This is a genomic window from Amphritea sp., from assembly GCF_016744155.1.
Taxonomy (GTDB): Bacteria; Pseudomonadota; Gammaproteobacteria; order Pseudomonadales; family Balneatricaceae; genus Amphritea.
In genome coordinates this window covers 1-57,671 of sequence record NZ_JADGEW010000014.1, presented here as the reverse complement: position 1 = coordinate 57,671, position 57,671 = coordinate 1, and the positions used below count along the sequence as shown (strand labels likewise).

The following is a 57,671-nucleotide window of genomic DNA, read 5'->3' as shown; positions in this document are numbered from 1 at the left end:
TAACGCATTATTTAGCTCAAAAGAGGGGTTTTCAGTCGTCGCACCGACAAACAGGAATGTGCCATCTTCGATAAAAGGAAGAAACGCATCCTGTTGGGACTTATTAAATCTATGCACCTCATCAACAAAGAGGATGGTTTTACGTCCCGATTGAGCTTTAACCTGTAAGGCCTGATCCACTGCAGCACGAATATCCTTAACACCGGATAGGACCGCAGAGAGGCTAATAAAGTGTGCATCAACCTGATGAGCCAGTAAGCGGGCCAACGTGGTCTTTCCAACTCCAGGAGGCCCCCAGAGTATCATTGAGTGAATCGCACCCAGTTCCAACGCTTTACGCAGGGGTTTATCAGCACCGAGCAGGTGCTGCTGACCGCAATATTCTTCGAGACTCCGGGGTCGCATCCGGGCGGCCAGTGGTTCATAACTGGGCTGGAGATCATCAAATAGATCAGCCATTAACTGGCACTCTCCGCTTGATTCTCAACAATGACATCGGTCCCTTCTGGCGGATTAAAACGAAAGTCATCATCAGAATAGGATGGATTAAGCTCCTGATTTGTAAACAGTATCGATGTTCTTTGGCCCAGAGAATCTTCCAGTTGTAGTTCTTTGATAAGACCATCGGTAAAGAGTAAGCGAATTCGTGTAAAGACACTTGTTTCATCAAATGGCAGAAGCTCAAACAGCTGATTAATCCCCTTTTCCTGTATCAAGCGTATCTTATATTGAGCCTCAAGCTCATCAATTTGACCATTAAGAATCAAAGCCGGTACACCGGCATCATTTTCGGAAACTTGACGTCGAGTTGCTTGCTCAAGATCAGGATCGTAGATCCATAGGGTTTCACCATCACTGATGAGCGTCTGGGGAAACGGCTCTAACGCTATCCAGCTGAAACGATTAGGTTTAGCCAGCAGCAAAGTCCCTCGGGACTCTTCCATACGGCGAGAACCCTCACTACCAGAAACCTGATCAAAGTCGGCCTTGAAACTTTCAAAACCTGCTAACAGACTATTAAGCTGAGGGCCTGCGTTCTCCTGAATATCAGCCAGGACTGAAATACTCAGCGTACAACCCAACAGTGCGAGGGCTATTTTCTTTAACAACATCTCTAATCCTTTGGTGGCGGTGGTGCCAGAACTTCCCGGGCACCATTATGACCAGCCTGAGTAATGACTCCTGCCGCTTCCATTGTTTCAATCATCCGGGCAGCCCGGTTGTAGCCGATTTTAAGCTTGCGTTGTACTGATGAGATAGATGCTTTACGGGTTTGAGTGACAAAAGCTACCGCTTCATCGTACAAAACGTCCTGCTCATCATCCATATCTCCGCCAGCCATACCTCCACCCTCAACAACTTCAGACAGGTCGGTAATCAAGTAATCCGGCGCACCGATTTTCTTCCAAGCTTCAACGACCCGGTGAACTTCATCATCACTGACAAATGCACCATGCACTCGATTTGGCAGACTGCTACCTGCGGGCAGGTAAAGCATGTCACCATTACCCAGCAGATGCTCTGCGCCACTCTGATCAAGTACTGTACGAGAATCGATCTTAGAGGACACCTGGAAGCCGATACGTGTGGGTATGTTGGCCTTAATCAAGCCGGTGATGACGTCCACAGAGGGGCGCTGAGTCGCTAGAATGAGGTGAATACCCGCAGCACGTGCTTTCTGTGCAATACGGGCAATCAACTCTTCTACTTTTTTACCAACCACCATCATCATGTCGGCAAACTCATCGATACAAACGACGATATAAGGCAGCGTTTCCAAATAAGGAGCCGGCGCATCAGAGGGCAAGCCCTCCTCTTCTGGATTCCAAAGAGGATCTACCAATGGCGTCCCCCGATCACGGGCTTCAGTAACTTTATCGTTATAACCGGCGATATTCCGCACGCCCATTTTGGACATCAGTTTATAACGTCGCTCCATCTCTGCAACGCACCAGCGCAACCCACCGGCGGCCTCTTTCATATCAGTGATAACCGGCGCCAACAGATGTGGAATGCCCTCGTAGATAGAAAGTTCCAGCATTTTCGGGTCAACCAGCATCAAGCGGACTTCATCCGGGGTTGCCTTGAACAACAGGCTTAACAGCATGGCATTTACACCGACTGACTTACCAGAGCCGGTGGTGCCGGCGACCAACAAGTGCGGCATCTTAGCCAGGTTAGTAACAACCGGGTTACCCGCAATATCATTACCCAGTCCTAGCGTTAGCTTAGATGAGGCCTCTTTGTAGGGTTTAGAGTTGAGCACCTCACTAAGGCGAACCATCTGTCTCTCTTCATTTGGAATCTCAATACCAATGACAGATTTACCGGGAATAACCTCAACGACACGAACACTCATGACCGCCATAGAACGGGCCAGATCCCTTGATAGATTAGTAATTCGGCTGGCTTTGACACCCGGTGCAGGCTGCATTTCGAATCGAGTGATTACCGGCCCTGGGTTTACTTCAACAACTTCAGCAACGATGCCGAAATCCTTCAATTTACTTTCCAACAACCGTGACATCTGTTCTAGCTGTTCATCGGTGTAGCAATGCCCCTGCTTAAGCTCAGGAGCATCAAGAAGATCCATAGATGGAATTTTTCTGCGCGGCTGACGTTTTCGGGCAGCAGGCGAGATATGATCTAGCCCCAGTTCACTGTCTTTCATCGGGGTATGTGCCTCAGAGAGAGGGACTACCCTGAGACTTTTCCGATCAAGGGATTCAGAATCAATATCAGCAAGTGGATCAAACGCTTGGCCAGGACTCGGCTCTACAATATCCGAAACCAGTGGAATAGCCTGTACGTCTGATTCAAAAACATCTTCAGGAGCCATGTCCATCGAGGTAGATGTTATTGTCGAGGGTCGCGGCGATCTCGATTCTACCTTCTCGGAGTGAGCGACCATTGGAGCTGATTCTGGTTGGAAATCTGGCAACGGATCATTAAAGTCCTGATATTCGCTTTCCTGATCGGTAGGCGCGGAGAAAACAGGCTCTCTGCGTACCGGTCTTTTTGTCATTGCTGCAGGCTCTTCCTGGGTTAAACTGTCTGACGGGCCATGACGTGCGGCTGCTCTAAGCAGGTTACGTTTCTCTTCATCTTCAGCAGCATAAGGATTTATTGCTTCGGGTTGTGGTTTCTCACGCGGAGTAGGCTTCAACTTGGCCCCCAGACCAAATACAGCTTTACCAAGCTTCTCCAGTAGTTGAGACCAGGACAGCTCAAGCAGCAACGTAAAGCCAAATAACAGAGCTGTCCAAAGAACAACAGAGCTACCAATCAAACTAAATAGAGAAACCGCCAGATCCGACACCGCCTGGCCTACCAGCCCCCCCATGCTAAATGGCAGTTGACCGTCAGCATTCGATAGATGGGTAGCCGCCAGAGTTGCCAGGCTTAACAACACCAACAGAGCGCCGGTAATCCTCAGCATCATGAACGGTATGCCATCAAGCAAAGAGACTTGACTGCGCAGCATAAAACGCAGCGCCGGAAGAAACAGCATCAGAGGTATTAGCCAGGCCGCCAGACCAAAAACTGAGAAAGCCAGATCGGCCAGCCATGCACCAGCATAACCGGTAAAGTTGCGCGCTTCTGGTTGGTACCCTAGATGAGACCAACCCGGATCACGATTATCGTAACCTGCGAGTGCCAGTAACAGGAGCACCGCAAAGCCGATAATAACAATGAGGCCACCCTCTTTTGCTATCCGGCCGAGAAGATCAGAAAAAGAAGCATCTTTGATGTCTTTGGTGCCCGCTTCCGTATTGTTTGTATCGCTACTATGAGCCAAGAAAAATATCCTTACGCCTATCCATAAAAATTCCTTCAAAAATAACATATTTCAGCCCAGCTCCCCAGCCACAAAGCCGACTTTTACGCCCTTTATGCAGCATACCTGCAATGTCTGAGCAGAAACTGAACAATCGAGCATATTTACAACGCTAAACACGGGCTGACTGTGTGACCAGCGCAATAATAAAAAATTCAGAGTTAATCTCTATTTTGTCCTTTACAGGAAACGGGCATAATAGGCGCCAATAAACTCTGCGCCTTGATAACGGATCACCGATGAGCGAAATACAGCACCATAAATTGATTATTCTGGGTTCTGGCCCTGCCGGATACACCGCTGCTGTCTATGCAGCCCGTGCCAACCTTAACCCAATCGTCATTACCGGCATGCAAGCTGGCGGACAACTGACCACGACTACTGATGTAGATAACTGGCCCGGTGATGTCGAAGGGGTCCAGGGGCCAGAGCTGATGCAGCGCATGCAAGCCCATGCCGAGCGTTTTGATACTCAGGTTATTTTCGACCACATTAATGAAACTGATCTGCAGAACCGCCCTTTCCGTCTTAAAGGCGACATGGGCGAATATACCTGCGATGCATTGATCATCTGTACAGGCGCGTCAGCACAATATATTGGACTTCCTTCAGAGGAAGCCTTCATGGGTAAAGGCGTGAGCGCCTGCGCAACCTGCGATGGATTCTTCTATCGGGGACAGAAAGTAGCCGTCATTGGCGGCGGAAACACAGCCGTTGAAGAAGCCCTCTATCTGTCAAACATCGCCGCCGAGGTCACACTGATTCACCGCCGTGACAGCCTGCGTTCTGAAAAAATCCTGCAAGATAAGATTCTTGAACGTGCCGAGAACGGCAACATCAATATTCTTTGGAATCATCAGCTTGATGAGGTCCTTGGTGATGAAATGGGCGTCACAGGCATCCGTATTAAGAGCACTGAAGATGACTCGACAAAGGAACTTGAACTTCAAGGCGTCTTTGTTGCTATAGGTCACAAACCTAATACAGAGCTTTTTACCGACCAACTTGAAATGAAAGATGGTTATCTAAAAATTCACTCAGGCACCGAAGGTAACGCAACCCAAACCTCAATAGAGGGTGTTTTTGCTGCTGGAGATGTGGCTGACCATATCTATCGTCAGGCGATTACTTCTGCAGGCTTTGGTTGTATGGCCGCACTGGATGCTGAGCGTTATCTGGATGACCAGGATTAATACTGGCCTCCTATGATTCCCTGGCTTGATCCATACAGTACCGACTTCCCTCCTGTTGGCGATGCATTAGATGAACCTAATGGGTTACTCGCTGCCGGCGGTGATCTCAGCGCACAGCGTCTGATCGAGGCATATCGACGGGGAATTTTCCCCTGGTTTAATGCCGGCGAGCCTATTTTATGGTGGTCGCCAGATCCTCGCTGCACGCTGGTTCCAGCCGAGATTCATATCTCCCGCAGCCTTCGTAAGGCGATCCGTAAAGCTGAGTTTGAAATTACCTTTGATCAGGCCTTTACTGAGGTTGTCGAGGCCTGCGCAGCCCCCAGAAGCTATAGTGATGACACCTGGATTAGCGATCAAATGTTACAAGCCTATTCAGACCTGCATCGCCGGGGATACGCACACTCGGTAGAGTTTTGGCAAAATGGCGAGCTTGTCGGTGGATTATACGGGATAGCGATGGGGCAGCTTTTTTTTGGTGAATCTATGTTTAGCAGAGCAACTAATGCCTCTAAAATCGCATTTGTATTCTTTGCCAGACAATTAGAAAAATGGGGCTATGCTTTAATTGATTGCCAGATTGAAAATGATCATCTGAGCAGTCTGGGAGCAGGCGCTATTTCCAGAGCAGAGTTTCAGCACTACCTAAAGCAGAACTTAGCACCGGAAAGCAGCCATAGCTGGTGTTTTGATATAGATAAAGAAGATGTGGTGAGAACTGAGTGACCAACCTGAAAACCCTCCACTTTTACGCTACACCGGAACATGAGTGTAGCTACCTTGAAGGATTCGAAGCAAAGACGCTATTTGTTGATCCTCAGGAGATTATCTGTACCGACGCATACAGCCAGCTGTCCGATCTTGGCTTTCGTCGTAGTGGTAAGCATATCTACCGACCCTACTGCAGTAGTTGTCAGGCGTGCATTTCTGTTCGGGTTAACGGTCGTGAATTTGTGCCGAGCAAAAGCCAAAAGCGTGTAATCAGTAAAAACAAGGACCTGACAGCTATCGCTGTACCCCCTCAATTTACTGACGAGTACTATGAGCTTTATGCAAACTACATAAATACCCGCCATAGCGACGGAGATATGTACCCTCCTACCCCGGAACAATTTAGTGCATTTCTAATTGAAGGGGGTCAACAGGGCTGTTTCTACGAGTTCAGAGACTCACAGGGAAAGCTGGTAGCCTTGGCGGTAACCGACTATCTCACTCAGGGGCTTTCAGCAATCTATACTTTCTTTGACCCAACTGAGAGTCGCCGTAGTTTAGGTAGCTATGCTATTCTCTGGCAGCTTCAAGAGGTCAAACGCCTGGAACTTGAGTATCTATATCTGGGCTACTGGATCAGAGAATGCCAGAAGATGTCCTATAAAGTCGCCTACAACCCCCTCGAGATGCTACTTCATGGTCAGTGGATTGTTGTTGATTAGTAAAATCCGTCAAATCTCTTTGATAATTATAGAAAAGTAAGGCAAAATACTGCGCTGCAAAATGTAGAGTTTGCAATTAATTTAATTGGGTAGGTAGAATGGCTAAAGAAGACAGCTTTGAAATGGAAGGCGTTGTGACCGACACTCTGCCTAACACAATGTTTCGGGTAGAACTCGAGAATGGTCACGTTGTAACCGCGCACATCTCAGGTAAGATGCGCAAAAATTACATCCGCATCCTGACCGGCGACAAAGTAAAGGTTGAGTTGACGCCTTACGACCTTAGTAAAGGGCGCATCACCTACCGCGCACGCTAATAAAAAAACGGCCTACGGGCCGTTTTTTTATATCTAATTTTAAGAAATATTGAAAGCTCGGTGAATTAAGCAGCAACCACCGCATAAATCTCTATTTCATTATCAGCATTAACGGTGATATCCACTTCGCCTCCACCCTCAGACAGCTCGCCAAATAGAATCATCTCGGCTAACGGCTTCTTCAACTCCTCCTGAATCAAGCGCTTCATAGGTCGCGCCCCCATAGTGGCATCATAACCTTTTTCGGCAAACCACTGACGCACATCATCATCAATATTCAACACCACGCTTTTATCATCCAGCTGAGCCTGAAGCTCCGTCAGGAATTTATCTACAACACCGGTGATAACTTTAGGCGACAGCGCCTTGAACTGAATAATTCCATCCATGCGGTTACGGAACTCGGGAGTGAATAGCTTTTTAATCGCTTCCATACCATCCGTCGTATTATCTTGCTTACTAAAACCGATCGAGGTCCGGGCCATCTGCTCTGCACCCGCATTAGTTGTCATAACTAATATGACATTTCTAAAGTCAGCTTTACGCCCATTGTTATCAGTCAGAGTACCGTTATCCATCACCTGTAGCAGCAAATTGAATACTTCAGGGTGAGCCTTCTCTATCTCATCCAGCAGAAGAACCGCATGGGGAGACTTGGTAACCGCTTCAGTCAACAATCCACCCTGATCATAACCAACGTAACCAGGAGGCGCGCCGATAAGACGAGAGACAGTGTGACGTTCCATATATTCAGACATATCGAAGCGAATTAGCTCAATACCCATAATGCGTGCTAATTGAGTCGTTACCTCAGTCTTACCAACCCCTGTTGGGCCGGAAAACAGGAACGATCCTACAGGCTTGTTTGGCTCATTCAGGCCGGCGCGGGACAGCTTAATCGCTGCTGACAGCGTATTAATCGCCTCGTCCTGACCTAAAACAACCATTTTAAGATTGCTATCAAGCTTTTTAAGCTGTTCTTTATCCGAGGCCGTCACGCTTTTAGCTGGGATGCGCGCTATCTTAGCCACTACAATCTCAACATCACGGACATCAATAATAGTGCTGCGCTCACTCTCTTTCAGAAGCTGCTGATAAGCGCCTGCCTCATCAATCACATCGATTGCCTTATCGGGCATATGCTTATCATTAATGTAACGATCAGCCATCTCCGACGCGACACGCAAAGCTTCGTCTGTGTACTTAACGCCATGATGAGACTCAAATCGACTCTTAAGGCCCTGCAGGATTTTGTAAGTATCCTCAACCGAAGGCTCCAGAATATCCACCTTCTGGAAGCGTCGCGCTAACGCTCGATCTTTTTCAAAAATACCGCGAAATTCCTGGTAAGTCGTAGAGCCAATACAGCGTAACTGGCCAGAGCTTAGTAAGGGCTTCAGTAGATTCGAGGCATCCATTGAACCGCCAGAAGCCGCGCCAGCACCGATAATCGTATGAATCTCATCGATGAACAGGATTGCATGCTCCTGGTTTTTTATTTCATTCAGCAGGCCTTTGAGGCGTTTCTCAAAGTCACCGCGATACTTTGTGCCCGCCAACAATGCGCCTAGATCAAGGGAATACACAATACTGGAGGCGATTACATCGGGCACGAGCCCCTCAACAATATGCTTAGCCAAACCTTCCGCTATAGCTGTTTTACCCACGCCTGCCTCACCAACAAGCAATGGATTATTCTTGCGGCGTCGAGAGAGGATTTGAATAACGCGCTCAACCTCATCATCCCGACCCACTAAAGGATCGATGCGACCAGACATTGCCTGTTCATTTAGATTAACCGAGAAGTTAGCCAGTGGGCTTTTGTCTTTTTCGGTTGCAGTATCGCCTTCCAACAGCCCTTCTTCGCTGGTATGACCATCATTTTCTTCAATTTTCGAGATACCATGAGAGATGTAGTTGACGATATCAATCCTCTCAATACCCTGCTGGTTCAGCACATAGACAGCCTGACTCTCCTGCTCGCTAAAGATGGCAACCAGAACATTAGCACCGTTTACTTCGCCTCTACCGGATGATTGAACATGAAAGACAGCCCGTTGTAGAACCCGCTGGAAACCCAGAGTTGGCTGCGTTTCAACATCAGGAATATCTTCAGGCAACAAAGGTGTCGTATCTTCAATAAAGGTGCTGAGCAAGCTGCGCATTTTATTGAGATCAACACCGCAAGCATCGAGTACAGCTCGTGCTTCAGAGTTATCGAGCAGCGCCAGTAGCAGGTGCTCAACTGTCATAAATTCGTGGCGTCTAGCGCGCGCACTTTTAAAGGCGACGCTAAGCGTATCTTCAAGCTCTTTATTTAACATACCTAACGCTCCGCTACGCTTTTTCTACTTCACACAGGAGAGGATGATTACTCTCTCTGGCATATTGATTCACTTGTGTGGCCTTGGTTTCAGCGATGTCTCGGGTAAAGACTCCACATACACCCTTCCCTTTAGTATGGACCGCCAGCATCACTTGTGTAGCTTTTTCCTGATTCATTGCGAAAAAACCCATCAAAATCTGTATCACAAAGTCCATAGGGGTATAGTCATCATTCAATAAAACGACTCTATACATAGAGGGGCGTTTAAGCTCCGGTTTGGCTTCTTCCGTGACTAGTCCGGTATTATGATGGTCAGGAGACTCGTCTGAATCTCCTGACATATTTATTGCATAAAGCCCTGTTTGCATATCATATCTCAAAAAAATGTACAAAAATTTACAACCCATTTTGGGCACCCCTTATTGCATGGGGGTTACGGGCGAATGTTATACTCAATATTGCAGGAGTAAGAGTATAAGTAGTATCGGTTGTCCCTGCGTTTGACAAGGAACTTTCGCTCATGTTGCATCATTGTAGCAAGAGAGTTTGTTGCGGTAACAGGCCTAAAGGTAAATACAGGCCTTGGTAATTCGGATATTGGGGGACACCAATGCACACAGGGAAAGTCAAATGGTTTAACAACGCGAAAGGATTTGGTTTTATCGTTTCGCCGGATTTTGACGAAGATTTATTTGCTCATTTTTCTGTTATACAGACCGATGGCTACAAAAGTCTCAAAGCAGGTCAGGAAGTCGAGTTTGAAACAACACCAGGGCCTAAAGGAACGCATGCGGTAAACATTAAACCAATAATGCTAACCGAAACGGAGGAAGCTTAGCAGCCAGATAATATTGGCAATACAAACAAGACGTTATAATCGCAGTTCTATATCCCCTGGATAGTAAGAGAGGCAGAAATACTGCCTTTCTTATACATCTACCTTTAGATTTTCTCGTTTCAATCTGATTAATCTTGCAAGACCTCTATAGACACTGTTAATCTGCCCTGCTTATCAGCCAAGCCGGTTAAGTAGGCCAGAACAATGTCTGAAATAATTGTATTTAATAAGCCTTTTCAGGTACTTACGCAGTTCACTGACACTGAAGGCAGAAGCACTCTTAGCGACTTTATAAAGCGTAAGGGAGTCTATGCTGCTGGCAGATTAGATTATGATTCAGAAGGCCTCTTAATTCTCACCGACGACGGCAAGCTTCAGCATCAGCTTGCCGACCCCAAGTTTAAACTAGAAAAAACATACTGGGCCCAGGTTGAGGGCGAGATTAGCGATAGCGCGCTGGAACAGCTACGCAAGGGCGTTGAACTTAAAGACGGCATAACTCGCCCCGCGCGCACAAAAAAACTATCTTCACCATCAGTCTGGCCGCGTAACCCACCTATTCGTGAGCGTAAAAATCAGCCAACCAGCTGGATTGAACTAAAAATCAGTGAAGGGAAAAACCGCCAGGTCAGGCGGATGACGGCGGCAGTGGGCTTCCCTACTCTTCGATTGATACGAGTAGCGATCGGGAACTGGACAGTGGATGGATTAGCGCCTGGAGCGTTTCGAACAGAACAGGTCAATATTCCTGTATCCAAATCTAAACCAAGACCCAGGCCAGAAGCAGTCAAAAAAACCAGAAGAAAGCCTGAACGAAGAACCCGCTAAGATTACCAATTATCAGCAGCATCCAGATCCGTTTGCTTAGCTTCTACCCAGTGCTCGCCCTCAGTGGTAATCTCTTTTTTCCAGAATGGTGCGTCACGTTTAAGGAAGTCCATAATGAACTCTGCCGCTTCAAACCCCTCACCCCGGTGAGCACTACCTACGCCAACAAAAACAATATTTTCATTCAACGTCAGCCGACCAATACGATGAACAATAACTATATTACCCAAGGACCAGCGTGCACGAGCCTGCGATGCTATTTTGGCTAGAGCTTTTTCAGTCATCCCTGGGTAATGCTCCAAATACATAGCTTCAAGCGACACATCCCCTTCAAGCTCCCGCACAATGCCGGTAAAGGTGACTATCGCCCCATTACTTGCATCGTTTGCCCGTACCTGTTCAGACAATTCTGCAATCGAAAAGTCATCATTCTGAATCGAAATACTATCTTTAAACAAACTCACTCCAAACTACTCCTTAAACTACAGCCAAAAGCGGTCATAAATGATAAAGTTGCCAACCTGAGCAGTCTGCTAAACAGCCATAAAAGATGGCGCGGTTACAGAAATTCATGACTCTGTCATAGCAGACTTAGTCCCAAGCTTTTAATATACGGAATTGCGAATGCGTTGGACACCCCACGCCACTGTGGCAACGATAATTGAAAAGGATGAAAAGTTTCTTTGCGTAGAAGAACAATCAGTTTCACGCGGAGAGCTGGTTATTAATCAACCTGCAGGTCATTTAGAAGCAGGCGAAACTTTTATCCAGGCGGCCATTCGTGAAACCCTTGAAGAAACCGGCTGGACAGTAACGCCGACCGCACTGGTGGGCATCTATACCTATACAGCCCCGGCAAACGGCATCACCTATCATCGTTACTGTTTTGTTGCTCAGGCAGATAGCTATGATGCAGACAGCCCTCTGGATACAGGCATTGAGCGCGCATTATGGCTTAGCCGGGAAGAGCTGGAACAACGAGAAAAGCAGCTACGCAGCCCTATGGTGATCCGATGCATCGACGACTACCTTAGCGGCATACGATATCCGCTGGAGTTAATTGTAGAAGATGATACGGTTTAACCTAATTCTATCTACACAGCATTGAAATCGGCGACTCTGGTCGCATATTAATTAGAAGCACTTAACAGTTTTAAGGTCATTCAGACGCCCTATGTCAGATCCAGCAAATATTAAAGTTATCGTCGGCATGTCCGGCGGCGTTGATTCATCAGTCTCAGCTCTCCTGCTTCAACAGCAGGGATATCAGGTTGAAGGCCTGTTTATGAAAAACTGGGACGAAGATGATGGTACAGATTACTGTACCGCCATGGATGATCTGGCTGATGCCCAGGCCGTTAGCGATAAGTTGGGTATCAAGCTACATACAGCGAATTTCGCTTCAGAGTACTGGGATAATGTCTTTGAGCACTTTCTTGAAGAGTATAAAGCGGGACGCACCCCAAACCCGGACATTCTCTGTAACCGAGAGATTAAATTCAAAGCGTTTCTCGACTACGCCAAAGTACTTGGCGCCGATATGATCGCCACCGGGCATTATGTCCGCCGGGCAGAACTTAACGGCAAAACCGCCCTATTCAAAGGCCTGGATAACAATAAAGATCAAAGCTATTTCCTCCATCAGGTAGGCTGTAATGAGCTTGCCCTCACCCTGTTTCCCGTGGGTGAGCTGGAAAAACCTGAAGTACGTCGATTGGCTGAACAGTATGATTTGATAACCCATGACAAAAAAGACAGCACGGGTATCTGCTTTATTGGCGAACGCAGGTTTACCGATTTCCTTAAGCAATACCTGCCCGCTCAGCCAGGTAAAATTGAAACCCCTGGTGGCGACGCCATTGGTCAGCATCAGGGGCTGATGTACCACACCATCGGTCAGCGACAGGGCTTAGGCATCGGAGGTTTGAAAAACTACCCCGAAGAGCCCTGGTTTGTTGCAGAAAAGGACCTTGAGCGAAATGTATTAATCGCCGTACAGGGACAACAGCATGAGCTGCTGTTCAGTAACTGGCTGAACGCCAGTGACATCTTCTGGATCAATGGTGAAAAGCCGGCACTGCCGATGAGCTGCAGAGCAAAGGTACGTTACCGTCAGGCTGACCAGGCTTGTACGGTGATAGCTGATGGCGAGGGTTACAGAATTGAGTTTGAAGAACCACAGCGGGCCGTCACTCCAGGCCAGTCTGTTGTTATCTACAGTGACGAAATTTGCCTCGGCGGTGGTGTAATAGAAACCACTGGCAAAGCATAGGGATACAGGTAAACAGTATGTCCAGAATAGATGATCAACAGGCAATTGCACTAGCAGGACTATTTCAGGCAGCCAGCCTGGTTGAACAGATATCCACCCGTGGAATGGTGCCGCAGAACAGCTTTGAAACTTCTCTTGCAAGCATCTTTGTAACAAACCCTGAAATAACAGAAGAGATCTATGGCGGCGCAGAAAACCTGCCAATTAATCTTAGCCAAGGCTTTCGGGGGCTGCAGGAGCTGCTTGATAAAAGCAGAACAGAGCAGAACCCGGACACCATCCGCTATGGCTTAAGCCTGATGCATCTTGAGCGTAAGCTGAGTAAGCGGCCCGATCTGTTACAAAAAATTGGGGAGAAAATTGATAAAATTTCTCAACAGGCTAACTATTTTGCCGATCCGGACACTGAGTTAACCGATAATCCGGCAGCATTTACCCATCCTTCAGTTGTCGCTAACCTTGCCAGCCTCTATCAGGATACGCTAAGCACCTTCAATTTTAGAATTCAGGTTACCGGCGAACCACGTCACCTTCAAAACACTGAGAACGCTGCAAAAATCCGCGCTCTATTGTTGGCAGGCATTCGCGCAGCGATGCTTTGGCGTCAGGTTGGCGGGAAGCGTTGGCATCTACTGTTTTTTAAATCCAGACTGCGTCCAGCGGTTAAAAGAATCAGTCGCCGCGACTGATCATTCAGCTCATCTTGACCCGGATGAGCCAAACAGACAAAAAAACGCCCTGCACATTTTCCCTGCGCCCTGAATTTAGCTATAATTCGCGCTCAAAATTTAACCCAGTCAGGTATTTACTCGATATGGATCTTTCTTCTCTTTCTGCGATCTCTCCAATTGATGGTCGTTACGGCAGCAAAACAGCTGATCTGCGCCCTGTATTCAGTGAGTTCGGCCTGATTCGCGCACGCGTTACAGTTGAAGTTCGCTGGTTGCAGAAACTTGCCGCTCTCCCTCAAATTACAGAAGTTCCAGCATTAAGTGATACTGCTAATGCGGTTCTTAATGCTCTGGTCGATAACTTTAGCGAAGCTGAAGCTAACCGAGTAAAAGAGATTGAACGCACCACCAACCACGACGTTAAAGCGGTTGAATACCTGATTAAAGAGCGCATTGCTGATAATGCCGAGCTGGCAGCAATCAGTGAGTTCGTTCACTTTGCCTGTACCTCTGAAGATATTAATAACCTGTCCCACGCACTGATGCTGAAAGAAGGCCAGGATGTCATGCTGCCGGTTATGCAGCAGGTGACCGACGAGATCGCTCAACTGGGACGCGCTTACGCAACTCAACCTATGCTATCCCGTACCCATGGTCAGACCGCATCACCTACCACTGTTGGTAAAGAGCTGGCTAACGTTGCTTACCGTCTGCAGCGTCAGATTAACCAACTTAAAAAAGTAGAGCTACTGGGTAAGATCAACGGTGCTGTAGGTAACTACAACGCGCATATCTCTGCTTACGCAGATGTTGACTGGGCTCAGAATGCTCAGGAGTTCGTTGAAGGTCTGGGTCTAAACTTTAACCCTTACACGACTCAGATTGAGCCTCACGATTATATCGCTGAGCTCTTTGATGCCGTGTGTCGTTTCAACACTATCATTATCGATTTCGATCGTGATATCTGGGGTTATATTTCACTGGGTTATTTCAAGCAAAGAACCATTGCTGGTGAAGTTGGCTCATCGACTATGCCGCACAAGGTTAACCCGATTGACTTCGAAAACTCAGAAGGAAATCTGGGTATCGCTAATGCCATCATGCAACACCTGGCAGCCAAACTGCCTATTTCTCGCTGGCAGCGCGACCTGACCGACTCTACTGTTTTGCGTAATATGGGCGTTGGTTTTGGCTACAGTCTGGTCGCTTATCAGTCTAGTCTGAAAGGCATCAGCAAGTTGGAACTTAACCCGACTCGCCTTGATGCAGATCTGGAAAACAGCTGGGAAGTACTGGCTGAACCAATTCAGACGGTTATGCGTCGTTATGCTATCGAAGAACCGTATGAGAAACTTAAGGCGCTGACCCGCGGTCAGGATATGAACAAAGAGACCATTATGGCCTTTGTTGATACGCTTGATATGCCTGATGCGGCCAAAGAAGAGCTTAAGCAACTGACACCTCACAGCTATATCGGTAACGCTGTAGATCAGGCTAAAGCTATCTGATTATTCAGTTTTTATCGTAAAAGCAGAGCATTGGCTCTGCTTTTTTATTGCTCTAATAAACACATTAAGAATCAATGGTAACCATTTGTTATTATGGAAAAAATAATATCATCTGATAATGTTGAAATACGTTATTTAAGACTTGGTAAGGGTAGCCCTGTTATCTTCCTGCACGGCTGGAGTGCCGGTGCCAGAGACTGGTTACCTTTTGCATCTGAACTGGCCGATCAGCATGAAGTCTTCTGCTGGGACGCTCGGGGACACGGCGGTCACCCAATAGCTGATTCCGCCAGCACCCATGTCCGCGATATGGCCAGCGACCTCCAACAGTTGATCGAACACCATCAATTAAGCAACGTTACACTTGTCGGCCACTCAATGGGAGCCCTGACTCTTTGGCAATATATTCGTGATTTCGGTTGTGACAAATTAGCCGGAGTTTGCATTATCGATCAGTCACCAAAGCTAGTGACTGATGATAACTGGCACAATGGAATCTATGGGAATTTCAATCAGGCAGCCAGCAACCGTCTGATCAGTAAGCTCAAAGAGGATTTTGCCGAGGGTCTGCTACAGCTAGTCGCTAATGGCTATAACCGTAAATCTTATGAAAGTTATCAGCGAAATTCCCGTGGATTTCAGCAGATGCGTGAACACCTGCAGACTCTCAAAGGTGACCCTCTGGTGCGTTGCTGGGAAAGCCTGACCGAAGCTGATTACCGTGACGTACTGCCACAGATGGATATCCCCGCGCTGCTGATCTACGGTGATGAAAGCCAGTTCTACAGCTCTAAGGTTGCAGACTATGTCAGAGATAACATCAGACTCTCCGAGCTCCATACCTATGAGAACTCAGATCACTCGCCGCAGCTCTGGCACCGGGAACGGTTTATCTATGATTTACGGACTTTCATTGCAAAATTACAGGACTGCTAACTGACATCCACAAATGGTGTCAGAGTTTTTACATAGCCTGATAAAGAACAAGTTTTCTCAACACTATTAGCGATACAATCGCCGCCTGTTACTTCAGGCTGACAGAATATATAAACGGATACAGCGCTGACATGCTTGAAAATATTCGCATCGTACTGATCAATACCTTTCATCCGGGCAATATAGGTGCCGCCGCCCGGGCCATGAAAAATATGGGTCTGAGCCAGCTTTACCTGGTCGATCCCCGTGTATTTCCTGATGAAGAAGCCGACTCCAGAGCCGCCGGAGCAAAAGATCTGCTCGAAAAAGCTGTGGTGGTAGGCACAATGGATGAAGCGATTTCTGACTGTCAGTTAGTAATAGGCACCAGCGCACGCAACCGCACTTTTGATCTACCAATCTTTGATGCCCACGACTGTGCTAAAAAAATTGTTGGCGAAGCCAAGCTGGGCAAAGTGGCGATTGTGTTTGGCCGTGAGACGATGGGACTGCATAACTCAGAGTTACAGAAATGTAATTACCATGTCTATATCCCGGCAAACCCTGAATATCCGGTACTAAACGTATCCGCTGCTATTCAGCTTGTTTGTTATGAGATCTGGCAGGCACATAATAAGCAGGACTATGAAGAACATGAACAGCCCTACCCTCTAACCCGGGACATGGAGCTGTTTTATGAGCATCTTGAAAACGCTCTGCGTGGAACAAATTTCATCATTCCACAACACCAGGGCAAGGTTATGGATAAGCTGCGACGCTATTTCAATCGCTCCCGCCCGGAGCGAACAGAACTGAACATGCTCCGTGGTATTTTGACATCAATTGATGAAACCATAGCAAAAACAGTTACTTCAGAGACAGACAATAAAGGATCAGAATCATGAGCGAATCCCCTTTCGGCGACATCTCGATCGAAGAATTTCTAAGGGACTACTGGCAGAAAAAACCTTTATTGGTTCGCAACGCTTTCCCTGATCTTGAAGCCCCCGTAGGTGCTGATGAGCTGGCAGGCCTCTCCCTGGAAGAGGATGTTGAATCCCGCCTTGTTGTCCAGAGCCCTGATGGTGCTGATTTTGATATTAAGCACGGACCCTTTGACGAAGCGACCTTCACTAGCCTACCTGAGACTCACTGGACACTACTCGTTCAGGCAGTCGATCATTGGGTACCTGAAGCCAGTGATATCGTTGAGCAGTTTCGTTTTATACCTAACTGGCGTTTTGATGATCTGATGGTCAGCTTTGCTAGCCAGGGTGGCGGCGTTGGCCCCCATTACGACAACTACGATGTCTTTCTTATCCAGACCCAGGGTAAGCGTCGCTGGGAAGTCGGTGGTTTCTTTGACCAGAACTCACCCCGCCGACCCAATACACCGGTAATGATAATGACCGAGTGGGAACCCGAATTTAACTGGGTATTAGAGCCCGGTGATATGCTCTACATCCCACCACAGGTTGGTCACAACGGGATTGGTGAATCCGATGACTGCATGACCTATTCAGTTGGTTTCCGCGCCCCTTCTCACGCAGAAATTATGCGGAGCTTTACCGATTTTGTAGGTGAAAAGCTAACATCAGAATCACGATATACCGATCCAGATCTAACCCTTCAGGATAACTCAGGCGAAATTACCCCTCAGGCCATTAATAAAGTACGCCAGATATTCACCGACTATCTGGCAGACGATGCCAAGCTGGGACAATGGTTAGGGCAATATGTAACGGATCCTAAGTACCCGGATCTGGACCAGGCACCTGAAGAGGCAATCACCACAGACCAACTTCGGACAGCGCTTAATGAAAGCGACCTGTATTTTGTACGTAATGAGGGGGCACGTTTCTCTTATAGTTTAAATAGCGAAAGCGCATTGCAATTCTTTGCCGATGGTCGCAGCTTCCAGCTCTCTGATACTAGCTGCGCATTAGCGGCAAATCTTTGCAGGAATCCTGCGATTGTTATTAATCAAGGCGAGTGGTCCGAGCAACAACTGCAACTATTGGTAGACCTCTTCAACCAGGGCTCGATCTATCTGGAAGACTGAAATGCAGAGGATATAGGCTAACATTATAGCCGCCAGTTTCAATCGGGGCTCCGCTATACCTATTTATTGCCGCCTATGCTCAGCTCGCAAGAAGACCACTTATCCGTGGTCTTTTTTTTAGATCCAGCCTACTCGCTATATGCAGCTATAAATCTTATGCGTAACGAACGTTTCGCTGTTTATGTAGTGACGGCTACATATAATTTTTAAGAATATATATGCCTATATATATAACTATATTTTTTTGTAAAAAGCGTTTTTTCCATACGGCCATAAACTTATTAGACTTTCGTCTACAAAGACCTGAGGCATGATGATTAAAGGCTTTGCTGCAACGCAACAGATCACGCCTTATGTAGTTAGACTACAAAGACCAGCATATAAGGGCTTGTAATAGATTTACAGCAATTGTGCTCTGCACAAAAAGGCTTTGACAGCCTCCCTATAAAGCCCGATTATTAGCATCTCTTTTAAGTGTCAGCCACTTCGACAATTTGCTGACGTAAGATGCAAACCGCTATAAGCAAAGCCACCTATTAAAATATAACGGCCTTAACAATAGCGACCAAACAGAAGGATTAACTATGTCTAGTCTGAATCAAGATATTCAAACCGTTGCAGGCCTGAAAGAAACCCACGGTTCTGCCTGGGATGCAATCAACCCAGAATCTGCTGCTCGCATGCGTGCTCAGAACAAATTCAAAACGGGCCTGGACATCGCTCAGTACACCGCTGATGTTATGCGCGCTGACATGGCTGCCTTTGACGCTGACAAGACTAAATACACTCAGTCTCTGGGTTGCTGGCATGGTTTTATCGGCCAGCAGAAGATGATCTCTATTAAGAAGCACTTCAATGGCCAGACTGATCGCCGCTACCTCTACCTGTCTGGTTGGATGGTTGCAGCACTGCGTTCTGACTTCGGTCCTCTACCTGACCAGTCTATGCACGAGAAGACCACTGTTGCTAGCCTGGTTGAAGAGCTTTACACCTTCCTGCGTCAAGCTGATGCACGTGAACTGGGCGGCCTGTTCCGCGCACTGGATGCTGCTCGCGAAGCTGGCGACGCTGCTGAAGAAGCTAACATTCAGGATCAAATTGATAACCACGTGACTCACGTAGTACCAATTATTGCTGATATCGATGCCGGTTTCGGTAACGCTGAAGCCACTTACCTGATGGCTAAGCAGATGATTGAAGCCGGTGCTTGTGCACTGCAGATCGAAAACCAGGTTGCTGATGAGAAGCAATGTGGTCACCAGGACGGTAAAGTAACCGTACCTCATGCTGACTTCCACACTAAGATTCGCGCATTGCGTTATGCTTTCCTAGAGCTGGGTATCGACAACGGTGTTATCGTTTCACGTACCGACTCTGAAGGTGCTGGTCTGACTAAAGAGATCGCTGTAGTTAAAGAGCCAGGCGATCAGGGCGATCGTTACAACTCTTACCTGGACGTTGAAGAGATCGACGTTGCTGACATGGCTGAAGGCGACGTATGCTTCAACCGTGACGGTAAGCTGGTTCGTCCTAAGCGTCTGCCTTCTGGCCTGTACCAGTTCCGTCAGGGTACCGGTGAAGAGCGTTGCGTATTTGACAGCATCGAAGCAATTAAAGCCGGTGCTGACCTGCTGTGGATCGAAACAGCCACACCAAACGTTCAAGATATCGCTGATATGATGAACGAAGTGCGTAAAGAGATTCCTGATGCGAAGCTGGTTTACAACAACAGCCCATCGTTCAACTGGACGCTGAACTTCCGTCAGCAAGCATTCGACATCATGGTAGAAGCTGGTGAAGACGTTTCTGCTTACGATCGTGCCAACCTGATGAGTGTTGACTATGATAGCTCTGCTCTGGCTGAGCTTGCTGATGATAAGATCCGTACCTTCCAGGCTGACTCAGCTCGTGAAGCGAACATCTTCCACCACCTGATCACTCTGCCGACTTACCACACTGCTGCGCTGTCTACTGACAACCTGGCTAAAGAGTACTTCGGTGATGCAGGCATGCTGGGCTACGTTAAAGGCGTACAGCGTCAGGAGATCCGTCAGGGTATCGCATGTGTTAAGCACCAGAACATGTCTGGTTCAGACATGGGCGACGACCACAAAGAATACTTTGCTGGTGAGAACGCTCTGAAAGCTGGCGGCGCGAAGAACACTTCTAACCAGTTCGGTTAATAGTTACTCACTAAAAAGGCAGCCAATTGGCTGCCTTTTTTTTGTCTTCAGCCTAGCCTGAAAAAATAGTTATCTTCCTGTTGTTGATTCGTTTTAAATTAAGCTTTTGTCACATCAGCAATCAAATTCCTCAACCACTGGTGGGCTACATTGTGTTGAAGCAAAGGGCTCCATGCCATTTTTAATTCAAAATCAGGAATATCAAATGGGGGAGGCTTAATTACCAGACGAGGGTTGTTCGATTGTGCCGTAGCCGCTCGGGTTGGAATTGTCGCTATCAAACCTTTCTGCTCGGCAATCAGAGCGGCAGACTGATAGTGACGGGTAAACACCCTGATCTGGCGCTTATGGCCGCTCTTCTCCAGGGCTTCATCTACCCAGCCTAGTCGTTTCACATCCTTTGGAGTGATGCCCATCCCGGCGCCCATGCCCGTCTTGCTAACCCATACATGCTTCGCCTGAAGATAAGTTTCCAGGCTAAAATCATGAGAGATGGGATTATCTACCGCAAACAGACATGAAAAACTGTCCCGCCATAAAGTTTTCTGATGAAACGATTGGGGCATCGTATCGAAACGATTAATAACCAGGTCAACCAGTCCCTGCTCGACTTCAGTAAAGCTCATATCACTGGGGGTCAGAATATCCAGTACAATATCCGGCGCTTCTTTACGTAGCCGTTTAAGCAACCGTGGCAGTAATGTCGCTTCACCATAGTCACTGGTCATAATTCGGAACACACGATCACTACTGCTGGCATCAAAAGCACTGCTGGGCTCTATCACCTGCTCTACCGATGAAAGGATCTGTCGCAGCAAAGGCTGAAGTGCCTGAGCTCTTTCAGTCGGAGCCATGCCCTCACCTGTGCGTACCAATAATGGGTCACTGAACGTATCCCTCAGGCGGCGTAGGCCGTTACTCATCGCAGGTTGAGTTATTCCCAACAAACTCGCCGAGCGGGTTACATTTCGCTCTCTAAGCAACACATCAAGGTATACCAATAGGTTTAAGTCGATCTTATCTAGATTCATACAAAGCCCCGTATGACAGAGTATTAGCTGCAATATTTATTTAATGAATAGTCTATATAATAGCCATTTATTTCCTTTATGTTAATAGCAGACATAGAATAGATCACATACTAAATACCAGAGCGGCAATTCAGCTGCCAAGCTAATGAGAGAAGGAGACGTCCATGTCTACTCTGAATCAAGATATCCAAACCGTTGCAGGCCTGAAAGAAACCCACGGCTCTGCCTGGGATGCAATCAACCCAGAATCTGCTGCTCGCATGCGTGCTCAGAACAAATTCAAAACGGGTCTGGACATCGCTCAGTACACCGCTGATGTTATGCGCGCTGACATGGCTGCCTTTGACGCTGACAAGACTAAATACACTCAGTCTCTGGGTTGCTGGCATGGTTTTATCGGCCAGCAGAAGATGATCTCTATTAAGAAGCACTTCAATGGCCAGACTGATCGCCGCTACCTCTACCTGTCTGGTTGGATGGTTGCAGCACTGCGTTCTGACTTCGGTCCTCTACCTGACCAGTCTATGCACGAGAAGACCACTGTTGCTAGCCTGGTTGAAGAGCTTTACACCTTCCTGCGTCAAGCTGATGCACGTGAACTGGGCGGCCTGTTCCGCGCACTGGATGCTGCTCGCGAAGCTGGCGACGCTGCTGAAGAAGCTAACATTCAGGATCAAATTGATAACCACGTGACTCACGTAGTACCAATTATTGCTGATATCGATGCCGGTTTCGGTAACGCTGAAGCCACTTACCTGATGGCTAAGCAGATGATTGAAGCCGGTGCTTGTGCACTGCAGATCGAAAACCAGGTTGCTGATGAGAAGCAATGTGGTCACCAGGACGGTAAAGTAACCGTACCTCATGCTGACTTCCACACTAAGATTCGCGCATTGCGTTATGCTTTCCTAGAGCTGGGTATCGACAACGGTGTTATCGTTTCACGTACCGACTCTGAAGGTGCTGGTCTGACTAAAGAGATCGCTGTAGTTAAAGAGCCAGGCGATCAGGGCGATCGTTACAACTCTTACCTGGACGTTGAAGAGATCGACGTTGCTGACATGGCTGAAGGCGACGTATGCTTCAACCGTGACGGTAAGCTGGTTCGTCCTAAGCGTCTGCCTTCTGGCCTGTACCAGTTCCGTCAGGGTACCGGTGAAGAGCGTTGCGTATTTGACAGCATCGAAGCAATTAAAGCCGGTGCTGACCTGCTGTGGATCGAAACAGCCACACCAAACGTTCAAGATATCGCTGATATGATGAACGAAGTGCGTAAAGAGATTCCTGATGCGAAGCTGGTTTACAACAACAGCCCATCGTTCAACTGGACGCTGAACTTCCGTCAGCAAGCATTCGACATCATGGTAGAAGCTGGTGAAGACGTTTCTGCTTACGATCGTGCCAACCTGATGAGTGTTGACTATGATAGCTCTGCTCTGGCTGAGCTTGCTGATGATAAGATCCGTACCTTCCAGGCTGACTCAGCTCGTGAAGCGAACATCTTCCACCACCTGATCACTCTGCCGACTTACCACACTGCTGCGCTGTCTACTGACAACCTGGCTAAAGAGTACTTCGGTGATGCAGGCATGCTGGGCTACGTTAAAGGCGTACAGCGTCAGGAGATCCGTCAGGGTATCGCATGTGTTAAGCACCAGAACATGTCTGGTTCAGACATGGGCGACGACCACAAAGAATACTTTGCTGGTGAGAACGCTCTGAAAGCTGGCGGCGCGAAGAACACTTCTAACCAGTTCGGTTAAGCTGAATAAGCGTTACCTAAAGTGCCCTGATGACCGCTTCTGCATAATCAGGGTACAGTCCATACTGGACATAAAGGCGGCCCCTTAAATTAAGGTGTCGCTTTTTTTATGAATAGGTTTTGTTCTACAGGCCCCGGGGAGGAATCGAATGGTTTTTTACGTTAGAATTCCAACCTGCGTTCTACTGCAAACTGATTAAGTGATTTCGAATATGACTGATACACCTACTTTTCTTCAAGATGCTAAAGATTTGTTAACCGAACAAGGTTTTACTTCCAGCGATACCTGGTATCACGGCACTTCATCCGCCCTTGTCGACTCAATCAATGAGCAGGGTTTGAAATGCTCCGGTGATAAAGCGTTAAAAGATGCCGCTAAAAAAACCATGGCAACTATCGGTAATAACTATACAGAATCGATTGAGCCGGTTTTTCTGACACAAAGTAAAGAGTTAGCCTTTTACTGGGCTGAACAAACAGTGAGAGACCGCAGTGTGCGGGTTGAGGGTGATGAGCAGCCCGTCGTTTTTGCAGTAAATCTACCTGAAGAATTGAATGCCCAGGTAAAACCCGATGTAGGTGCCGCGAGCTTACTGCTAGTGAAAGAAGGTGAAAACTTTATGGCATATCTAGCGGGAATTTATCAGGCACATGGTTACGGTGCACCTGAAATAGATTTGATGAAAGCAGATCGTTTAGAGTACTTAAGTAAACTGGGCATGGCTTATTTCAATGCTGATATTGATGCTTCATACCTAGATATAATCACAAGCTAATGATAGCTGTCGAATGATGGCTTCAAAGGCATTTCATATACCTGAAACAGTTTGTGCTTATAAGATTTGAATGCATTATCAAGCTGTTGAAAGAGGTGTGTTACTTTTGCCCCTTCACCAGAACTTACTAATCTTTATTTATAACTGATGGTTCCGGGGCTCTAAAACTCATATGTCGACAGCACCTCAAACGCCCTCCTCTAGCAAAAAGCTGCACTATGCATGGGTCATTGTCTTTTCCGGCATGCTCACTCTCTTTTGCTGCATGGGCCTTGGACGCTTTGCACTGGGTATGTTACTGCCCTCTATGGGAGAAAGCCTACAGTTAAGTTATTCCGAAATGGGGTTTATCGGTACCGGGAACTTTATCGGCTACCTGGTTTCGGTGTTCCTCTGCGGTAAAATGATTACCCGGCTGGGCGAGCGGAAAACCATAGTAACTGGTTTGATATTGATATCAGTGAGCATGCTGATAGTGAGCCTGAGTGAACAGCTGTGGTTGATTATCCTGATGTATTTTATCACCGGTATTGGCAGCGGCGCGGCAAACATTACTGCTATGACTCTGGTGGCACACTGGTTTACACAAAAATACCGTGGCCGGGCTGCCGGTTATATGATTGTCGGTAACGGTTCAGGGATTATGGCCAGCGGTTTACTTATCCCCTGGTTAAACAGTGAATGGGCGGATATTGGCTGGCGTATTGGCTGGGCCGCGTTTGCCATAGTAATTGCATTGTTAACCGTATTCATCGGGTTACTGATTCGTAACAAACCTCAACAGCTCTCTATTGAGCCTTTAGGTACCGATCCAGCTGACTCAACAATTAACGCTGCAGCGCATCCAATGAGTGATAAGCCTTCGCGTCTGATAGCCCATATTGGCGCCATCTATTTCGTGTTTGGTTTTACCTATGTGATCTATGCAACGTTTATCGTTACTACCCTGGTGACCGAGTATGGATTCAGTGAAGCAAAAGCCGGGCTGTTGTGGACCGCTATTGGCGTACTTAGCGTCTTTTCAGGGGCTCTCTTTGGCTGGGTTTCAGACCATTTCGGACGCAAAACAGGGCTTATCACCGTATACAGTATTCAAACTGTCTCCTATCTCTTGGTGGCATTAAGCCCAGGTGAATTTGGTCTGCTTTTATCAATGTTTCTCTTCGGCCTTACCGCGTTCAGTATTCCAGCCATTATTGCTGCTCTGGTCAGTGATATGCTGCCTGCCACAGAAGCCGGTAAAGTCTTTGGGTATGTAACCTTCTTTTTCGGTGTTGGGCAAATTGCCGGCCCTACCCTGGCAGGATATATGGCTGAGTTGAGTGGCACCTTCGCTTCCGGCTATTTATTGGCCGCCCTATTAACATTGTCTGGCATTGTGCTGACCTCCTTCCTTAAATATAAAAGTAGCACCCAGGCATAAAGCCATGCCGAAATATCACTTAAAGCACCTGATACTTACGCTATTCCCCTCCCGTAACGACAACCTAAACTCCTAATATTTTCAATTCCCTTACTTATTGCATGGTTAAAATTGATTTAGCTCAATTTTTAGTCAAGATACAATTCCTGGGGTTTTTAAAACTGTCTTAAGTCAATATTTCCTAAGGATAAATAACGTCAAATAGCTGAATCTTTATCACTGACGCTTAACAAGGGAAAATGTTCATGAACAAAAAAGTAATTTCAGCACTAGTAATGGGTGCTTCACTAGTTACCGCCGCAAACTGTATGGCATATGAATCAGGCGATATGGTTTTACGCGTAGGTCTAGCCAACGTTAATCCAAATACATCAAATAATACTGTTGTTGCTGGCTTAGATGTTGAAGACAACACTCAGGTTGGTTTAGCTGGAACCTACATGTTAACCAACAATATAGGTGTTGAGCTGCTGGCAGCGACCCCGTTCACGCACGACATTACACTAAACGGTGCTAAGGTTGGTGAAACCAAACATCTGCCGCCTACCCTATCCTTGCAGTATTACCCAATGGAGAGTGGTTCAGCTTTCCAGCCTTACATTGGCGTTGGTATAAACTACACAGCATTCTTCTCAGAAAGCACCACAGGCGCACTTGCCGGTACCAAACTTGAACTTGAGGACTCCTGGGGACTGAGTGCTCAATTGGGCGTCGATTATTCCATTAATGATCAGTGGTTAGTCAACGCTGCCGTATGGAGAATGGATATCGATACCAATGTTGAAGTCGATGGAGCAGACTTGGGCGGCCTTGAAATTGATCCAACCGTTTTCATGATTGGCATGGGCTACAAGTTCTGATTTAAAAAGTAATCAGTCCTGATGCTGGGGTGAGAAACTCATCTCAGCATTATTCAACTCAACACCCTCTTATCCCTAATTTTGTACCTAATGTCACCCCGCTTTCTCCCCTCGCTGATCTACAGCGTTGTGTTACTGAGTTAATTTGAAGCTGTATGAGTAGATGAATCGACTCAAACCATCAACTTTGCCATTTATGGTCTACCCTTGATCTTAAAAGTTAACGGGCAAATCAATGCAAAATCTATTAACGAATATTCCAACACAGCTTCCCGGCGAACTATTCACCACCCTTTTGGAAAACAACCATCTGAAAATAGAACGTATTGTTTCCCGGGGTCATCACTCCCCTGAAAGCTATTGGTACGATCAGGACCAGCATGAGTGGATTCTGGTTATTCAGGGGGCTGCACGTATTGGCTACCCAGATAGTCCGCCAACCGAATTGAATACCGGCGATTATCTCCATATTCCTGCGCACAGGCGGCATCGGGTTGAATGGACATCACAAAACCAGGACACCATCTGGCTGGCTATTCATTACAGCTGACCGTCGCTAATAGTTCACCCGCCTCGTCTCTGATAGACTGTAAACCTGAAAGAAAACAGATTTCTGCAATCATAAAAAAGACCACAAATACAACGGAATGCCCATGAGTGATAATGTAAAACTGCCTGCATTAACTGACAGTGAATTAACCCTGTCGAATCGAATCGCCACCCTTACTTTCAAACGCCACGATGTCCGCAACGCCCTGACGGGTACAACCCTGATTGATGATCTGGTCAGTGTTGCCGAATGGGTCAATCACACGCCAGAAGTTTCTGTTCTTATTATCACCGGTGATGGCAGTGCTTTCTCTGCCGGCGGCAACATTAAAGAGATGAGTGAACGTGACGGTGAGCACAAAAACGGCGCGTTTGCCGGTGATGTGTATACCGTACAGAACAAATATCGGTTGGGAATCCAGCGTATTCCACTGGCGATGGCTAAGATCGACATACCGGTGATTGCCGCGGTAAATGGGCCGGCTATTGGTGCAGGCTTTGATCTGACCTGCATGTGTGATCTGCGTATCGGTTCTTCTAAAGCGCTGTTAGGCGAGACTTTTGTTAACCTGGGAATAATTCCTGGCGATGGCGGAGCTTGGTTTTTACAACGTTTAATTGGCTATCAAAAGGCTGCGGAACTCACGCTTACCGGCCGTGTAATCGGAGCCGATGAAGCGAAAGAGCTTGGTATTCTTCTTGAGGTAGTAGAACCTGATCAACTGATGGAAAAAGCGATAGAACTCGCTAGCCGAATGGCGGAGAAGCCACCCCAGGCACTGCGGATGACTAAGCGGCTGTTAAAAACCGCACAGAAAATGGAACTACCTGAATTCTTAGAGCACTGTGCGCTGATGCAAGGTATCTGTCACAACACCGAAGATCATTTGGAAGCGGTGAACGCGTTTGTTGAAAAACGCACGCCAAACTATCAAGGAAAATAACCCTTAGAGGCTTCGGCTTCATCACTATGACTGCGATGACTCCTGAATAGCGGAGTCACGCTTGAACTGCAGTTTAGCTAACCGGGAATAAAGATCGGAGCTTTGTAGCAGCTCCTCATGGCTTCCCATCCCGACAACCCGTCCCTGGTCCATCACTACTATTTGATCGGCGTGCAAAATAGTCGACAGGCGGTGAGCAATGATAACCGTTGTTCGGCCCTGCATCAGCGTATCCAGCGCCAACTGCACTTTATGCTCACTCTCAGTATCCAGAGCACTGGTCGCTTCATCCAGTAGCAATATTCGACGATCATTAAGGATGGCCCGAGCAATCGCGATACGCTGCTTCTGACCACCGGACAAACGTACGCCCTGCTCACCCAGGTCGCTATTGTAACCCTCCGGCAGACGCTCGATAAATTCATGGGCATAGGCAGCTTTTGCTGCAGCGACCACCTCCTCTTTACTGGCATCGGCTCTACCGTAGCGGATATTATCTATGACATTGGCGGTAAAGAGCGCCGGCTGTTGTGATACTAGCGCCACCTGACGCCTCAGTTCTCGGGGGTCAAAGTCCCGCAGATCTCTGGAATCAAAACAGACTCGGCCTTTAAGTGGGTCGTAAAAACGTAACAAAAGCTCAAATACTGTTGATTTACCTGCCCCTGATGGCCCAACCAGTGCGGTTATAGAGCCTTCTTTCAGGGTTAACGAAAAGGCTTCAAGCGCCGCTTGATCCGGGCGTGAAGGGTAATTAAAGGTAACCTCATCGAAAGAGAGTTCCGCCTTCAAAGATGCGGTAGCTGTCTCAGCCTTCTCAGGTCTGTTCACCAGTTCGTCTGGGGACTTTATCTCACTCTCAGCATGCAGAAGCTCCATCAAGCGTTCGGTGGCTCCGACAGCTCGCTGTAACTCACCGTACACCTCAGACAACGTACCTACACCCATGGCCACTATTAGCGCATAAAAGACAAAAGCTCCCAATTCACCGGCAGACATCGCGCCGGTAATAACATCATAACCACCAACCCAGAGCATTCCTGACAGCGCACCAAACACTAGTAATATGACCATCGCCATCAAAAATGCCCGCTGACGAATACGGTGTTGTGCAACACTGAATGCACGATCAACTCCTACACCAAAAGCACTGCTCTCCTGGGCTTCCTGGGTATAGCTCTGAACGGTTTTAATCTGTTGAATAACCTCTCCTGCATAGCTGCCAACATCAGCGATACTATCCTGACTTTTACGGGCCAGCGATCGCACTCTGCGACCGAAAATAAGAATCGGCAGGAGAATCAGCGGAACACCAGCAACAATAATCAGAGACAGCTTAATATTAGTGACAAACAACATGACCAGCGCACCGGACGTGGTGACCAGACTGCGTAGCGCCATCGAAAAGGAACTACCGATGATAGACTGCAACAAGGTGGTATCGGTGGTCAGGCGCGACATGATCTCGCCACTGCGGTTCTTTTCAAAGAAACTCGGATGCAGACCGATTACATTATCAAATACCGCCTGACGGATATCCGCAGTCACTCGCTCACCAAGCCATGAAACCAGATAAAAACGGATAAAGGTGCCGCAGGCCATCAGGATAGCCATCACCACCAGCAAAAAAATCGCTTGATTCAACTGCGATACCGAACCGGCTACAAAGCCATTATCGATCACCAAACGCACTCCCTGTCCTATTGCCAGGGTAATACCCGCAGTAAATAGCAACGCAATCATTGCACCGATCCAATAGCGCCGATAAGGCAACATAAATCGCAATAGCTGTGTCAGGGTAGAGAACTTATTCATCGGTAAAATCCAATAGAGACAGCCGTTAAAGGCGGTTGCAGGAATGATTAAAGAGAGACTATTTTACTTTTTAATAGCCGCCAAAACGGTGGCAACGCCTGCTTAATCCAATAGAGCTGATAGATCAGCGTCAACCTGCCCCAACCGGTCACTGCATACTTTCGCGCACTGGTAGTCAACACTGAGCCGGTATTGGCTAATTTGACACGCTTTTGATGGGCACGCCAGACAAACAGATGGTCTTCGCCGTAAAGCGCATCAACAGGATAGCCACCCAAGTTTTCAAATTGATGAACCGACAGACAAAAACCCTGATCACCAAAGGGCAAACCTAACCAGCGGGAGCGAAGATTCGCTCCCTGACTGTTGAGCCACATCGGCCCGTTTCCATCGGATTGAAACCGCAGATCAAAATAGTGCAGACAATTGGGTTTACGTTTTAGACTCTGGTTAAGTGTTTGCCACTGAGTATTAGTAATCAGGCTATCCAGATGCAAAAACCAGATAAAGCCAGACTCAACCCGCTGTGCTCCGGCGTTGAGTTGGATTGCACGTCCTGCTTCAACCGTTAAGTACTGAATCTGATGATCAGTCGGTAATTGCTGTTTTAGTGATTCTGACTCAGGGCAAAAAACAAAGATGATCTGTCGTGCCAGTTTCAGATAAGACAACTGAGAAAGAAAAGGCTGCAGATCAGTTTCAGCCGGACCCACAGGAATAACAACAGAGATATTATTCAAACACCCACTCCAGTGCTTAAGTCAGCGAGATGGTGCCGTTTTGGCAAGGCAAAATCGAGAGAAAAAGCGGAGCTTATTGGAATAAGTGAGCATTTAGATCGAGATTTTAACGCAGCCAAAGCGGTTCCAGACGCTGATCCAACTATGTTTCGCTGCATGAGGCCCCATACTTAAAACAAGAAAAACAACGATGGTGCTTCATACTGACCTGTTGTTCTAACGCTTGTCTCAAATCCCCACCCAGATCATATTCTGGATCATCATCCACCAGCGTACAGGCATATACCCGCATTCGACCATTGTGCTTAACAACCATCTTACTGAAAGCGCACATGAAGCTATTTCGGGTTTCTTCTGTATGGTACTGCGTCATACAGTTTGTACTGATATCCGGCCCGTGCCCATGGCTGCCAGGAGGCAGAAAATCCGGGAAGGCGACAAATTTGATATCCGCAGGCAGCTCTCGAGAGCCAAATATCTCCCGATACTGTTGCTCCACGACAGGGGTATCTTCACCCTCGGCCATATGCCGTGCCACTGACACATTAAACCCCATATCAGACAGCGCTTTCATTCCAGTTAAGGCAAGATCAAACATCCCTTCACCGCGGCCTTTATCGTGATCCGCAGCAACCGGTGAATCAATACTGACGCGAAAGTTGACTGGGTACTTGCTCTCTTTAAGAACAACCAGTTGATGCAGACGTTTCTGCAGTGCATCAGTACCGTTCGTCAGCACCAGACAAGGTGCATACTCGGAAGCAAGCTGCAGAATTTTTACCAGATCTTTAGCCAGGAATGGTTCACCCCCGGTAAAAGAGAACTGCTCCACTCCTAACTCAAGAGCTTGGTGGATGAACGGCTCAACATCTTCTAGTTTAACCAATCCGAGGCGCTGATCACCGGGGCCTGCCCCCTCAAGGCAGAAGTCGCAACTTAGATTGCAGGCAGTGCCGGTATGAAACCACAACTCTTTAAGCAGATGCGGACGAATATAACCACGGTCCGAACCATCCCCTGTTGTATACCAGTCACGACTACGAATCAGTTCCATATCAATCCTTAACCTTCCCATCAAATAGTACTTGTATTAGCTGTAGCAGCTGTCTTCTGGCCGGCCTGAGATCGTTTGTTAAAGATTCCCGTAAACGACGCAGATCAGCCTCTGTATCTACATCGTATCCAGCGGAGCTGAAAGCAACCTGAAAACCCGAGTCTTTACAGGCACCTGCCAGCTGTTCACCTAATTGTGGTGTACTCCAAGGCAGGCTATCCAACCGGGGCCAGGGACAACTCCCTCCCATTGCGGTAACGCCACCATCAGCAGCAGGGGAAAGAACAATATCATGCTGCTGTAATAACTGGTCAAACTGAAGGTAACATTGCTCTGTATGCTCAGGAGCATCGGTGCCAACAAACAACAGTCGGGAAGCCCCCTGCTTTCGCAGCAACTGATCAACATAATTAAGTTTCAGCCCCAGGTTTCCTTCGCACTGAGGCACCACCTGGTAGTTAAAGAGCAACAGATCTTCTGCCCACTCTCGATCAGATTCACTACCCGGAGAAAGAACCACCAGTCCTGGCCAGCTTCGTGCGTCCTCTAGGGCGCAATTTAAAAGCGCGCAGGCAATCTGATAGGCAGCACCTTTACCCAGGGTTGCAGCGATCCGTTGTTTACCCTGGCCGTACAATGGTCGTTTACAGAAGATAACCAGTGTTGTCTGTTGACTCATTCACTCATCCCTTAAACATAAAAAAGGCAGCCACAAGCTGCCTTGATATAACGAAATTAATTGAGCCTTCTCCAAACCCAAAAGCCGTTAGCTTTCTCCAAACCAAAAGCCTTTAGCTCTCCCGGAACCAAGAGGTCCCTTCACGGCTATCTTTAAGGATAATCCCTTGCGCTACCAGATCTTCACGTATCTGGTCTGCCGCAGCAAAGTCTTTGCCTTTCTTAGCATCAGCTCGCTGCTGAATCAGAGCTTCAATTTGCTCAGGGGTTATCTCACCCGCTTTGCTTTCGCCTTGTAGGAAGGCTTCTGGCTGCTGTTGTAGCAACCCCAGAATACCGCCTAGTTGCTTTAATTGAGCCGCTAATGCAGAAGCTTTAGCATCACCAGCGCGTTTGGCAGAGTTCAGTTCATTCACCAGATCAAATAGAACAGCCATTGCCATCGGCGTATTAAAATCATTATCCATTGCTGCATAAAAGCGTGTTTCGTAATCGTTATCCAATTCGGCGGCAACCGCGTCTACACCATTGAGAGCCTGGTAGAAACGTTCCAACGCACTACGCGCTTCTTTAAGACTGTTTTCTGAATAGTCGATATAGCTGCGGTAGTGTACGGATGAGAGGAAGTAACGGACCACTTCGGCATCGTACTTTTCTAACACATCACGGATAGTGAAGAAATTGCCCAGAGACTTAGACATCTTCTCAGCATTCACCCGCACCGCACCAGCGTGCATCCAGGTGTTTACATATTTAACACCGTTAGCGGCTTCAGACTGAGCGATCTCGTTTTCATGGTGTGGGAACGGCAGATCCGGCCCACCACCATGGATATCAAAGGTATCACCCAGGCAGCATTTAGACATAGCTGAACACTCAATATGCCACCCCGGACGGCCAGCTCCCCAAGGGGATTCCCAGCTCACTTCACCCTCTTTTGCAGCCTTCCACAGAACGAAATCCAATGGACTTTCTTTAGCATCCTGCACTTCAACCCGAGAACCGGATCTTAGTTCATCAACATTCTTATTGGTTAGCTTGCCGTAATCAGCAAATCGCTCAACCCGGTAATAGACATCACCATTAGAGGCAGCATAAGCGAAGCCTTTACCGATCAGTACCTGAATCATATCGATAATGTCTTGCATATGAGCCGTAGCACGGGGCTCCTGATCAGGACGCAGCACACTAAGCTTATCCTCGTCTTCGTGCATCGCATCAATCATACGCCCTGTCAGTTGATCAGGTCGTTCACCATTCTCAGTTGCACGTTTGATAATTTTATCATCAACATCGGTGATGTTACGGATGTAAGTAACATCCCAGCCACGCGCCCGCAGGTAACGAGTTATTACATCAAACGACACCATTACCCGTGCATGGCCGATATGACAGAAATCGTATACGGTGATGCCGCACACATACATGTTGATCTTGCCCTCTTCCAGTGGCTGAAATGGGGCTTTCTCTTTGGTCAGGGTGTTATAGATCTGCAGCATCAGGATTCGCTTATGGCTCAGGCAAAGTTGAAAAATAGAGTAAAAATCAGCTGCCCATTATAGAGGAAACCGAGCAGGAGTTAACAACCTGATGAAAATTACTTTCAGACGATGATAACTATTTAGCCAGGTGCTCAGGTTGAAGGCTAAAACCCTTGATCCGGAGCAGTCTCTACAGCAAAAGTTAATTCATCGCAGTTTTATAAGAATAAACTAATATTCATATAGTTTTTATATGTCACGAAAGTGTTTATCTGTTCAGGAGCATCATCATGGGCATAGCCAAATTTCGTATGATGGATGGCAATGAAGCCGCCGCTTATATCGCTCACCACTTAAATGATGTTATCGCTATCTACCCGATAACCCCAGCCTCGCCGATGGGTGAGATGAGTGATAGCTGGAGCTCAGAAGGCGTCAAAAATCTTTGGGGCGTGGTTCCGGAAGTGGTAGAGCTGCAAAGTGAAGGCGGTGCTGCAGGTGCCGTTCATGGCGCATTGCAGGCCGGCGCTAAGACCACTACTTTCACCGCTTCGCAGGGATTGCTGCTGAAAATCCCAAATATGTATAAGATCGCGGGTGAACTTTCCCCCACCGTTTTTCATATTGCCGCCCGTTCACTGGCTACTCATGCCCTGTCTATCTTCTGCGATCACAGTGACGTGATGGCCACCCGGGCTACCGGCTTTGCGATGCTATCATCAAACTCAGTACAGGAAGCCATGGATATGGCTACCATTTCAGAAATGGCTACGCTCAAAGGCCGTGTACCTGTACTGCACTTTTTCGACGGTTTTCGTACCAGCCATGAAGTCAGTAAAGTTGAAGTCGTTACCGAGGAGATGCTGCGGGAACTAATTGATATGGAGCTGGTACGGGATTGCCGCAACCGAGCTCTATCCCCTGACCATCCCGTTGTGCGAGGCACATCACAAAATCCTGATATTTTCTTCCAGGCCCGCGAAGCCTGTAATCCCTATTACGATGCGTTCCCGGAAATAGTCCAGCAGGCGATGAACCAGTTTGCTGAGGTCACCGGGCGTCAATATCAACTCTACGAATATGAAGGTGCGGCCGACGCAGAGTCGGTGGTTATTTTGATGGGGTCCGGGGCTGAAACTGCGAGTGAGACCGTTAACTACTTAAATAGGCAAGGCGGTAAAACCGGTGTTCTGAAAGTCAGGCTGTTTCGTCCCTTTGATGCGACCCGTTTACTTAACGCCCTGCCTGACACGGTTAAACAGATCGCTGTACTTGATCGCACCAAAGAACCGGGTGCTGATGGCGAGCCCCTGTACAAAGATATCGCCACCGCCTTCATGCAATCACTCCTGTCCGGTCAACTGTCCGCAGACGACCTGCCTAAGCTGATTGGTGGCCGTTTTGGCCTGTCATCTAAAGAATTTACCCCGGCGATGATTAAGGGGGTATTTGATGAACTGATGAAACCTCAAAGTAAAAACCTGTTTACTGTCGGTATTAGCGATGATCTAACCCACACCAGCATCGACTACGATGAACAGTTCATCACCGACGTCCACAAAGACGCTTATCAGGCAGTATTTTATGGCTTGGGTGCCGATGGAACTGTCAGTGCCAACAAGAACAGTATTAAGATTATCGGTGATCTGGAGGGCTATTACGCCCAGGGTCACTTTGTTTATGATTCAAAGAAATCCGGTGCCGTCACGGTTTCACACCTGCGCTTCGGCCCCCAGAAGATTCGTTCGGCTTATGAGATACAAGCAGATCAGGCCGACTTTATCGCCTGCCACCAACCGCGCTTTCTAGATCTGTACCCGATGCTGGATAAAGCACGTATCGGCGCAGTATTTCTACTCAACAGCAGCGCATTGCCCAATGAGCTTTGGGATACGCTTCCAGAACCGGTACAACAGACACTGATAAAAAAGCAGATCCGTCTATTCGCAATAGACGCTTATAAAGTAGCGTTAGAGTGCGGTATGGGTAAGCGGATCAACACTATTATGCAGAGCTGTTTCTTTAAGATCTCCGGTATCCTGCCTATAGAGCAGGCAATAGAATTGATCAAAGGTGCCGTGCGTAAATCCTATAGCAGCAACCCGAAAGTAGTCGAGCTTAACCTGAAAGCGATCGATGCCAGCCTGAGTCAGCTTCATCCAATTACTCTGCACACCCAAGCGACTAGCCGGATTCCCATGCATGAACTCAGTGCTAACAGCGCTAATGATTTTGTTCGCCAGTTAACCGCCGAACTGATATCAGGCCATGGAGATAACGTACCGGTCAGTGCACTGTCCGCTGACGGCACCTGGCCTACCGGCACCACTGCATTTGAGAAGCGCGATCTGGCCACCGAGCTGCCTCTGTGGGATGAAGATCTGTGCACTCACTGTGGTAAATGCGTATTGGTCTGCCCCCACAGCGTCATTCGCAGCAAAATCTTTGACCTTTCCTTACTGCAACAAGCGCCCGATGGATTCAGGGCTGTGCCCGTTAAAGGTGCTAAGGACTTCCCTGAAAACAGTTATATCAGTTATCAGGTTTCTCCTGCTGACTGTACCGGTTGTACACTCTGCGTCGATATCTGCCCCATTGCAGACAAAGAGCATCCAGAGCACAAAGCCATCAACATGGTGCCGAAAGAGCAAACCTTTAAGGTAGAGAAAGATAACTGGGACTTTTTCCTATCACTGCCTGAATTCGATCGCACCAGCCTAAAAAGCGCGACCCTGAAAGGCTCAATGGTATTCCAGCCGCTATTTGAATTCAGTGGTGCCTGCTCAGGTTGTGGTGAAACTTCTTATATCCGACTGGCCAGTCAACTGTTCGGTGACCGGATGCTGGTTGCAAACGCCACCGGTTGCTCATCTATCTATGGCGGTAATCTGCCCACCACTCCCTGGACTAAAAATGCCGATGGTCGCGGGCCAGCCTGGAACAACTCACTGTTTGAGGATAATGCAGAGTTCGGCCTGGGTATGCGGGTAGCACTTGATAAACAGAGAGAGTATGCGGCCAGTCTTCTGCTCGAGCTGCAGGATCATCTGGACCCCCAATTAGTCAGTAACCTTACTAACGAAAAAGAGACCGATGAAGCCGGTATTGAGCGGCAGCGTCAATCCATCGAAAAACTGAAACTAGCCTTAGATGGTTTGAGTGACGCTATTAATATCGGTTCTCAGGCGATTGAACTGCGTCACCTCGCCGATCAACTAAGCCGCAAGAGCGTATGGATCATCGGAGGTGATGGCTGGGCCTATGATATTGGCTTTGGTGGTCTTGACCACGTCTTAGCTTCAGGTCGAAACGTAAATATTCTGGTACTGGATACCGAGGTGTACTCCAATACCGGAGGTCAGACTTCAAAAGCCACACCTATAGGAGCCGTGGCTAAGTTCTCAGCATCAGGTAAATCTGTCGCCAAGAAAGATCTGGCCCGTATCGCTATGGATTATGAACATGTCTATGTTGCTCATGTAGCCTACGCCGCTAAAGATGTACAAACACTGCGGGCATTCCTGGAAGCAGAATCCTATGACGGACCTTCTCTGATCATCGCCTACTCCCCCTGTATCGCACATGGCTTTGAAATGAAAGATAACCATCTGCACCAAAAACTGGCGGTTGAAAGCGGTCACTGGCCGCTGTTCCGATATGACCCCCGTCGTGCCGATCAGCATCAGAATCCACTGAAACTGGATTCTAAGCAGCCCTCTATTCCTTATGCTGAGTTTGCCAGTAAAGAGACCCGCTTTAGCTCACTGTTAAAAGCTCATCCGGTTGAAGCCGCTGTTTTTCTGGATAAAGCGCAACATGATGTGAGCGAGCGTTATAAACGTTACCAGCAAATGGCAGAGATGGACTGGGAGGAAGCACCAACACCGAAGTAACCACAACCAGAAAAATGTAATCACTTTAAAGCCCCTCTATGGGGCTTTTTTATGTGGCTACTTTTGCGTTATAACGCGATACCGGGAGATTATTGATCAATATCAGTTAACTTATATCGCACGCGTACTACTATAGTTAGAGTAATTCCACGGCGATATCTTAACGATAGCCGATGAACGCGTAGCCTGCAGGTAACTATATGAGTACAGAGATGCAAAGCCCAGTTGATGACTTTTCCCAGTGTCACGTAGGCATTATCCAAAACTTTGAGGCTTTAAAAGTCCTTGGAAATTCAGACATATCTGACCCGGTGCAACCTGAAATTCAAAAGAGCGCGAAAAAACTGGTTCAGTTTTACAAAGAAGTGGTGCTGAATCATCACATGGAAGAAGAACAGGAACTGTTTAATATGGTTCTTGACTGCGCCAAGCCGGGTGCCGAGCAGTCTGAAGCTAAGAGCATGGTTGATCGATTGACAAAAGAGCACCGCAACCTGGAAAAACAGTGGAAGACGATAGAAGCCGACATTAAAAAGCTATCTAAAGGCAAGTTTTCCAAGCTGGACAAAGACGCTTCCGTAAGTATGGCCCAGAACTATCTGGCCCACGCACACTATGAAGAGCAAGAATTTCTCCCCCTGTCAGCGGTGATACTCAAAGATACTGGTTTGGAGTCACTCGGTTTCACCCTGCATACCCGACATAACGTGGATAAAATCCCAAGTTATATGTAAGGCGTAATAGAACGTTGCTACTAGCGACGCTGAGCAAAAACGAAAAAAGGTCACGCTAGGTGACCTTTTTTATGCCTAAATAGGAAGCTCGAATCATAAGCTCTGAGCTTACTTCTTCCAGGTATCCCGCAGACCAATCGTCTTGTTGAACACTGGCGTCTCTACAGAGTGCTCATAACGATCAGCAACAAAGTAACCTTCACGTTCAAACTGGAAACCCGTTTCAGGGGCAGCATTTACCAGGCCAGGCTCTATCCAGCAGTTTTCAATGACGGAGAAAGAATCCGCATTGATATTGTCGAGGAAATCACCCTCGCCTTTATCCGGAGACTCAACTTTAAACAGACGATCATAGATTCGTACTTTCGCCTGCTTGCCCTCTGTAGCTGATACCCAATGCATTACGCCGCGGGGTTTCATTCCTTCCGGAGGATTTTCACCAACAGTACCCGGGATAAAAGAAGCATGGACTTCAATAATCTCGCCGTTACTGTCTTTAACTACTTCTTCAGCTTTAATCACATAGGCACTGCGCAAGCGCATGAAATCACCCGGAACTAATACCTTGAATTTCTTACGTGACAGCGTGGTATCTTCATTGAAATCAGATCGGTCGATATAGATTTCACGGGTAAATGGCAACTCACGAGTACCAATCTCTTTCTGCGGATGAACCGGCGCACTCAAAATTTCAACTTCACCCTCAGGGAAGTTAGTTATGACCAGTTTCAGTGGGTTCATGACACACATTGCCCGGGCAGAGTTTTCGTTGAGATCTTCACGGATAAAGAACTCAAACTGCGCCATATCAACAACGCCATCGGTCTTGGCGACTGCCAGGCTGTCACAAAAATTACGTACCGCTTCAGCGGTGTAACCCCGGCGACGCATACCCTGAATAGTTGGCAGACGTGGATCATCCCAACCGCTTACATGGTTCTCATCAACCAGCTGCTTCAATTTACGCTTACTGGTTACCGTATAATTAATGTTAAGGCGGCCAAACTCGTACTGCCTCGGCGTACTCGGTACCGGAAGATTAGCCAGGAACCACTCATACAGCGGCAGATGGTCAGCAAACTCCAGGGTACAGATAGAGTGCGTGACGCCCTCAATCGCATCTTCCTGTCCGTGGGCAAAATCGTAGCTCGGATAGATGCTCCATTTATTGCCCGTCTGATGATGAACCGCCTTACGAATACGGTAAAGAATTGGGTCTCGCAGATTCATGTTCGGCGATGCCATATCTATTTTGGCACGCAATACCCGGCTACCTTCATCAAACTCACCGGTTTTCATCCGTTCCAACAGATCAAGACTCTCCTCTGCGGTACGGCTACGAAATGGGCTGTCTTTACCTGGTGTAGTCGCCCAGCCACGGTATTCGCTAGACTCTTCCGGACTCAGATCGCAGACATACGCGTTACCTTCACGAATCAGGTGCTGTGCCCAGGCATAGAAGGTATCAAAGTAATCAGAAGCGTAACGCACATCACCTGACCAGTTAAAACCGAGCCAGCGCACGTCATCCTTTATCGCATCAACAAATTCCTGTTCCTCTTTCGACGGGTTAGTATCATCGAAACGCAGGTTACATTCACCGTTGTACTTATCCGCGGTACCGAAGTTCACACAGATCGACTTAGCGTGACCAATATGCAGGTAACCGTTAGGCTCAGGTGGAAAACGAGTAACTACTTTTTCCAATCCCTGTTGCAAGTCCTGTTCGATAACCTGGTGAATGAAATTGGTAGGCTGTTTAACAGTATTGCTGGCGTCGTTGTTGCTCATAGAGGCGTCTTAACTTCCGTCTTAAATCGAATAGGCGAATATTATAGACAGATGCCCTTAAGACAACCATAAGTAAGCTGAAATTAATGCTTTAGTTATTGAAATTAGGGAAGACTGGATAAATCCCGCTTCTGCAATAAATTACGAGAGACAAGAATTTAACCAGATTGATATCTAATCATTCAGAAACTAAAGAATTGGCACTGAAGCACTTAGACTTGTTACACCTTCACTGATTCTTTAGTATAATCGCCGCCAGCTAATAAAAAGCCAAGAGAACGTCTAACAACTCCCTTGAGCTTTAACATGTCCTCTGGTTATTGGCCTTCAGATAGACTTGACACCAATACATTGGACTTATTCGTACCTTCCCGAAACAGAGGAACCGTAAGTATGATCGTACTGCACACTAACTTCGGCGATATCACAATCGAACTGGATTTTGAAAAAGCACCGGGGAGCGCAGCTAATTTCGAAAATTACGTTAAAGACGGCTTCTACGACGGCGTTATCTTTCACCGTGTAATCGACGGCTTTATGATTCAGGGTGGCGGTTTTGAGCCTGGCATGGTTAGTAAAAAAACCGGCGGCAACATTGAAAACGAAGCTGATAACGGCCTGAGTAACAAGCGCGGCACCCTGGCAATGGCACGCACTATGGATCCACATAGCGCTTCAGCCCAGTTCTTTATCAATCTAAGTGATAACACTTTTCTTGACCATACAGCCAAAACCACTGAAGGCTGGGGCTACGCAGTATTTGCAGCTGTGACCAATGGCATGGATATAGTCGACCAGATCAAAGCGGTATCAACCACCTTCCGTGGCGGACATCAGGACGTACCGGCTGAAGATGTAATCATCACCTCTGCAGAGGTTGTGGAAGCAGATACTGCTGAATAATGCGCATACTGTTTATTTCAGATCTTCACCTCTATAGCGGACGCCCGGATCTTACCCGGGCGTTGCTTCATTTCCTCTCTACAACGGCTCAAGACTGCGACCAGCTCTATATACTGGGCGATCTGTTTGAAGCCTGGATTGGCGATGATTTTATTCCCGACGATCTAAAACCGGTTATTGATGCCTTAAACAGCCTGTCTCATTCCGGCTGCGAAATCTTTTTTCAGCATGGCAATCGGGATTTTCTGATCGGCAATCAATTCGCAGAACTCACCGGCGCTAAGCTGCTGGGCGATAGCAAGATCATCAATCTAGCTTCTGGCCCTGCGTTGTTGATGCATGGTGATCAACTTTGTACCGACGATTTGGAATACCAGGCCCTGCGACAGCAACTTAGAAACCCTCAGTGGCAAGCAGCTGTACTGGCTAAATCGGTCCCTGAACGCCTGGAGATGGCTAAACAACTGAGAATGGCTAGTGAAACCCACACTGCGGGCAAAGAGATGGCGATAATGGATGTAAATCCACAAGCCGTTCACGAGGCTATGTCTGCCGCATCAACCAATCTGTTAATTCACGGCCATACCCACCGCCCCGCTGTTCATCAACTAGACACTAATAAACGTCGTATAGTGCTGGGTGATTGGGATAAGACCGGATGGTATCTGGAAGCATCAGAACAGGGTGAAAAGCTAGTAGAGTTTGATCTCAACTAATCACCACTCGCAATAAGACATTCAAAAATCAGTATTGATATATCATTCACGCCCCCGCCTTAGCCTTAAGGCAGTTGTATCAATAACGCGCAACCCTGATAGATCTTTAATTAGCGAATAAAGAAAACCACATATAGTGTTTCAAATCTTATAAGTGTTAGCATAGCCTTATTATTTTCAAATAAACCTTAGAAATAACAGCCACTTATTTATTATGGACTTTATCTGGATCCTGTTTGCCTATCTGTGCGGCCTGTCTGTAAAAATGATAGGAATGCCACCGCTTATCGGTTTTTTATTAGCCGGCTTTCTGCTCCATTTCCTAGGCGTTGAACCCAGTGCCAGCCTGGATACCCTGGCCGATCTTGGCATCACCCTGATGCTGTTCACCATCGGCCTCAAACTGCATATCGACGACCTGCTTCGACGCGAGGTATGGGCCAGTACGCTGAGCCACATGGCAGTGTGGATCGTACTGTTCGGCTCTTTCACATTACTCATGGCCGCTGTGGCAGTTCCCTATTACACAGATATCGATCTGACGACCGCTGCCTTAATTGGCTTTGCGCTGAGCTTCAGCAGCACCGTATGTATTGTAAAACTCCTGGAAGAAAATGGAGAGATGCAAACCCGGCATGGCCAGGTGGCCATCGGTGTTCTGGTTATGCAGGATATCGTCGCGGTGCTTTTCCTGGTGGTGGCTACCGGAAAACTGCCCTCGCTGTGGGCCCTACTGTTATTCGGCCTTATCTTTGCCCGCCCTGTTCTATACAAACTGTTGGATAAAGCCGGCCACGGTGAGATGCTGCCGCTGACTGGCTTTTTCTTTGCCTTAGGCGGCTATGAGCTTTTTCAGCTGGTCGGCGTGAAAGGAGACCTGGGGGCATTAGTATTTGGCATCCTGCTTAGCCAGCATGCTAAAGCCACAGAGCTAACCAAGTCTCTACTCAGCTTTAAAGACCTGTTCCTTATCGGCTTTTTCTTGTCGATCGGCTTTACCGCACTACCTACCTGGTCAATGTTAGCAACCGCTAGTCTGATCACATTGCTGATCGGTATTAAATTCGTTTTGTTTTTCGCGCTGTTTACCCGCCTTAAACTGCGCAGCCGCACCGCCTACCTTGCATCACTTGCTCTGAGCAATTTCAGTGAGTTTGGGCTCATTGTTGCTGCCCTGAGTGTCGATTCCGGCTGGCTCAGCCGCGAATGGCTGGTGATTCTCGCGTTAGCAGTATCGCTCTCATTTATTCTAACCAGCGTTTTGTACCCGGCTGCCCATCGCTTCTATATGCTGCACAAAAAACGGCTCAAACGCTATGAGAGCAGCGATCGTCTTCAAACCGACATGGTTCAGCAACTACCGGATGCAGAAGTACTGGTAATAGGTATGGGCCGGGTTGGTAAGGGTGCCTATAAGGCTCTGCAAAACATGCTGGACTATCGCGTTGCGGGGTTGGATTCCGACCGCTTTCGCGCCTCTGATCTACAGAAAAAAGGCATGAACATCTGTTTTGGTGATGGAGAAGATGCCGATTTCTGGGAAAGTTTCGACACCTCTGAAATCAAACTGATAATGTTGGCCCTCCCCTCAATTCAGGACAGCCGGAATATCACTCTGCAATTGATTAATGCAGGCTACGAAGGCCGTATCGCAGCTATTGCTCGCTACGAAGATGACCGGAAAAAACTGCTGGATACAGGCATCCATAAGGTATTTAACTTCTATAAAGAAGCCGGTACCGGCTTTGCCGAAGACAGCTTACAGTTGATAGCACAACATTATCCGTCCGAAGTATCAGGCCACAACAAATCGAAATAACCTAATACTGCCAGACGGCTTATTGATCGGATCACTTATGTATCTGACCACACAGCAAACTCATTACCGCCGGGCTCTTTGAAGTGGAATCGTCTGCCACCGGGAAAATCAAATACCCCTTTGCAGATCTCACCGCCATTACTTTCAACTTTTGCCAGTGTTGATTCAAGGTCATTGCTGTAGAACACCAGCAGTGCACTACCCATTCCCTGACTCGCCACTCGGTCTGAAGCAAAGAAACCACCTTCCAACCCCTGCTGATTAAAGGCGCTGTACTCAGGGCCGTAATCGGTAAAGCGCCAATCAAATACCGATGTAAAAAAAGACTTAGACCCTTCCAGACTGACTGAACCAAACTCTACATAATTCAGCTTTTCATGCTGCTTATCCATGGGATACCTCCTTGTTCTTTTAACTGAGATGCACGCTCCCAGAACCCTTACATTATCGGTGCTAATTTAAGATAAAAAAAGGCCCCATACTTTCATATGGGGCCTAAGGTGTGAAGTGAAACGCACAGCCCTTGATAGGGAGGTCTGAACGCCTGACTGCCACTTCGACATCGGTAGTATCCTGAAACACTCAGGAACAAATTCTCACACAAACAATTCGATTAAAAAGTATCCCCTGGAATGCGAACAAAGCCTTCCATCAGGACACGGGCACTACGGCTCATAACGGCTTTAGTCGCTGTCCAGTCACCATTGGCTTTTTGCTCTGCTGCAGCACCTACTTTCAGGGTGCCTGAAGGATGACCGAAGGTTACTGAATCTCGGTCACCACCACCGGCGGCAAGATTGACCAAGGTGCCAGATGTTGCAGCTGCGGTTGCAATCGCGACCGAAGCAGTACCCATCATGGCGTGATGCAGCTTGCCCATGGACAGAGCGCGCACACACAGATCGATATCAGATTCGTTGATCTGCTTGCCACTTGAAGCGACATAAGAGGTCGCTGGCGTAACAAAAGCGACCTTAGGGGTATGCTGACGGGCAACAGCCTCTGAAATATCACTGATAAGGCCCATCTTTACTGCGCCATAGGCACGGATAGTCTCAAAACGTTCCAGAGCAGCAGCATCAGAGTTAATATCTTTTTGCAGCTCAGTACCGGTATAACCGATATCTGCAGCATTAAGGAAGATGGTTGGGATACCCGCATTGATCATTGTTGCCTTGAAGGTACCTACTCCCGGAACCTCAAGATCATCGACCAGATTTCCGGTCGGGTACATCGAACCTTCACCATCAGCCGGATCCATAAACTCAATGACGACTTCAGCCGCTGGGAACGTAACACCATCCAACTCAAAATCACCGGTTTCCTGAACTTCACCGTTAGTAATCGGGACATGGGCGATAATGGTTTTCTTAATATTCTTCTGCCAGATACGAACGATGCAGATACCATTTTCAGGAATGCGCTCAGGATCTACCAGGCCATTGGTGATCGCAAATGCACCCACAGCACCTGTCAGGTTACCGCAGTTGCCAGACCAGTCGACAAACGCCTTGTCGATCGCTACCTGACCAAACAAGTAATCAACATCGTGATCAGGCTGTTCACTCTTGTCCAGAGTGACTGTCTTGCTGGTACTCGAAGTCGCGCCACCCATACCATCGATCTGCTGACCGTATGGATCAGGACTACCGATCACCCGCATCAGAATTTTATCGCGCGCTTCACCCGGCTGCTGCGCAGCTTCAGGAAAATCCTGACGACGGAAAAATACACCCTTACTGGTACCGCCACGCATGTAGGTCGCGGGAATTTTAATCTGAGGTACAAAAGCCATAATATTTAATCCTGTATCTCTGAGTAGCTACCGGCCACTCTTTTGGTTCAGAAAAACCTTAATAAAATCATCTGACTAGATGAATGTATTAAGAGTTCTCATTAATTATCTTTAACGGTAAAAGGTTCCGATGTACACCCCCGCTCTTAGTGCCAGCCTACAGGCTGGCACTAAGGACTTCCGACGGCATACACCGGAAATCTATTATGCGTTAGCTTCCAGGAAGTCCTGAGCAAAGCGCTGCAGTACACCACCGGCGCCGTACACATGAACCTCTTCAGCAGTATCCAGACGACAGGTCACTGGGATCTCAACAACCTCACCATTACGGCGAGTCATCACAACCGTCAGATCACTACGCGGGCTGATATCGCCAGTCACATCGTAGGTTTCAGTTCCGTCGATACCATAGGTATTGCGGTTATCACCGGCTTTAAACTCCAGTGGCAACACGCCCATGCCTACCAGGTTGGTACGGTGAATACGCTCGAAGCCTTCAGCAACAATCGTTTCAACACCCGCAAGACGTACGCCTTTAGCAGCCCAGTCACGGGAAGAACCCTGACCATAATCCGCACCGGCAATGATAATCAACGGTTGCTTACGCTCCATGTAGGTCTCAATCGCTTCCCACATACGGCTTTCCTGGCCTTCAGGCTCAATACGCGCCAGAGAACCCTGCTTCACTTCACCGCTGCCATCACGACACATCTCGTTAAGCAGTTTAGGGTTAGCAAAAGTCGCTCGCTGAGCTGTTAGGTGGTCACCCCGGTGTGTTGCGTAAGAGTTGAAGTCCTCTTCCGGCAAGCCCATCTTGGCGCAGTATTCACCGGCCGCACTAGACGCCTGAATCGCATTTGAAGGCGACAGGTGGTCAGTGGTGATGTTGTCACCCAGAACCGCCAGAGGCACCATACCCTTCATGGTACGCTCCCCTGCCAGTGCACCTTCCCAATAAGGCGGACGACGAATGTAAGTCGTCTCAGGACGCCAGTCGTACAGTGGGCTTATTGATTTAGCTACATCGCCCAGGTCAAACATCGGAATATAAACCTGCTTGAACTGCTCAGGCTTAACCGCCTTGGCAACGATCGAATCGATCTCTTCATCACTAGGCCAGATATCTTTCAGAGTTACCGCATTACCGTTTTTATCAGTACCCAGAACATCTTTTTCGATATCAAAACGCATAGTACCGGCAATCGCATAGGCCACAACCAGAGGTGGTGATGCCAGGAACGCTTGCTTAGCATGCGGATGAATACGTCCATCAAAGTTACGGTTACCCGACAATACTGCAGTCGAATAAAGGTCACGGTCGATGATCTCCTGCTGAATCTTAGGATCCAGCGCGCCACTCATACCGTTACAGGTAGTACAGGCATAACCAACGATACCGAAGCCCAGCTGTTCCATCTCTGACAACAGGTTCGCTTCTTCAAGATACAACTTGGCAACCTTGGAGCCCGGTGCAAAGGAGGTCTTAACCCAAGGCTTACGTACCAGTCCCAGCTCGTTAGCTTTCTTGGCAACCAGGCCAGCGGCAACAACGTTGCGCGGGTTAGATGTATTAGTACAACTGGTAATAGCTGCGATAATCACGGCGCCATCAGGCATCAGGCCATCAGCCTCTTCTACCTTAGCGGCGGCCAGCATTTCATCACTCGCAATGCCACGCTCATTCAACGCTGAGGTTGGTAAACGACGGTGCGGATTAGATGGGCCAGCCATGTTGCGGACAACAGTCGACAGATCGAATTCCAGCACTCGACCATACTCAGCTTCAACCAGATCATCAGCCCAAAGGCCGGTTTCTTTAGCGTATTGCTCAACCAGTGCAACCTGTTCAGGTTCACGACCGGTCAGCTTCAAGTAATCGATAGTCTGCTCATCGATATAAAACATACCGGCAGAAGCACCGAACTCAGGTGTCATGTTAGAGATAGTGGCACGGTCACCGATGGTCAGCGCTTTAGCACCTTCACCGAAGAACTCAAGATAGGATGAAACCACTTTCTGATTACGCAGGAATTCAGTAATCGCCAGCACCATATCGGTGGCGGTGATACCCGGCTGACGCTTGCCAACCAGCTTAACGCCGATGATGTCCGGTAGGCGCATCATTGAAGGGCGACCCAGCATAACGGTTTCAGCTTCCAGACCACCGACACCAATCGCGATAACACCCAGTGCATCAACGTGTGGCGTATGGCTGTCAGTACCAACACAGGTATCAGGATAAGCAACACCATCACGCGCCTGAATCACCGGAGACATCTTCTCCAGGTTAATCTGGTGCATGATGCCGTTACCGGCAGGAATCACGTCAACGTTATCAAATGCTGTCTTACACCATTCAATAAAGTGGAATCGGTCATCGTTACGACGATCTTCAATATCACGGTTCTTCTGGAATGCATCCGGATCGAAACCAGCGGCTTCAACAGCCAGCGAGTGGTCAACAATCAACTGGGTAGGTACAACCGGATTAACTTTAGCCGGATCACCGCCCTGATCAGCAATCGCATCACGCAGACCCGCCAGGTCTACTAATGCCGTCTGACCAAGGATGTCGTGGCACACAACACGTGCCGGATACCATGGAAAGTCTAGATCTTGCTTACGTTCAATAAGCTGCTTCAATGAATCGGTCAGCGCAGTAGGCTCACAGCGACGCACAAGCTGCTCAGCCAGTACACGGGAGGTATAAGGCAGAGTCGCATAAGCACCTGGCTTGATCGCATCGACAGCCGCACGGGTGTCGAAGTAATCCAGGCCGGTACCTGCTAAGGATTTGCGGTATTCAGTGTTCATATAACACCTGTATTAGTCGTTATTTTCATCAGAGCGAAGGGGCATAACCCCTTCCCTGCTTTTGCTATGCGCGATTAAGGGCGCTCAGCAATATCGATCCACTCAGCACTTTCCGGGCCGGAATAATCAGCCGATGGGCGGATAATGCGGTTATTAGCACGCTGTTCCATCACATGCGCTGTCCAGCCTGCGGCACGTGAACATACAAAGATCGGCGTAAAGAGTGCGGTAGGAATACCCATGAAGTTGTATGCCGACGCATGGAAGAAGTCCGCGTTACAGAACAATTTCTTCTCACGCCACATAACCGCTTCTACACGCTCAGAAACGGCGTATAGGTACTCATCACCGGCTTGAGCTGAAAGCTTTTCAGACCACTCTTTGATGATCGCATTACGTGGATCAGAGTCACGATAGATCGCATGACCGAAGCCCATGATCTTATCTTTGCGTTCCAGCATACCCATGATTTCAGCTTCCGCTTCTTCAGGTGAGCGCCAGTTTTCAATCATCGCCATAGCCGCTTCGTTAGCACCACCATGCAGTGGCCCACGCAGAGAACCGATAGCAGCAGTTACGCAGCTATGGATATCAGACAAAGTCGAAGCACACACACGTGCAGTGAAGGTTGAAGCGTTAAACTCATGCTCAGCATACAAAATCAGCGATGCATGCATTACGTCAACATGAAGGGGTTCTGGCTTCTTATCATGCAGAGTCCAGAGGAACTGTTCGCCGATAGAATCAGCATCAGTTTCAACATTGATACGCTTGCCGTTATGGCTGAAGTTGTACCAGTAGTTGATCATGCCTGGGAACACCGCCAGCATACGATCGATATGATCGTGCTGCTCGGTAAATGCCATCTCAGTTTCGAGGTTACCCAGCATAGAACAACCGGTACGCATAACATCCATCGGATGAGCGTCTGCAGGAATCTGCTCAAGCACGGTTTTCAGTGCTTCTGGCAAAGCACGCATGCCTTTAAGACGAGCTTTGTAGGCAGTAAGTTCGCCCTGATTTGGCAACTTCCCGTACAACAAAAGATAAGCTACTTCTTCAAACTGCGCTTTATCAGCCAGTTCTTTAATATCGTAGCCACGGTAAGTAAGACCTGCACCGGTCTGACCTACGGTACAAAGTGCTGTTTCACCTGCGGACTGTCCACGCAGACCAGCACCGCTTAATTTCTTAGCTTCAGCCATCCTATCTCTCCTCTCTGCTTTCGGGCCTGATTAGTGTGTTTACCCGTTACAGTATTTTTTGATCTATCTTTTTTAAAACCTATCGGCTGATTCAATACAGCTATCGATAGATTTAAAGCGTTATGAGCGCAGGAAAGTGTCGACAAAACATCTGAGACCGCGGCACTTACTTTAGTAAGCGCGTATGCCGATCAAATTTTTAACGACCTCTTTCCCAGCGCAATAGCTTTAATTACTTATTTTTACCTTCTTTGAACAGTGCATCTAGCTTTTGCTCAAAATCGTGGTAGTTCAGGAAGTCGTACAGATCCATACGCGTCTGCATGGTATCAACGACTGCCTTCTGGTCACCGTCACGCAGAATTGCTTCGAATACGTTCAGGGCAGCAAGGTTAGCTGCGCGGAATGCTGACAATGGGTACAGCACCATGGTTACGCCGTTATCTGCCAGTTCTGAAGTATTGAACAGCGGAGTCGCACCAAACTCAGTGATGTTAGCCAGCAGTTGTGCACCGTTGATGCCATCAGCAAAGGCTTGATAGTCATCCAGCGTATGAACAGCTTCTGCGAAGATACCGTCAGCACCGGCTTCAAGACATGCCTGAGCACGGTCAACCGCAGCATTCAGTCCATCCATCTGGAACGCATCAGTACGGGCAATAAGGAAGAAGTCATCATCGGTCTTGGCGTCTACTGCTGCCTTAACACGGTCAACCATCTCGTTAACAGAGACGATCTCTTTATTAGGACGGTGACCACAGCGCTTCTGAGCAACCTGGTCTTCGATGTGACAACCTGCTGCACCGGCCTTAATCGTTTCTTTAACAGTACGGCTAATATTGAATGCGCCACCCCAACCTGTATCGATATCGACGATCAGAGGCGTTTCAACAGCACTGGATACACGGCGAACATCTTCCAGAACATCGTTCATAGAGGTCATACCCAGATCAGGCAAACCATAGGAAGCATTGGCAATACCACCACCGGACAGGTAAACCGCACGATGGCCAACACGCTCAGCCATCATCGCGTGGTAGGCATTCACAGTACCAACGATCTGTAGTGGATTTGATTCTTCAAGCGCTTTGCGGAAACGGCCGCCTGCGGTTAATTTGCTCATGGATTACTCCCTCTCTTCTTTGTTCTTTGGATTAAGACGTTCTTCAATATTTCGACGCGCCCTGCCTATATGGCGACGCATCAACATTTCCGCCAGCTCGCCATCCCTTTCTTCTATCGCATCAAGAATACGATGATGTTCCTTCAAGGCGTGCTGCGGACGTGATTTGGCAACGCTAAATTGATATCGGTACATACGTACCAAGTGATAAAGTTCGCCACCCAGCAGTTCAAACAATTTGATGTTCTTGCTGGATTGAACAATTCGGTAGTGAAAATCCAGATCGCCCTCTTTCTGAAAGTAGGCACGACCATCTATTTCTTCAATATTTTTTTCGTGTTGATACAGCAGCTCACGTAAGCCTTGTATCTCAGCTGTCGACATATTCTCAGCCGCCAGGCGACAAGCCATGCCTTCAAGCGCTTCACGAATACGATAGATCTCAACCAGCTCTTCTGGCGTCAGCGATACAACCCGGGCACCGACATGAGGAATGCGTACAACCAGACGCAAACCTTCAAGGTGACGAATAGCTTCGCGAAGAGGCCCTCGGCTAATACCGTAAGTACGCGCAAGTTCTGGCTCACTAATCTTCTGACCCGGCGGGATATCACCCCGAACAATCGCTGTTACCAGCTGCTCACAGACTTTATCTGCAAGGGTGCGTAACTCACTCGGACTATCTGCTGTTTCTATGATCTGTGTCATTACAACCTTCTCTCTGGATTGTCGACAATCTGAATCTTAGAGTAACAATACAGCCCAATAAGCGTATCGTCAACACGACTAAAGACAAAAGTTGTCAACATACTACAAAAGTATAGGGGTATGCCCTTATTGGCATTGTGAATACAAAAAAGCCCCGTTACCGGGGCTTTAAGTCTAGTCGTTTAAGACGGTTCAAGCGAGGAAACGTATCAGTTCCTGGTCCATAATACGGGAGATCTGACGCGGTTTTTGAAATGGGAGTGAGTGATCCGTGCCAGCCACCAGGAAGTAATGCCAGTTAGGCAGCCGTTCTGCAAGGTCTCGCTGATACTGATGCATCAGGTCAACACTATGCCCGCCAATAAAACTGCTGACATCACCCTGAGCAGCCACCAATGCTTCCCTATCGATGCTGTTAATAGCATCAGTGACGCAATTAAGCGCGTTTGCAAAACCTAAGGGCCGCTCGGCAAGTCGCTGGATTGTCAACAACTCGGCCTGAGGAGCGACTTTTCGGTTTGGCGAAATAGTATCGAGAAAACCTTTGATTCCCGTTTCTGCCTGATTACCTTTAAGTTGCTCCGCGGCAGTACTAAACTGATGACGCAAATTCACAGTCGATTCCCAACTGGGGCGATCAAGTACCGCCGCTTCCAATAGATACTGCTTTTTGACCCGATCATGATAGCGCTGTTTATAAAGCAGCGAGACCATTCCGCCCATGGAGTAACCTGCCAGATCAAACTGCCACCAGCCAAGATGGTCCACCAGTGCACTGATATCATTAACCAGTTCATTCACCGTAAACGAATACTCTTTACCATCGGGATAGCGGGTATTACCGGTACCACGTTGATCGGGAATCAGAATTTCATCCCACTGGGTTAACATCATCGCTATCGCAGACCAGGTATATTCTCCGGCCACGCCCGCGCCATGCAACATCACCAGTCGACGAGGCGCCCCCTCACCAGCTTTCTTATATAACTGATAACTAACCTGCTGGTCAGATAGATTAAGCTGATGCTGAGTAATCTTATAAGGATGTTTCATCATTACGAATGGTTCTGGTTACTATTTAAAACGTGGATATTATCCTGTTGAACAAGATAATTCCCCTCTCTAGCGGAGAAAGAGCGAAATAACAGAGATCAACCTCGCTTTAAGTCTATTGGCTAGCTACAATCGATTTTTCCGCCAAGCTGATATTCCGCTATTAAGATCAGCGTGGCGAGCAATCTATAACGGCCTTTATTCGTTAATAAAGGCAAGCATTAAGGGTTACCGGGTGTATAGACTTTTCCCACTCCTATATCTGGCAAACAGCACTCTCTATTTCGAACGTATCCGGCACTTTTCTGCCCCGGTATATCTCGACAGCGGCAAACCCGCTGGGCGCTATGGTCGTTACGATATCATCGCAGCAAATCCAGTCGTCAAGCTCAGCTACAGTGACACAGTCACACAGGTTACCAGCAGCTCCCGTAATGAGAGTTTAAGCGGCAATCCTTTCAGTCACCTGCAAACGGTGTTTGAGCAGTATCAGCAGCAGTGCCCGCCTCCCCAACAACCGAAGATTAAAGCGCTGCCGTTTTGCGGTGGGCTGTTAGGCTACTTCGCTTACGATCTGGGCCGTTGCCTTGAAACACTGCCTGAACAAACCGCCAAGGATATCGACCTTCCTGATATGCAGGTGGGCATCTACAGCTGGGCAGTGGTAGTCGATCACCTACGACAAACAACGGTACTGGTCACTTCTCCCCTGGTTGATGAAGCTGAAGCACAGCACTATCTGCAGTTGATGCAAGCGCCTCCGGTTAAAGAGAATGGCAATTTCACGCTAAAAACTAAATTCCAAAGCAATATGACTGAATCGGAGTACCACCACTCGCTCAGTCGTATCAGTGACTATATTCAGGGTGGCGATTGCTACCAGGTTAACTTTTCACAACGCTTTACCGCAGACTGTCAGGGAGACCCCTGGAGCGCCTATAAACAATTGCGCGAACATGCACCGACCCCCTATTCCGCTTTTATAGAAACCGAGTTAGGTGCAATTTTGTCGCACTCACCGGAACAGTTTCTGGAAGTGAACAAAGGACGGGTGACCACCAAGCCGATTAAAGGCACCCTGCCTCGGGGTGCTAATCCGGCAGAAGATGCGCAGCTAAAACTTGCACTGCATGACAGCGAAAAAGATCGCTCAGAGAATCTGATGATCGTCGATCTGATGCGTAACGATGTGAGCAAAGCCTGCGAGTACGGCAGCGTCAGAGTGCCTAAGCTATTCGCCGTTGAATCGTACGCCAATGTTCATCATCTGGTGAGCACCATTACCGGTAAGCTTTCCAGTGATCAGAACCCTCTGAGCCTGTTGGAGCATAGTTTCCCCGGTGGCTCTATCACCGGCGCACCTAAGATCCGTGCGATGGAAATCATTGAAGAACTGGAACCCCATCGCCGCTCTATTTATTGCGGTTCAATCGGCTACCTGAGTTTTTCAGGCAAGCTAGATACCAGCATCACCATCCGTACACTGATCTGCCAGAACGACAAGATCCATTGCTGGGCTGGCGGTGGTATCGTCGCAGATTCAATTACCTCGGCCGAATATCAGGAAACCTATAACAAGGTTAACAACCTGCTTCATGGGCTCGAAAAGACGATGAAGAGCGATTAGAGCAGTGGCTAGACCGCCTTAAAAAGAAAGTGGCTAGAACGCGCTTCGCGCTCGCTCGTTGCTCGACGCGACTGCGTCGCTTGCTAGAAAAAGCATTACTCCGTAGGTTGGGATGAGGTACGAATCCCAACAATAGCCCCAACAGCCGTCATTGCTCTTCTAACCCTTAATGTTAAAACCATCACTAGCCCCTCAAACTATCAAACACATCAATTTCCCCCTATATTTTCGGCGTACCAAAAAAGGCTAATTTTACAAAACCGCTGGTGCACCACTTCATCTGATTTTTTGCTTGATGGCTATCAAATACATCTCTCGTTGGCGTTGTTAGGCTAGCGTCTCTGAAACATGTTGGAGATGCGATCGTGGAGTTGATTTGTCCTGCCGGAAGTTATCCTGCCTTAAAAGCAGCCGTTGATAACGGTGCTAGTGCTGTTTACTTTGGTTTTAAAGATGCGACCAATGCTCGCCATTTTGCAGGCCTTAATTTTGACCGACGCAAGGCTGAGAAAGGTATAGATTATGCCCGTAAGCATGGCGTTAAAGTGCTCTGTGCTGTGAATACCTATCCGCAGCCTTCCGGGTGGAAAGCCTGGCAAGGCGCGGTTGATCTGGCCGCTGATATGGGGGTTGATGCCTTAATAGCGGCAGATATGGGGGTGTTAGGCTACGCATCGGATACCCATTCAGCGCTTAACCTACACCTTTCTGTTCAAGGCTCAGCGACCAACTATGAAGCCCTCGCTTATTATCACCAACAGTTCGGTATTAAGCGCGCGGTACTACCTCGTGTATTGTCACTCGCGCAAGTCGAGCACTTAGCCCAGCATAGCCCGATTGAACTGGAAGTATTTGCCTTTGGTAGCCTTTGCATCATGGTAGAGGGCCGCTGCTATCTTTCTTCGTATATTACTGATGAATCGCCTAATACCTGTGGTGCCTGCTCTCCGGCAAAAGCGGTGCGCTGGCAAGAGACCGCATCAGGCCTTGAGTCGCGTTTAAATGATGTGCTGATTGACCGCTACAAAACAGATGAAAAAGCAGGCTATCCCACCCTGTGTAAAGGTCGCTTTGATGTGGAAGGCTCGGTTTATCACGCCATGGAAGAACCGACTAGCTTAAATACGTTGAATTTGATTCCTGAGTTAAAACGAATGGGCATTAAGGCGTTAAAAATTGAGGGACGCCAGAGAAGCCCAGCCTATGTCGCTAAGGTTGTGCGTATATGGCGAGAAGCCCTGGATACGGCGGCGCGTAACCCTGATCACTTTGACATAAACCCTGAGTGGAATAACGGCCTGTTGGAACTCTCTGAAGGCTCAACAACGACCATCGGTGCTTATCACCGCAGCTGGCAGTAACGGGAGATAGCATGATGAATCAGGTTGTGAATAAGCAAGCACCTCAACAAGCGAATGAAAGCGTCGATAAGGCCATGAAGCTGTCATTAGGCCCCATGTTATATTTTTGGCCAAAACAAGATGTCTTTAATTTCTATGCGGAAATGGCAGAGCTGCCACTAGATACAATTTACCTGGGCGAAACCGTCTGCTCTAAACGGCGTGAACTAAAACTGTCTGATTGGTTAGAGATAGCGCAGGAGTTAACCCAGTGCGGTAAAAAAGTGGTGCTCTCCACCCTGTCTTTGCTTGAAGCCGAATCAGAACTAAAAATGCTGCGGCGTATCTGCAGCAATGGCGAGCTGATGGTCGAGGCCAATGATATGGCCGCCGTGCAGTTACTGAGTCAACAAGGCATCCCCTTCGTTACCGGCCCTTCTATTAACGTTTATAACTTACCGGTTCTGAAACAGCTGTATAGCAGTGGCATGCGACGCTGGGTGATGCCTGTAGAGTTAGGCGCACAAACCCTTGAAGAGTTGCTGCAGCAAGCCACCGCTGATGGTGGTTTCCCAGAGCTCGAAACAGAAGTGTTTGCTTATGGCTGTTTACCCCTGGCTTACGCTGCCCGCTGCTTTACCGCACGCTTTAAGAACCTACCCAAAGATAACTGCAATTTTTGCTGTATCGAATACCCCGATGGCATACCGATGAAATCTCAGGAAGATGATAATCTTTTCATCATCAATGGCATTCAGACGTTATCGGGAGAGCACTACAACCTCGAAAACGAGTTACAACGGATGCGTGAGATCGGGGTAGATCTGGTGCGCCTTAGCCCTCAGCGGGAAGGCATGGCTGACGTGGTGCAACGCTTCGCCAAGCGTTTACATAAGCCTTCATCAACGAGTATCCCGCTGCTGAATGAGTCCCAGTGTAATGGCTATTGGTATGGCGAGCCTGGCATGAAGTGGATAGATTAGGCCGCGTCTAAGACGCGTAACCGACTGTCAGCTACGACCTATTACGGCTAAGTGATGGGATTCGACTTAACAGGAATAAGCTTAAAGGAATAAATCCACAGGAATAAGATGAGGTATGGCCTTCAGCTTATTCCTGTTCGAGTTACCCAGCCCAACTAAATCGTTGAGCGCTGTGCTAACTGAATACTACGCTGGAACACCGCCGGCATTTCACTCCAGTCCACGCTATCCATTAGATTCTTAATAGCTAAACCGAGTTCTGTATTACCTTCGATAACCAGTTTTCGTTGAAAGAACAAAGTGTCAGGGTCAACGTCCTGAGAGGCCATTTTGATGAAGTCGGGTGAATCACCTCTAATCCAGGCATCAGGTTGTTGTGCTGGCAGCACCACGAGCTTTTCGTTCTCGCAGGTAAACGCCACCTGTATACCTAAATCCCTGACCTCCAGACCTAACTGCTGCCCTTCAAGAAAATAAAACTCATCATCCTGAAGCTGCTCTTTGAATAGATAATTTAACAGCTGCTCCGCCACTTTTTTCCGCAAGGAAAATGGCAGCTTTGGCTCTGTAAATTGAATAAACTTAGAGAAACTAGGTGTCGGTAGAGATTTTAGCAGCCGAGATGGCGCCAGGTCAGGCAGAGTGAACGAGGTCATGGGAGACTCCTTAATCGATGCCTGATAGTAGAGGAAAATCTTTATTTAGCCTTTGATGACTATCAATTTTTTAAGAGCAGTGGTTCAGTGGGTAGGTGAGCCCCGTAGGTTGGGATGAGGAACGAATCCCGACAAGACAGAAGCGAAGAAACAATTCAAATCACCAAATCAATTATTCTGACCCCATTGATTCCCCATTAATTCGAGACAATACTTATGAGAATTTTTTCCAGATGAGCTTTGTTTCATAAACATTTCCTGATGGTGATGTTTCAGGTGTTGTAGAAAGCTCAATCTCATCTTCATTGTTGAATCGAATACGCCGAACAAAAGTCGTCCCTATCTTTGACGGTGCAGAACAAAATTCAACAAAGTGATGTATTTCATCTCCCTTTACTTCCCATTGGCCAGCATACGAAAAGAACAAGTCGGCTTGTTTTGATGCATTAACGCCCACTTTTTCCCAACATGGGTCCATTAGAAATGCAGACATACGGCCCTCATTCGTATACTGAATTTGACCTGACGGCGGATCCCCAAATGTTTTAGATGAAATACCGTTCCGAGATTGAACCGAAGAAAACAGCGACCACGCACCGGCTAATTTTTTTTCATTCATACCTTTACTCAAACATTTCTTGTAGGGTCAAAGATAAGCGACAAGGCTAACGCCTGGCTTAGCGTTCGCCTTTATCGCGTCTGCTGGATCTATTTTTTAGGACGTGTTTTCTATAAATACTGATCATAATTAGCAATTTTTATATTTAAACGATCGGCAAGAAACGGACTAGACTCGCCGAGTTGCTCCAATATAAACCGGGCTTCATTTTGATATTTAGCTATTTTTGCTTTATCCCAATGCTTAGGTGGTGGCTGTAGGTTGGTAATTCGGTCACATAATTTAACCATCCACACTTCCTTAGGCTGATTCTTTATTCGATTAATGCTGTCTTTCATCTGCTCTGATTTTGATGAAAGCTCTCTGTTTTTTGTTAGTGCCAGGACACCATTCGC

The 57,671-nt window shown here is 47.8% G+C and carries 50 protein-coding genes and 1 pseudogene (1 of these 51 running past the window's edge); 28 read left to right on the top strand and 23 right to left on the bottom strand.

From position 1 onward, the window contains the following. The 3 genes in view from QZZ54_RS11960 to QZZ54_RS11950 are tightly spaced (at most 2 nt apart) and all read right to left on the bottom strand, a layout consistent with a single transcriptional unit that may run on beyond the window. A protein-coding gene (locus QZZ54_RS11960; protein ID WP_290702920.1) for a replication-associated recombination protein A crosses the window boundary here: on the bottom strand, nucleotides 1–459 show its start. 885 nt of this gene lie to the left of the window's left edge; only the first 459 of its 1,344 coding nucleotides appear in the window; it begins with the start codon at nucleotides 457–459; the stop codon falls past the left edge of the window. Continuing rightward, nucleotides 459–1,112, bottom strand: a complete 654-nt coding sequence (gene lolA, locus QZZ54_RS11955; RefSeq protein ID WP_290702919.1) for an outer membrane lipoprotein chaperone LolA — start codon at nucleotides 1,110–1,112, stop codon at nucleotides 459–461. The genes QZZ54_RS11960 and lolA overlap by 1 nt, the downstream gene beginning before the upstream one ends. 2 nt (nucleotides 1,113–1,114) lie before the next feature. Beyond that, nucleotides 1,115–3,799: a DNA translocase FtsK gene (locus QZZ54_RS11950; protein ID WP_290702918.1), complete on the bottom strand. Its 2,685-nt coding sequence runs from the start codon at nucleotides 3,797–3,799 to the stop codon at nucleotides 1,115–1,117. Nucleotides 3,800–4,077: 278 nt separating this feature from the next. On the opposite strand from QZZ54_RS11950, the gene trxB reads away from it, so the two are divergent. The 4 genes from trxB (at nucleotide 4,078) to infA (ending at nucleotide 6,781) form a co-directional block, all read left to right on the top strand. Beyond that, nucleotides 4,078–5,031 carry a thioredoxin-disulfide reductase gene (trxB, locus tag QZZ54_RS11945; protein WP_290702917.1) on the top strand — a complete coding sequence of 318 codons (954 nt, stop codon included), beginning with the start codon at nucleotides 4,078–4,080 and terminating at the stop codon, nucleotides 5,029–5,031. 12 nt (nucleotides 5,032–5,043) lie between these two features. Further along, a complete protein-coding gene (aat, locus tag QZZ54_RS11940; protein ID WP_290702916.1) occupies nucleotides 5,044–5,757 on the top strand; it encodes a leucyl/phenylalanyl-tRNA--protein transferase in 714 nt (237 codons plus the stop codon). Then, nucleotides 5,754–6,464: an arginyltransferase gene (locus QZZ54_RS11935; RefSeq protein WP_290702915.1), complete on the top strand. Its 711-nt coding sequence runs from the start codon at nucleotides 5,754–5,756 to the stop codon at nucleotides 6,462–6,464. The genes aat and QZZ54_RS11935 overlap by 4 nt, the downstream gene beginning before the upstream one ends. Nucleotides 6,465–6,562: 98 nt before the next feature. Continuing rightward, on the top strand, nucleotides 6,563–6,781 hold the full coding sequence (infA, locus tag QZZ54_RS11930; RefSeq protein WP_290702914.1) for a translation initiation factor IF-1: 219 nt from the start codon (nucleotides 6,563–6,565) through the stop codon (nucleotides 6,779–6,781). Nucleotides 6,782–6,846: 65 nt separating this feature from the next. On the opposite strand, the gene clpA is transcribed toward infA, so the two are convergent. After that, the gene (clpA, locus tag QZZ54_RS11925; RefSeq protein ID WP_290702913.1) at nucleotides 6,847–9,105 is read right to left on the bottom strand and encodes an ATP-dependent Clp protease ATP-binding subunit ClpA; all 2,259 of its coding nucleotides are present in this window, start codon (nucleotides 9,103–9,105) and stop codon (nucleotides 6,847–6,849) included. A 13-nt stretch (nucleotides 9,106–9,118) separates the two neighbouring features. After that, nucleotides 9,119–9,448, bottom strand: coding sequence for an ATP-dependent Clp protease adapter ClpS (gene clpS, locus QZZ54_RS11920; protein WP_290702912.1), 330 nt, complete (start codon nucleotides 9,446–9,448; stop codon nucleotides 9,119–9,121). Between the two features lie 269 nt (nucleotides 9,449–9,717). On the opposite strand from clpS, the gene cspD reads away from it, so the two are divergent. Next, nucleotides 9,718–9,945 carry a cold shock domain-containing protein CspD gene (gene cspD / locus QZZ54_RS11915; RefSeq protein ID WP_290702911.1) on the top strand — a complete coding sequence of 76 codons (228 nt, stop codon included), beginning with the start codon at nucleotides 9,718–9,720 and terminating at the stop codon, nucleotides 9,943–9,945. Between the two features lie 204 nt (nucleotides 9,946–10,149). Further along, nucleotides 10,150–10,773, top strand: a complete 624-nt coding sequence (locus tag QZZ54_RS11910) for a pseudouridine synthase (protein ID WP_290702910.1) — start codon at nucleotides 10,150–10,152, stop codon at nucleotides 10,771–10,773. A gap of 2 nt (nucleotides 10,774–10,775) precedes the next feature. Here QZZ54_RS11910 and moaE read toward each other — a convergent pair whose 3' ends face one another. Next, nucleotides 10,776–11,231, bottom strand: coding sequence for a molybdopterin synthase catalytic subunit MoaE (moaE, locus tag QZZ54_RS11905; protein WP_290702955.1), 456 nt, complete (start codon nucleotides 11,229–11,231; stop codon nucleotides 10,776–10,778). Between the two features lie 166 nt (nucleotides 11,232–11,397). Here moaE and QZZ54_RS11900 point away from each other — a divergent pair, with 166 nt between their 5' ends. From QZZ54_RS11900 to QZZ54_RS11865, 8 genes are all read left to right on the top strand, one after another. Continuing rightward, nucleotides 11,398–11,856 (top strand): NUDIX hydrolase, encoded by a 459-nt coding sequence (locus QZZ54_RS11900; RefSeq protein ID WP_290702909.1) that lies wholly within the window; start codon nucleotides 11,398–11,400, stop codon nucleotides 11,854–11,856. A 91-nt stretch (nucleotides 11,857–11,947) separates the two neighbouring features. Continuing rightward, entirely contained in the window at nucleotides 11,948–13,045 is a 1,098-nt protein-coding gene (mnmA, locus tag QZZ54_RS11895; RefSeq protein WP_290702908.1) for a tRNA 2-thiouridine(34) synthase MnmA, read from the top strand. A gap of 17 nt (nucleotides 13,046–13,062) precedes the next feature. Beyond that, nucleotides 13,063–13,734: a high frequency lysogenization protein HflD gene (gene hflD, locus QZZ54_RS11890; RefSeq protein ID WP_290702907.1), complete on the top strand. Its 672-nt coding sequence runs from the start codon at nucleotides 13,063–13,065 to the stop codon at nucleotides 13,732–13,734. A 125-nt stretch (nucleotides 13,735–13,859) separates the two neighbouring features. Continuing rightward, nucleotides 13,860–15,224 carry an adenylosuccinate lyase gene (purB, locus tag QZZ54_RS11885; protein WP_290702906.1) on the top strand — a complete coding sequence of 455 codons (1,365 nt, stop codon included), beginning with the start codon at nucleotides 13,860–13,862 and terminating at the stop codon, nucleotides 15,222–15,224. A gap of 93 nt (nucleotides 15,225–15,317) precedes the next feature. Further along, nucleotides 15,318–16,160 (top strand): alpha/beta hydrolase, encoded by an 843-nt coding sequence (locus QZZ54_RS11880; protein ID WP_290702905.1) that lies wholly within the window; start codon nucleotides 15,318–15,320, stop codon nucleotides 16,158–16,160. Nucleotides 16,161–16,291: 131 nt separating this feature from the next. Then, the gene (trmJ, locus tag QZZ54_RS11875; protein ID WP_290702904.1) at nucleotides 16,292–17,044 is read left to right on the top strand and encodes a tRNA (cytosine(32)/uridine(32)-2'-O)-methyltransferase TrmJ; all 753 of its coding nucleotides are present in this window, start codon (nucleotides 16,292–16,294) and stop codon (nucleotides 17,042–17,044) included. Continuing rightward, complete coding sequence (locus QZZ54_RS11870) at nucleotides 17,041–18,201, top strand: cupin domain-containing protein (protein ID WP_290702903.1); 1,161 nt, start codon at nucleotides 17,041–17,043, stop codon at nucleotides 18,199–18,201. The genes trmJ and QZZ54_RS11870 overlap by 4 nt, the downstream gene beginning before the upstream one ends. A gap of 584 nt (nucleotides 18,202–18,785) precedes the next feature. Next, complete coding sequence (locus QZZ54_RS11865; protein WP_290702902.1) at nucleotides 18,786–20,384, top strand: isocitrate lyase; 1,599 nt, start codon at nucleotides 18,786–18,788, stop codon at nucleotides 20,382–20,384. A 98-nt stretch (nucleotides 20,385–20,482) separates the two neighbouring features. Here QZZ54_RS11865 and QZZ54_RS11860 read toward each other — a convergent pair whose 3' ends face one another. Further along, the gene (locus QZZ54_RS11860) at nucleotides 20,483–21,415 is read right to left on the bottom strand and encodes a LysR family transcriptional regulator (protein ID WP_290702901.1); all 933 of its coding nucleotides are present in this window, start codon (nucleotides 21,413–21,415) and stop codon (nucleotides 20,483–20,485) included. 164 nt (nucleotides 21,416–21,579) lie between these two features. Here QZZ54_RS11860 and QZZ54_RS11855 point away from each other — a divergent pair, with 164 nt between their 5' ends. The 6 genes from QZZ54_RS11855 (at nucleotide 21,580) to QZZ54_RS11830 (ending at nucleotide 27,729) form a co-directional block, all read left to right on the top strand. After that, nucleotides 21,580–23,178, top strand: a complete 1,599-nt coding sequence (locus tag QZZ54_RS11855) for an isocitrate lyase (protein WP_290702900.1) — start codon at nucleotides 21,580–21,582, stop codon at nucleotides 23,176–23,178. Nucleotides 23,179–23,389: 211 nt separating this feature from the next. Further along, the gene (locus QZZ54_RS11850; protein ID WP_290702899.1) at nucleotides 23,390–23,953 is read left to right on the top strand and encodes a hypothetical protein; all 564 of its coding nucleotides are present in this window, start codon (nucleotides 23,390–23,392) and stop codon (nucleotides 23,951–23,953) included. Between the two features lie 172 nt (nucleotides 23,954–24,125). Next, nucleotides 24,126–25,376 (top strand): YbfB/YjiJ family MFS transporter, encoded by a 1,251-nt coding sequence (locus tag QZZ54_RS11845; protein WP_290702898.1) that lies wholly within the window; start codon nucleotides 24,126–24,128, stop codon nucleotides 25,374–25,376. Nucleotides 25,377–25,621: 245 nt separating this feature from the next. After that, nucleotides 25,622–26,236 (top strand): OmpW family outer membrane protein, encoded by a 615-nt coding sequence (locus tag QZZ54_RS11840; RefSeq protein ID WP_290702897.1) that lies wholly within the window; start codon nucleotides 25,622–25,624, stop codon nucleotides 26,234–26,236. 235 nt (nucleotides 26,237–26,471) lie between these two features. Next, complete coding sequence (locus QZZ54_RS11835) at nucleotides 26,472–26,786, top strand: cupin domain-containing protein (protein WP_290702896.1); 315 nt, start codon at nucleotides 26,472–26,474, stop codon at nucleotides 26,784–26,786. A 103-nt stretch (nucleotides 26,787–26,889) separates the two neighbouring features. Then, nucleotides 26,890–27,729 (top strand): enoyl-CoA hydratase-related protein, encoded by an 840-nt coding sequence (locus tag QZZ54_RS11830; RefSeq protein WP_290702895.1) that lies wholly within the window; start codon nucleotides 26,890–26,892, stop codon nucleotides 27,727–27,729. A gap of 24 nt (nucleotides 27,730–27,753) precedes the next feature. Here the strand turns inward: QZZ54_RS11830 and QZZ54_RS11825 are convergent, their stop codons facing one another. From QZZ54_RS11825 to cysS, 5 genes are all read right to left on the bottom strand, one after another. Further along, complete coding sequence (locus tag QZZ54_RS11825) at nucleotides 27,754–29,544, bottom strand: ABC transporter transmembrane domain-containing protein (RefSeq protein ID WP_290702894.1); 1,791 nt, start codon at nucleotides 29,542–29,544, stop codon at nucleotides 27,754–27,756. Between the two features lie 47 nt (nucleotides 29,545–29,591). After that, the gene (locus tag QZZ54_RS11820) at nucleotides 29,592–30,284 is read right to left on the bottom strand and encodes a hypothetical protein (protein WP_290702893.1); all 693 of its coding nucleotides are present in this window, start codon (nucleotides 30,282–30,284) and stop codon (nucleotides 29,592–29,594) included. Nucleotides 30,285–30,426: 142 nt separating this feature from the next. Next, a complete protein-coding gene (locus QZZ54_RS11815) occupies nucleotides 30,427–31,338 on the bottom strand; it encodes a radical SAM protein (protein ID WP_290702892.1) in 912 nt (303 codons plus the stop codon). A 1-nt stretch (nucleotide 31,339) separates the two neighbouring features. Next, the gene (locus QZZ54_RS11810; protein ID WP_290702891.1) at nucleotides 31,340–32,017 is read right to left on the bottom strand and encodes a DUF2064 domain-containing protein; all 678 of its coding nucleotides are present in this window, start codon (nucleotides 32,015–32,017) and stop codon (nucleotides 31,340–31,342) included. 112 nt (nucleotides 32,018–32,129) lie between these two features. Next, nucleotides 32,130–33,515, bottom strand: a complete 1,386-nt coding sequence (gene cysS / locus QZZ54_RS11805; RefSeq protein ID WP_290702890.1) for a cysteine--tRNA ligase — start codon at nucleotides 33,513–33,515, stop codon at nucleotides 32,130–32,132. A gap of 272 nt (nucleotides 33,516–33,787) precedes the next feature. Between cysS and nifJ the strand changes: the two genes are divergently transcribed. Beyond that, entirely contained in the window at nucleotides 33,788–37,390 is a 3,603-nt protein-coding gene (gene nifJ, locus QZZ54_RS11800) for a pyruvate:ferredoxin (flavodoxin) oxidoreductase (protein WP_290702889.1), read from the top strand. Nucleotides 37,391–37,590: 200 nt separating this feature from the next. After that, nucleotides 37,591–38,124, top strand: a complete 534-nt coding sequence (locus QZZ54_RS11795) for a hemerythrin domain-containing protein (protein WP_290702888.1) — start codon at nucleotides 37,591–37,593, stop codon at nucleotides 38,122–38,124. Nucleotides 38,125–38,232: 108 nt separating this feature from the next. Here the strand turns inward: QZZ54_RS11795 and QZZ54_RS11790 are convergent, their stop codons facing one another. Further along, a complete protein-coding gene (locus QZZ54_RS11790; protein WP_290702887.1) occupies nucleotides 38,233–39,915 on the bottom strand; it encodes a glutamine--tRNA ligase/YqeY domain fusion protein in 1,683 nt (560 codons plus the stop codon). 393 nt (nucleotides 39,916–40,308) lie between these two features. Between QZZ54_RS11790 and QZZ54_RS11785 the strand changes: the two genes are divergently transcribed. The 3 genes from QZZ54_RS11785 to QZZ54_RS11775 all read left to right on the top strand — a co-directional run bounded on the left by QZZ54_RS11785 (nucleotide 40,309) and on the right by QZZ54_RS11775 (nucleotide 43,353). Next, the gene (locus tag QZZ54_RS11785; protein WP_290702886.1) at nucleotides 40,309–40,818 is read left to right on the top strand and encodes a peptidylprolyl isomerase; all 510 of its coding nucleotides are present in this window, start codon (nucleotides 40,309–40,311) and stop codon (nucleotides 40,816–40,818) included. Continuing rightward, nucleotides 40,818–41,534 (top strand): UDP-2,3-diacylglucosamine diphosphatase, encoded by a 717-nt coding sequence (locus QZZ54_RS11780; RefSeq protein WP_290702885.1) that lies wholly within the window; start codon nucleotides 40,818–40,820, stop codon nucleotides 41,532–41,534. Before QZZ54_RS11785 ends, QZZ54_RS11780 begins: the two co-directional genes overlap by 1 nt. Before the next feature lie 214 nt (nucleotides 41,535–41,748). Next, nucleotides 41,749–43,353, top strand: a complete 1,605-nt coding sequence (locus tag QZZ54_RS11775; protein WP_290702884.1) for a cation:proton antiporter family protein — start codon at nucleotides 41,749–41,751, stop codon at nucleotides 43,351–43,353. A gap of 35 nt (nucleotides 43,354–43,388) precedes the next feature. Here QZZ54_RS11775 and QZZ54_RS11770 read toward each other — a convergent pair whose 3' ends face one another. The 7 genes from QZZ54_RS11770 to QZZ54_RS11740 all read right to left on the bottom strand — a co-directional run bounded on the left by QZZ54_RS11770 (nucleotide 43,389) and on the right by QZZ54_RS11740 (nucleotide 52,054). Then, the gene (locus tag QZZ54_RS11770; protein ID WP_290702883.1) at nucleotides 43,389–43,745 is read right to left on the bottom strand and encodes a VOC family protein; all 357 of its coding nucleotides are present in this window, start codon (nucleotides 43,743–43,745) and stop codon (nucleotides 43,389–43,391) included. Between the two features lie 221 nt (nucleotides 43,746–43,966). Further along, on the bottom strand, nucleotides 43,967–45,148 hold the full coding sequence (gene prpF / locus QZZ54_RS11765; RefSeq protein WP_290702882.1) for a 2-methylaconitate cis-trans isomerase PrpF: 1,182 nt from the start codon (nucleotides 45,146–45,148) through the stop codon (nucleotides 43,967–43,969). A 204-nt stretch (nucleotides 45,149–45,352) separates the two neighbouring features. After that, nucleotides 45,353–47,962, bottom strand: coding sequence for a Fe/S-dependent 2-methylisocitrate dehydratase AcnD (gene acnD / locus QZZ54_RS11760; RefSeq protein WP_290702881.1), 2,610 nt, complete (start codon nucleotides 47,960–47,962; stop codon nucleotides 45,353–45,355). Nucleotides 47,963–48,036: 74 nt separating this feature from the next. Further along, nucleotides 48,037–49,167 carry a 2-methylcitrate synthase gene (prpC, locus tag QZZ54_RS11755; protein ID WP_290702880.1) on the bottom strand — a complete coding sequence of 377 codons (1,131 nt, stop codon included), beginning with the start codon at nucleotides 49,165–49,167 and terminating at the stop codon, nucleotides 48,037–48,039. Nucleotides 49,168–49,399: 232 nt separating this feature from the next. Further along, the gene (prpB, locus tag QZZ54_RS11750; protein WP_290702879.1) at nucleotides 49,400–50,290 is read right to left on the bottom strand and encodes a methylisocitrate lyase; all 891 of its coding nucleotides are present in this window, start codon (nucleotides 50,288–50,290) and stop codon (nucleotides 49,400–49,402) included. Nucleotides 50,291–50,293: 3 nt separating this feature from the next. Then, on the bottom strand, nucleotides 50,294–50,998 hold the full coding sequence (locus QZZ54_RS11745; protein ID WP_290702878.1) for a GntR family transcriptional regulator: 705 nt from the start codon (nucleotides 50,996–50,998) through the stop codon (nucleotides 50,294–50,296). A gap of 192 nt (nucleotides 50,999–51,190) precedes the next feature. Beyond that, nucleotides 51,191–52,054, bottom strand: a complete 864-nt coding sequence (locus tag QZZ54_RS11740) for an alpha/beta hydrolase (protein WP_290702877.1) — start codon at nucleotides 52,052–52,054, stop codon at nucleotides 51,191–51,193. Nucleotides 52,055–52,286: 232 nt separating this feature from the next. Here QZZ54_RS11740 and pabB point away from each other — a divergent pair, with 232 nt between their 5' ends. The 3 genes from pabB to QZZ54_RS11725 all read left to right on the top strand — a co-directional run bounded on the left by pabB (nucleotide 52,287) and on the right by QZZ54_RS11725 (nucleotide 56,001). After that, nucleotides 52,287–53,678, top strand: coding sequence for an aminodeoxychorismate synthase component I (gene pabB / locus QZZ54_RS11735; RefSeq protein ID WP_290702876.1), 1,392 nt, complete (start codon nucleotides 52,287–52,289; stop codon nucleotides 53,676–53,678). A gap of 365 nt (nucleotides 53,679–54,043) precedes the next feature. Then, nucleotides 54,044–55,039, top strand: a complete 996-nt coding sequence (locus tag QZZ54_RS11730) for a peptidase U32 family protein (RefSeq protein WP_290702875.1) — start codon at nucleotides 54,044–54,046, stop codon at nucleotides 55,037–55,039. Nucleotides 55,040–55,050: 11 nt separating this feature from the next. Further along, a complete protein-coding gene (locus QZZ54_RS11725) occupies nucleotides 55,051–56,001 on the top strand; it encodes a U32 family peptidase (RefSeq protein WP_290702874.1) in 951 nt (316 codons plus the stop codon). A 155-nt stretch (nucleotides 56,002–56,156) separates the two neighbouring features. Here the strand turns inward: QZZ54_RS11725 and QZZ54_RS11720 are convergent, their stop codons facing one another. The 3 genes and pseudogenes from QZZ54_RS11720 to QZZ54_RS11710 form a co-directional block, all read right to left on the bottom strand. Beyond that, nucleotides 56,157–56,657 carry an SCP2 sterol-binding domain-containing protein gene (locus tag QZZ54_RS11720; protein WP_290702873.1) on the bottom strand — a complete coding sequence of 167 codons (501 nt, stop codon included), beginning with the start codon at nucleotides 56,655–56,657 and terminating at the stop codon, nucleotides 56,157–56,159. Nucleotides 56,658–56,871: 214 nt separating this feature from the next. Then, complete coding sequence (locus QZZ54_RS11715; protein ID WP_290702872.1) at nucleotides 56,872–57,276, bottom strand: lipocalin-like domain-containing protein; 405 nt, start codon at nucleotides 57,274–57,276, stop codon at nucleotides 56,872–56,874. A gap of 110 nt (nucleotides 57,277–57,386) precedes the next feature. Then, nucleotides 57,387–57,671 (bottom strand): annotated as a pseudogene (locus QZZ54_RS11710) (bifunctional (p)ppGpp synthetase/guanosine-3',5'-bis(diphosphate) 3'-pyrophosphohydrolase); the annotation flags it as partial.

Excerpts from the sequence above, each read along its gene's own strand:
- lolA (WP_290702919.1), bottom strand. The coding sequence starts at position 1,112 with ATGTTGTTAAAGAAAATAGCCCTCGCACTGTTGGGTTGTACGCTGAGT.
- trxB (WP_290702917.1), top strand. The coding sequence starts at position 4,078 with ATGAGCGAAATACAGCACCATAAATTGATTATTCTGGGTTCTGGCCCT.
- aat (WP_290702916.1), top strand. The coding sequence starts at position 5,044 with ATGATTCCCTGGCTTGATCCATACAGTACCGACTTCCCTCCTGTTGGC.
- infA (WP_290702914.1), top strand. The coding sequence starts at position 6,563 with ATGGCTAAAGAAGACAGCTTTGAAATGGAAGGCGTTGTGACCGACACT.
- clpA (WP_290702913.1), bottom strand. The coding sequence starts at position 9,105 with ATGTTAAATAAAGAGCTTGAAGATACGCTTAGCGTCGCCTTTAAAAGT.
- clpS (WP_290702912.1), bottom strand. The coding sequence starts at position 9,448 with ATGTCAGGAGATTCAGACGAGTCTCCTGACCATCATAATACCGGACTA.
- cspD (WP_290702911.1), top strand. The coding sequence starts at position 9,718 with ATGCACACAGGGAAAGTCAAATGGTTTAACAACGCGAAAGGATTTGGT.
- QZZ54_RS11910 (WP_290702910.1), top strand. The coding sequence starts at position 10,150 with ATGTCTGAAATAATTGTATTTAATAAGCCTTTTCAGGTACTTACGCAG.
- QZZ54_RS11900 (WP_290702909.1), top strand. The coding sequence starts at position 11,398 with ATGCGTTGGACACCCCACGCCACTGTGGCAACGATAATTGAAAAGGAT.
- mnmA (WP_290702908.1), top strand. The coding sequence starts at position 11,948 with ATGTCAGATCCAGCAAATATTAAAGTTATCGTCGGCATGTCCGGCGGC.
- hflD (WP_290702907.1), top strand. The coding sequence starts at position 13,063 with ATGTCCAGAATAGATGATCAACAGGCAATTGCACTAGCAGGACTATTT.
- purB (WP_290702906.1), top strand. The coding sequence starts at position 13,860 with ATGGATCTTTCTTCTCTTTCTGCGATCTCTCCAATTGATGGTCGTTAC.
- QZZ54_RS11880 (WP_290702905.1), top strand. The coding sequence starts at position 15,318 with ATGGAAAAAATAATATCATCTGATAATGTTGAAATACGTTATTTAAGA.
- trmJ (WP_290702904.1), top strand. The coding sequence starts at position 16,292 with ATGCTTGAAAATATTCGCATCGTACTGATCAATACCTTTCATCCGGGC.
- QZZ54_RS11870 (WP_290702903.1), top strand. The coding sequence starts at position 17,041 with ATGAGCGAATCCCCTTTCGGCGACATCTCGATCGAAGAATTTCTAAGG.
- QZZ54_RS11865 (WP_290702902.1), top strand. The coding sequence starts at position 18,786 with ATGTCTAGTCTGAATCAAGATATTCAAACCGTTGCAGGCCTGAAAGAA.
- QZZ54_RS11860 (WP_290702901.1), bottom strand. The coding sequence starts at position 21,415 with ATGAATCTAGATAAGATCGACTTAAACCTATTGGTATACCTTGATGTG.
- QZZ54_RS11855 (WP_290702900.1), top strand. The coding sequence starts at position 21,580 with ATGTCTACTCTGAATCAAGATATCCAAACCGTTGCAGGCCTGAAAGAA.
- QZZ54_RS11850 (WP_290702899.1), top strand. The coding sequence starts at position 23,390 with ATGACTGATACACCTACTTTTCTTCAAGATGCTAAAGATTTGTTAACC.
- QZZ54_RS11845 (WP_290702898.1), top strand. The coding sequence starts at position 24,126 with ATGTCGACAGCACCTCAAACGCCCTCCTCTAGCAAAAAGCTGCACTAT.
- QZZ54_RS11840 (WP_290702897.1), top strand. The coding sequence starts at position 25,622 with ATGAACAAAAAAGTAATTTCAGCACTAGTAATGGGTGCTTCACTAGTT.
- QZZ54_RS11835 (WP_290702896.1), top strand. The coding sequence starts at position 26,472 with ATGCAAAATCTATTAACGAATATTCCAACACAGCTTCCCGGCGAACTA.
- QZZ54_RS11830 (WP_290702895.1), top strand. The coding sequence starts at position 26,890 with ATGAGTGATAATGTAAAACTGCCTGCATTAACTGACAGTGAATTAACC.
- QZZ54_RS11825 (WP_290702894.1), bottom strand. The coding sequence starts at position 29,544 with ATGAATAAGTTCTCTACCCTGACACAGCTATTGCGATTTATGTTGCCT.
- QZZ54_RS11815 (WP_290702892.1), bottom strand. The coding sequence starts at position 31,338 with ATGGAACTGATTCGTAGTCGTGACTGGTATACAACAGGGGATGGTTCG.
- QZZ54_RS11810 (WP_290702891.1), bottom strand. The coding sequence starts at position 32,017 with ATGAGTCAACAGACAACACTGGTTATCTTCTGTAAACGACCATTGTAC.
- cysS (WP_290702890.1), bottom strand. The coding sequence starts at position 33,515 with ATGCTGCAGATCTATAACACCCTGACCAAAGAGAAAGCCCCATTTCAG.
- nifJ (WP_290702889.1), top strand. The coding sequence starts at position 33,788 with ATGGGCATAGCCAAATTTCGTATGATGGATGGCAATGAAGCCGCCGCT.
- QZZ54_RS11795 (WP_290702888.1), top strand. The coding sequence starts at position 37,591 with ATGAGTACAGAGATGCAAAGCCCAGTTGATGACTTTTCCCAGTGTCAC.
- QZZ54_RS11790 (WP_290702887.1), bottom strand. The coding sequence starts at position 39,915 with ATGAGCAACAACGACGCCAGCAATACTGTTAAACAGCCTACCAATTTC.
- QZZ54_RS11785 (WP_290702886.1), top strand. The coding sequence starts at position 40,309 with ATGATCGTACTGCACACTAACTTCGGCGATATCACAATCGAACTGGAT.
- QZZ54_RS11780 (WP_290702885.1), top strand. The coding sequence starts at position 40,818 with ATGCGCATACTGTTTATTTCAGATCTTCACCTCTATAGCGGACGCCCG.
- QZZ54_RS11775 (WP_290702884.1), top strand. The coding sequence starts at position 41,749 with ATGGACTTTATCTGGATCCTGTTTGCCTATCTGTGCGGCCTGTCTGTA.
- QZZ54_RS11770 (WP_290702883.1), bottom strand. The coding sequence starts at position 43,745 with ATGGATAAGCAGCATGAAAAGCTGAATTATGTAGAGTTTGGTTCAGTC.
- prpF (WP_290702882.1), bottom strand. The coding sequence starts at position 45,148 with ATGGCTTTTGTACCTCAGATTAAAATTCCCGCGACCTACATGCGTGGC.
- acnD (WP_290702881.1), bottom strand. The coding sequence starts at position 47,962 with ATGAACACTGAATACCGCAAATCCTTAGCAGGTACCGGCCTGGATTAC.
- prpC (WP_290702880.1), bottom strand. The coding sequence starts at position 49,167 with ATGGCTGAAGCTAAGAAATTAAGCGGTGCTGGTCTGCGTGGACAGTCC.
- prpB (WP_290702879.1), bottom strand. The coding sequence starts at position 50,290 with ATGAGCAAATTAACCGCAGGCGGCCGTTTCCGCAAAGCGCTTGAAGAA.
- QZZ54_RS11745 (WP_290702878.1), bottom strand. The coding sequence starts at position 50,998 with ATGACACAGATCATAGAAACAGCAGATAGTCCGAGTGAGTTACGCACC.
- QZZ54_RS11740 (WP_290702877.1), bottom strand. The coding sequence starts at position 52,054 with ATGATGAAACATCCTTATAAGATTACTCAGCATCAGCTTAATCTATCT.
- QZZ54_RS11725 (WP_290702874.1), top strand. The coding sequence starts at position 55,051 with ATGATGAATCAGGTTGTGAATAAGCAAGCACCTCAACAAGCGAATGAA.
- QZZ54_RS11720 (WP_290702873.1), bottom strand. The coding sequence starts at position 56,657 with ATGACCTCGTTCACTCTGCCTGACCTGGCGCCATCTCGGCTGCTAAAA.
- QZZ54_RS11715 (WP_290702872.1), bottom strand. The coding sequence starts at position 57,276 with ATGAATGAAAAAAAATTAGCCGGTGCGTGGTCGCTGTTTTCTTCGGTT.